Genomic DNA, 57671 nt, shown 5'->3' with positions numbered 1-57671 from the left:
AGGACGTCGACGTGCTCGATGCCGTCGCCCCGGTCGGAGCGCGTGGTCGGGCTGGTCTCGGTGATGGTCACGATGGCCTCCTCTAGGCGGCGACGGTGCGGCTCAGCGCCGGGCGCATGACGGCGACGGCGTCGTCGACCATCCGGGCCGCGGACGGCGTCGCGCCGAGCGTCCAGAAGAAGCCGTGGATCATGCCGTCGTAGCGCTGCGCGGTGACGCTGTTCCCGGCGTCGGCGAGCTTGCGGGCGTAGGACTCGCCCTCGTCGCGCAGCGGGTCGTACTCGGCGGTGGCGACGAACGCCGGGGGCAGCCCCGCGAGGTCGGTCGCGCGCCCGGGGAACGTGTACGGGTCGTCGGCCGGGTCGGTCGCGCCGAGGTAGTGCGCCCAGAACCACTGCATGGTCGCGCGCCCGAGCAGGTAGCCCTCGCCGTTGTCGGTGATCGAGGGGCTGGTCCAGTCGAAGTCGACGACCGGGTAGATCAGCAGCTGGAACGCGATCGCCGGGCCGCCCCGGTCGCGCGCCGCGAGGCTGACCGCGGCGGCGAGGTGACCGCCCGCGGAGTCGCCGCCGACGGCGAGGCGCGACGCGTCGACGCCGAGCTCGTCGGCGTGCTCGGCGACCCACGCGGTGGCCGCGTAGCAGTCGTCGAACGCGGCGGGCTGCACGTGCTCGGGGGCGAGGCGGTAGTCGACCGACACCACGGTGATGTCGGCGGCGTTGGCGAGCTGCCGGCAGGGCCGGTCGACGGTCTCGATGTCGCCGATCACCCAGCCGCCGCCGTGGAAGTAGACGAGCACCCCGCCGGAGCCGCCGCCGTGCGGCACGTAGATGCGGGCAGGGATGTCGCCGGCCGGGCCGGGGATCGCGCGGTCGGAGACGGTACCGACCTCCTCCGCCGGGGGCTGCAGGTCGACGAAGGCCCCGGCGGCCATGCGGGCCTGCGGGACGGTCATGCACTCGATCGGCGGCATGCCTTGTTCGACCAGCGCGTCGAGGAGTGCCTGCGCCTCGGGGTGGACGGCCATGGAGGGCTCCCGGGAGGTCGGGGAAGGGGTCCCGCCGAGCGTGATGCAGCGCACAGGAACGTCGCTTGTGCACCGGGGACGAACGCTCCCCTCCGCCTTGTCCCTGCGAGGTCACCGTCGACGTGCCACGGCCGGGCGTCGCCGCGAGTGCTGGTCGTCACACCCGGCGGCGGCTACGGTCGCTGGACGGGGGTCGGCGCTGGTGCACTCGGGTGGTGATCGAGGGGTGGTGATGATCGAGCCCTCCCCCACCCCGGAGGACGCGGTCGGCACGGTCGCCGACGTCGCCGCGGCGCTCGCCCCGCACCGCGCCGAGGTCAGCGCGTCGATCACCGACGTGCTCGCCACCCGCATCGACGATCTGCGCGGCGACCCCGCGCTGCTCGACCTCCTCGCCGCGAGCGTCGAGGGCAACGTCGAGACGATCCTGCACGTGCTGCGGCACGACCTCGACCCGCGCGACGTCGAGCCCCCCGCCGCGGCGATGGCCTACGCGCGGCGCCTGGCCCAGCGCGAGGTGCCCGTCAACGCCCTCGTGCGGGCCTACCGCGTCGGCCAGTCGCACCTCATGGAGTGGGCGTTCGCCGAGGCCGCGCGCCGGCCCGGCGAGGCGGCCGCGGCGGCGTCGCAGCGGATCGTGCTGGTGGTCATGGACTACGTCGACCACGTCACCCAGCACGTCATCGGCGCCTACGAGGCCGAGCGCGAGCACTGGCGCCAGGGACGGCACGCCCTCCGCCTCGCGCGCGTGCGCGACGTCCTCGCCGGGCGGACCCCCGCCGATCCCGACGAGCAGCTGGCCGTCGAGACCACGCTCGCCTACCGGCTGGCGCCGGTGCACCTGGGGCTCGTGGTCTGGCTCGACGAGCCGCCCGCGGACATCGACCTCGCGGGGCTGGAACGGGTCGCGCTGGACCTCGGGGTCGCGCTCGACGCGGTCGGGCGGCCGCTGGTGGTGCCGTGGGACGCCGGGAGTGCCTGGGTCTGGGTGACGCGCCGCGACGACGACGCCCCGTCCCGCGACGCCCTCGCCCGCGCGGTGGCCCGGCACGGCCCGGGCGTGCACATCGCCTGCGGGGCGCCGCTGGCCGGTGTGCCCGGGTTCCGCACCACCCACGACCAGGCGCGGCGGGCGCGGGAGGTCGCGCTCGCGTCGGGCACCGGCGCGCCCGCGGTGACGCTGTTCGACGAGGTGGGAGCCGTCGCGCTGCTGTGCGCCGACCGCGAGGGCGCGCGGGCGTGGGTGCGCCGCGTCCTCGGGCCGCTCGCCGATCCCGAGCCCGGCGTCGGGCGCCTGCGCGAGACGCTGCGGGTGTTCCTCGCGACCGGCGGTAGCCTCGCCGTCGCGGCCCGGCGCCTGCAGGTGCACCGCAACACCGTCAAGTACCGCGTCGCCCGCGCCCACGAGGTGCGCGGACGGCCGCTGGGCGACGACCGCCTCGACGTCGAGCTCGCGCTGCTGGCGTGCGCGTGGCTGGGCCCGCCGGCGACGGCGGACTGAGACCTCGTCGTCGACCTCGTCGTCGACCTACTCGTCGCGCCCGCGGCGCCGGGTGCCCAGGTTCAGGCCGAGCACGCCGAGGATGGCGCCCGCCCCGAGCAGCCCCGCCGCGGCCCGCGGACCGGGCGTGCGCCCGACCGTCACCGCGGGCCGGACGATCACCGGGGCCGGCTCGGGGAGCTCCTCGCGCTCGTTCTCCTTGAGCGTGGCGGCCCAGGCGGTGACGAACAGGATGAACCGCGAGACGAAGTTGGCGAAAACCAGCAGACCGATGATCGGGCCGAAGGCGGCGCCGGCGGGCGAGCTGGTCACGCTGCTGATGTAGACGGTCATGATCTGCTGCAGGATCACGAACCCGACGGCGGCGAGCAGGGCCGCCCGGGCCGCCGAGCGCAGCGTCACCGGCTCGCGGGGCAGGCGGGCGATGACCCAGAGGAACACCAGCCAGTTCGCGGCGATGGTGATGACGATCCCGGCGATCACGAACAGGACGTGCGCCCAGCCGGCGTCGCCGAGACCGAGGAAGTCGAGGATGGTGTTCGACAGTCCGGTGGCGACCGCGGTGACGGCGAACGAGAGCCCGAAGGCGAGGCCGAGGCCGACCATGGCGAGCAGGTCGCTGCCGTAGCGCCGGACGATCGACGGCGGCTCGCCGCGCTGGTCCCACTGCTCGGAGAGGGCCTCGCGCAGGTTGCTCATCCAGCCGAGCCCGGAGAACAGGGCGCCGAGCAGACCGATGATGCCGACCGCGTTGCGCTGCGCGATCGCCTGGTCGATGACCGAGTTGAGCAGGTCGCCGAGGCCGGGCGGGACGGCGGCGGTGATGCTGTTCTGGATCTCGAGGAGCAGCGCCTCGTTGTTCGCGAGCACGAACGCGGCCGCCGCGAAGGCCACCATGAGCAGCGGGACGAGCGCGAGGATCGAGAAGAAGGTGATCGCCGCGGCGTAGTGGTCCCCGTGCTTCTCGGTGTACCGCGTCGCGGCCTTGACGAGGTGGTCGAGCCACGGGTACTTCGCGCGCAGCTTCTCCAGCTGCGTCGGCTCGGTCGACCCGTTGTCCGTGTCGGTCGTGCTGGCGCTCGTCATGCTGGCGCGTTCCTCTCGCGGTCCCCGACTTCTCCGCGGACCTGCCTCCGGCCCGCGTGGGACGTAGCTACCCCGAGTGGCGGCCGGTCACTCGCCGGTCACGCGCCGCCCACGCGCGGTGGCTGTCCGTAGGGCCGCGGGTCGAATGTCCCGTTGCGCGCGCGGAACGACCGGGCGGTGCCGGGCCACAGCAGGGTGAGGCGCCCGCTGCTCTCGTCGACGTACCAGCTGCGGCAGCCGCCCTGCAGCCAGACGGTGTCCGCGCTCATCGCGTCGATCTCGCGGGTGTAGGCCTCCTCGGCCTCGGCGGTGACCTCGAGGGGCCTGCCCGCTGTCGCGGCGAGGTGGTCCAGCGCGCCGAGGACGTGGTCGATCTGCGCCTCGATCATGTAGACGGCGGAGTTGTGCCCGAGGCTCGCGTTGGGCCCGTTGAGCACGAACATGTTGGGGAAGCCGTGCACCGCGGTGGAGGCGTGCGCGGTCATCCCGTCGGCCCAGCGGTCGGCGAGCAGACCGTGCCGACCCTCGATGCGCTGGGCGAACGGCAGCCGCGTGGTCCAGAAGCCGGTGGCGAGCACGAGCGCGTCGAGCGGGTGGTGCGCCCCCGACGCGGCGACCGCCGTCGTCTTCTCGACGCGCTCCAGCGCGCTCGGCTCGAGGGTGACGTCGTCGCGCCCGAGCGCCGGGTAGAGGTCGTCGGAGATGACGATGCGCTTGCAGCCGATCTCGTAGTCCGGGCGCAGGCGGGCGCGCAGGCGCGGGTCGGGCACCTGGTCGGTGAGGTGGGCGAGCGCGCGGTCGCGCAGCCGGTCGATGTCGGGGCGGACGCGCCGGCGCGCCCCGATGGCGCCCTCGGCCTCCTCGAACAGCTCCTCGCGCAGGGCCCGCTCGGCGGCGGGGTCGAGCGCGAACGCCCGGCGCTCCTCGTCGGTGTAGGCACGGTCGCCGCGCGGCACCACCCAGGGCGGGGTGCGCTGGAAGACGACGAGGTGGGCGGCGGTGCCGGCGAGCGCGGGCACGATCTGCGCGGCCGAGGCGCCGGTGCCGACGACGCCGACACGGCGCCCGGCCAGCGCGGCGGCGCCGTCCCAGCGCGCGGAGTGGAAGACGGGGCCGTCGAAGTCGGACAGGCCGGGGATCTCGGGGATGCGCGGCTCGGACAGGCGCCCCGCGGCCACCACGAGCACGCGGGCGCGGTAGGTCCCCGACGACGTCGCGATCCGCCACCGCGCGCCGTCCCAGCGGGCCCGCTGCATCTCGGTGCCGAGGCGCAGGTGCGGGTCGAGGCCCTCGTCGCGGGCGGACTCGCGCAGGTAGTCGTGGATCTCGCCGCCCGGCGCGAACACCCGCGACCAGTCGGGCTTGGGGCGGAACGAGAACGAGTAGAGGTGGCTCGGCACGTCGCAGGCGACGCCCGGGTAGCGGTTGTCGCGCCACGTCCCGCCCACGCCGTGCGCACGCTCGAGCAGCACGAACGACTCGCGCCGGCGGCGGGCGAGCCGCACGCCCAGGCCGATCCCGGCGAACCCGGCACCGACCACGGCGACGTCGACGTCGACCGGTGCGGTCACCGCGACCCGCCGTGATCAGCCACGACCCGAACCTACGCCCGGTGCGTCCGGCTGTCAGGCGAGCTGGAGCACCGCGACCGCGCCGGCGACGGCCGGGATCACGAGGAGGGTGAGCGCCATCCAGAGGCGCGCGCGCCCGGTATCGCCCTCGACCATGGCGTCACGGTACGGCCGCGCGGGGTCAGGTGCGCAGGACCGCCCACCGTTCGGGGGGCGGGTCGCCGTACACGGTGGTGCGCTGGCGGGGCGTGCGCCCCAGGTCGGCGGCGAGCGCCTCGACCTGCGCGAGCGTGAGCTGCCGGCCCGCCTCCGCCCCGGCGGCCGGGTCGAGCGCGCCGTCGAGCAGCAGCCCGCCCGCGTCGTCGGCACCCCCGCGCAGCACGGCGACCGTGAGCTCGGGCCCGAGCTTCGGCCAGGCGGCCTGGATGTGCGCGATGCGCCCGTGCAGCAGCAACCGCGCGACGGCGTGCAGCGCGCGCGTCTCCCGGGGTGTGTCAGCGTGGCGGCCACGCTGGCGTTCAACATCAGGAAACCCACCAGGTGGGAACGCCTCGGGCTGGATCGGCATGGCGATGAACTCGGTGAACCCGCCCGTCCGGTCCTGGATCGCGGCGAGCGCGCGCAGGTGCGCGACCTGCTGCGTCGGCGTCTCGACGTGCCCGTAAACCATCGTCGCGGTCGAACGCAGGCCGACCTCGTGCGCGGTGGTGACGAGCTCGATCCAGCGGGCCGTGGGGATGTCGGTGCCGCCGGTGAGCAGCGCGCGGACGTCGTCGTCGAGGATGCGCGCGGCGGTGCCCGGCACCGATCCGAGGCCGGCCTCGCGGGCGGCGACGAGGAACTCGCGCGGGCTCAGCCCGAGGCGGGCGGCGGCGTCGGCGACCTCCGCGGGCCGGAAGCCGTGCAGGTGCAGCGGGACCCGCCCGGTGATCAGGGCGGCGAGGTCGAGCGGCGCGCGGTCCGGGACGTCGGCGGGCAGCGGGCCCTGCACGCAGATCTCGGTGGCGCCGAGGGCCCAGGCCTCGTCGACCAGGGCGTTCGCGTGGTCGGGGTCGCGGACGACGGCGGTGTCGAGGTTGCGGTTGGCGACGAAGGTCAGCTGGTCGCCGACGGCGGCGCGGCGCAGGTCGTCGGCGAGCGCGGCCAGGGCGTCGAGCTCGTCGCCGTCGGCGCCGAGCAGGGCGACGTAGGCCTCGTCGGACAGGCCGGCGGGGTCGGCCTCGGCGCCGGCGAGGTGGGCGCCGAGGCTCACCGCGCCGCTGCCGGCTGCCGCTCGCGGGCGAGTCCGCGCTGGTCGGCCAGCGCGATGACCGGGTCGACGAGGTCGGGGTGCAGCCACCGGTTCGGGTCGCGGACGTAACGCGGGTAGATCGTCAGCCGGGGGGTGAGCGTGAAGCCGGCGGCGCCGGTCACGGCGCGCAGTGCGTCGAGACCGGGCCAGGGGCGCTCGGGGTTGACGTGGTCGGGGGTGACGGGCGAGACGCCGCCCCAGTCGTCGATGCCCGCGCGCAGGAGCAGGGCCTGGTCGTCGGCGGCGCTCTGCGAGTCGTCGAGCTCGCCGGCCAGATTCGGCGGGGCCTGGACGCTGACGCCGAGCGGCATGACCAGGCGGGCGACGGCCACGGCGGCGACGAAGGCGTCGAACTCGGCGTCGGGCTCCCCGCGCATCGCCGTGTCGGGCTTGGCGCGGAAGTTCTGGACGATGACCTCCTGCAGGTGCTCGCCCCGGCGCGCCGACTCCGCCAGCACGAGCAGCGACTGCGCGCGCTCGGCGCGGTGCTCGCCGATGCCGACGAGGATCCCGCTGGTGAACGGCACCCGCGCGCGGCCGGCGTCGTCGATCACCCGGCGGCGCAGCGCGGGCTCCTTGTCCGGGGAGCCGAAGTGGGCGCCGCCCGGCCGCGACCAGAGCCGCGTCGCGGTGGTCTCGAGCATCATCCCCATCGACGGCGAGACCCCGCGCAGGCGCTGGAGCTCGAGCAGGTCCATGACGCCGGGGTTGAGGTGGGGCAGCAGGCCGGTCTCGCCGAGGACGGCCCGCGCCGACTGCTCGACGTGCTCGAGGGTCGTGGTGAGGTCGCGCGCGACCAGCCAGTCGCGGGCCGCGGCCCAGCGCTCCTCGGGGCGGTCGCCGAGCGTGAACAGCACCTCGGTGCAGCCCTGCTCGGCGCCGGCGCGGGCGATCTCGAGGACCTCGTCGCGCTCGAGGTAGGCCGCGGGCAGCCGCCCCGGGACCGTCGCGAACGTGCAGTAATGGCAGCGGTCGCGGCACAGGCGGGTCAGGGGGACGAAGACCTTGGGGCTGTAGGTGACGACGCCCGGGCGCCCCTCGCCGGTGAGGTGCTCGTCGCGGCGGGCGGCGGCGAGCCCGAGCAGGTCGTCGAGCTCCTCGCCCCGCGCGGCGAGCAGCGTCGTCGCGTCGGAGAGCGTGGCGGGGTGCTGGGGGTCGTCGGCGAGCGCCCCGTCGGCGGCGCGCCCCAGGGCGACCCGCACGTCGGTGCGCGAGGGTTCCGCCGGCTCCGGGAGCTCGACCAGCGGCCGCGGGAGCGACACGGGAGCGGGGAGATCGGCGGGGACGGCCACGCGACCGAACGTACGCCCCGTGCGAGCGATGCGGCATCGCTGGCATGTGACGCCAGGCTCGCCACATCCTCGATGCGCGACACGCCGGGGCGGCGTGGTCCGGGGTGATTCAGCGTGGCGGCCACGCTCGCACTGGACGTCAGGAAAGCCCCCACGATCACGGAGCGGGTCGCCCGCCCGTGGTCCAGGGTGAGCGGGGTGGAGGCCCGGAGCCGCGCCCTCGCCGCGCTGTGCGTGACCGAGATCGTGAGCTGGGGTGTCCTCTACTACGCGTTCCCGGTGCTCGTGACGTCGATCAGCGCCGACACCGGGTGGTCGGTGGGCGCGGCGACCGGCGCGTTCTCGCTCGGCGCCCTCGTCTCGGCGGGCGTCGGGATCGTCGTCGGCCGGCTCATCGACCGCCGCGGACCCCGGCTCGTGATGACGATCGGCTCGGTCGTCGGCGTCCTGGGTGTCGTCGCGATCGCCACGGCTCCGACCCTGCCGCTGTTCTACGCGGCGTGGGCGGTCGCCGGGGTGGGGCAGTCGGCGACGTTGTATCCGCCGGCGTTCGCGGCGCTGACCGGCTGGTACGGCGAGCAGCGCGTGCGGGCGCTGACGACGCTGACGCTCGTCGGCGGGTTCGCGAGCACGGTGTTCGCGCCGCTCACCGCCGCGCTGCTCGGGCCGTTGGGCTGGCGCGGCACGTTCGGCGTGCTGGCGGTGGTGCTCGCCGTCGTGACGGTGCCGCTGCACGCGTTCGTGCTGACCCCGCCGTGGCGTCCGCGCGACGCCGTGGACCGCGAGAGCGTCGATCGCGAGCACGCCTCGGAGGTGCTGCGCAGCCCGCGCTTCGTGCTCGTGACGGCGGTGATGGCGCTGAGCGCCTTCGGGCTATACGCGTCGACGATCAACCTCGTCCCGTTGCTCGAGGGCCGGGGCCTCGATCTCGGGCTCGCCGCGCTCGCGCTCGGCCTCACGGGCGTCGGTCAGGTGGCGGGGCGGCTGATGTTCGTGCCGCTGGTGCGACGGTCGACGCCGCGGACGCGCCTCGCGGCGGTGCTGCTGCTGGGCAGTGCCGGCGTCGTCGCCCTCGCGCTCGTGCCCGGGCCGGCGGTGCTGCTGATCGCGCTCGCCGTCGTCGCCGGCGCCGGGCGCGGGCTGCACACGCTGCTGCAGGCGTCGACCGTCTCCGACCGCTGGGGAACGCGCGCCTTCGGCCGGATCAACGGCGTCTTCTCCGCGCCCCTGACGCTCGCGGTCGCGATCGCGCCGGCCGGGGGCGTGGCCGTGGCAGGGCTCGTCGGCGGGTTCCCGACGGCGTTCCTCGTCCTGGGCGGGGCGACGGTCCTCGCGGCGCTGCTGGGGCTCGCCGCGTGATCGTGGGGGCTTTCCTCAAGTTGAGCGTCAGCGTGGCCGCCACGCTGCAACACCCCGGACCACGCCCACCCCCGGCGTGTCCCGATACCGAGGATGTGGCGATCCTGGCGTCACACGCCAGCGATGCCGCATCGCTCGCACGAGCTCAGAGGCGAGCGAGGTGGGCGGCGACGGCGGCGTCGAGGCGGGCGGTGTCGCCGGTCGCGAGGAGGTCCAGCAGCGCGCCGCGCAGGACCGCGAGCAGCAACGCCCGCTCGGCCGGGTCGTCGGTGGCCTGGTGGTCGGCGAGCAGGGTGTCCCAGTCGGCGACGGTGCGCGCCGCGAACCCCGCCCACGGGCCGTCGCCGGCGTCGTTGACCGAGTGCGTGTAGGCCTCGAGCCAGAGCCGCAGCAGCGCCCGGTGCTCGGGCGCCGCGAGCCACGCCCACACGCGTCCCCCGACGGCCGCGAGGTCGCCGCCCCCGCCGACGGCATCGACGACCGCCAGCTGGTCGGCCCGCGAGCGCGCCAGCAGCGCGCGCACCAGGCCGTCCTTGCTGCCGAAGAGGAACAGCAGCACCCGGGGGCTCGACCCGATCGCCTCGGCCAGCGGGCGCAACGACATCCCCGCCCAGCCGTGCTCGAGCACCCACGCGTACGCGGCCTCCAGCAGCTCCTGCTGCCGCGCGGAACCCTCCTCGGACACGCGCCCAGTGTGCTTCACTGAAACAGTCGTTTCAGTGAGGAGGTCGTGATGGGCGAGGTGACGATCCGGGAGCTCGGACACCCCGGCGATCTGGGCTGGGTGCTCATGACCCACGGGGAGCTCTACGCCGCCGAGTACGACTGGGCGGTCGAGGCCGTGACGGCGCGGATCGTCGCCGAGCACGCCGCGCACGCCCGCCCGGGACGCGACGCCGGCTGGATCGCCGAGCTCGACGGCGTGCGCGTCGGCAGCGTCCTCTGCGTCCACGAGGACGAGGACACCGCCCGCCTGCGCCTCCTGCTCGTCGACCCGGCCGCGCGCGGGCACGGCGTCGGACGCTCGCTCGTCGCCCGCTGCCTCACGTTCGCCCGCGACGCCGGCTACGCGCGCCTCGTGCTGTGGACCAACGAGCCGCTGGCCGCCGCGCGCCACCTCTACCTCGAGGCCGGCTTCGTCCTCACCGGCGAGGAGACCCACACCGAGTTCGGCAGCGAGCAGCGCGGACAGTCGTACGCGCTCGCGCTGACCTGACCCCTTGACCGCACTCCTTGGTCCTGTTTTCATATCCAACTAACAGGTTGTCCAACCGAGGAGATGAACGATGAGCGCCACGACCGCCACCGAGGCCCCGACCACCGCGCGTCCCCGGGCGGCGCGCTGGGCCCTCGCCGTCCTCCAGGTCCTGCTGGCCGCGCTCTACCTGATGTCGGGGTTCGGCAAGGTCTCGCTCGACCCCACGAACGTCGCGGGCTTCGCGATGATGGGGATCGGCACGACCGGTGTGGTCGCGCTCGGCGTCGTCGAGCTGGCGGCCGCGATCGGGCTCCTGATCCCGCGCCTCGCCGGGCTGACGGCCACCTGCTGCGTCGCACTGATGGTCGGCGCGGTCACGATCACCGCGGTGACCGTCGGCGGCGCGATGATCCTCCTGCCGGCCGTGGTGCTCGTCGCCGTCGCGATCGTGGCCTGGGTGCGCCGTCGCGAGACCGCGGCGCTGGTCCGGAACCCGCGAACCGTCCTGCTCGCCCGGTGAGCCGGGGGCTTTCCTGACGTTCAACGTGGGCGTGGCCGCCACGCTGGAACACCCACAGTCGCTCAGAGGTGACGCGCACCACAGCGCGTTGAGTGTGCCGCAACGTCACGGCTTCTCCTGGTCCCAGACCCGCAGACCACTGGGAGATCGGAATGACGATGACCGAGCGGACCCACCCGGACGACACCCCGACCGGCCCGGTTCCCGGCACCCAGGGCCCAGCCGCGAAGGCACCGTCCGTCCTCGACCAGATGGGCGGGCCCATGGGGTTCCTCTACTCGACGATCCCGGTGATCGTCTTCGTCACCGCCAACGCCTTCCTGCCGGTGACCGTCACGATCGTCGTCTCGCTCCTGACCGGCCTGGCCCTGACCGTGTTCCGGCTGCTGCGCCGCGAGCGCGTCGCGTCCGCGTTCGGCAGCCTGATCGGTGTCGCCGTCGCCGCCGGCCTGGTGGCCTGGACCGGCTCGGCGCGGGACTTCTTCGCGATCGGCATCTGGATCTCGCTCGCCGGCTTCGTCGTCACGCTCGGCACGGTGGTCGCCCGTCGGCCGATAACCGGGCTGGTCTGGAGCGCCATCCACGGCAACCGGCACGACTGGCGGGCCGACAAGGTCGTCCTGCGCGCCCACGACCTCGCCACCCTCGCCGCGGCCGTGGTGTTCGGGGCCCGCTTCGTGGTGCAGCAGTGGCTCTACGTCGCCGACGCCACCGGCGGGCTGGGCGTCGCCCGGATCGCGATGGGCACCCCGCTGACCATCGTCGCCCTGCTCGTCGCCTTCTGGGCGTTCCGGCGCAGCAGCAAGCGCCTGCTCCCCCGGAGCTGACGCGCGCTGCTCAGCCGCCCCGGCCGTCCGACGAGTCCCCGCGGGAGGGCACGTCGACGGTCGGGGCCGCGGTCGTGTCCGGAGCCGAGTCGGCATCCGGGTGCGAGTCCGGCTCGAGGTCCGGGTCGTCCTCCGTCATCTCCGCGACGGCGTCCTCGCTGGGCTCGTCCTGGTGCCCGCTGCGGAGATCGATCTGCTCGCCGAAGTAGCGCAGGACCTCCGCGATCACCGCCGCGACCGGCACCGCGAGGAACGCGCCGGCGATGCCCGCGAGGCTCGACCCGGCGGTCACCGCGAGGATCACGATCGCCGAGTTCAGGCCCAGCCCGCGTCCCTGGACCAGCGGCTGGAGCAGGTTCCCCTCGATCTGCTGCACCGCGAGGATGAGGATCAGCACCCCGATCGCGGTCCCGATGCCCTGCACGACCAGCGCGATGAGCACCGAGAGCGCCCCGGCCACCAGCGCACCGATGATCGGGATGAACGCGCCGAAGAACGTCAGCACGGCGAGCGGCAGGGCCAGCGGCACGCCGAAGATCACCAGGCCGACGCCGATGAACAGCGCGTCGACGAACCCGATGAGCGCCTGGCTGCGGATGAAGCCGCCGAGCCGCAGCCACGCGCGGGCGCCCACCTCCGCCAGGTGACCGCCGGACGTCGGACCGGCGAAGCGGCGCAGCCACGGCAGGAACTTCGGGCCGTCCTTGACGAACAGGAACGCGAGCACCAGCGCGAGCACGGCGTTGATGACGCTGTTGGCGACCGTGGTGAGCCCGGTGAGGACGCCGGTGGCGATCTGGCCGGCGCTCTGCTGGAGGCGCTCGACCGCCGCCTGCACGTACTGGCCGATCTGGCTCGCGCCCAGGTTGAACGGCGGGCCCTGCAGCCAGCTCTGGATCTGCTGGATGCCGCCGACCGCACCCTGGCCGATCGCCGGGGCCTGACCGGCCACCGCCGGCGCGATCATCGCGATGACCCCGCCGATCACCGCCAGCCCCAGCAGCAGCACCACCGCGGTCGCGAGCGTCCCGTTCCACCGGTGGTTGCGCAGCCACGTCACCGGCGGCTCGAGCACCGTCGCGATGACCAGCCCGAGGAACACCGGGAACATGACGTCCCACAGCGCGACGACGAGGTAGGCCACCACCGTGATGGCGGCGACGACCAGCAGGAACCGCAGGCTCCACCGGGCGGTCCAGGAGAGCCCCTCGCCGATCAGGTGCCCGCGGGTCGGGGTGCGCCCGTGCGCGATGTCCTGCGACGCAGGCGCCTCGTCCATGGACGCGAGTCTGTCAGCGATCAGGGGGCTCCGGAGGGGTGCGCAGGGTGGCGTGGTCGCGCCGGGGTGCCCGACCGCGCGGCGTCGTACCCCTGCGGGACCCCGGACGCACGAGGGCCCCTCCCCGCGGTGCGGGAAGGGGCCCGGGAGCGTGCGCGCGGACTAGCTCGCGACGGCCTTCTGGAGGCCCTCGTCGATGGCGTCGAGGAAGTCCTGGGTGTTGAGGTACGGCGCGTCCTTGCCGATCAGCAGCGCCAGGTCCTTGGTCATCTTGCCGTCCTCGACGGTCTTGATGCAGACGTCCTCGATCTTCTGCGCGAAGTCGACGAGGGCGTCGTTCTTGTCGAGGCGACCGCGCTGGGCGAGGCCCCGGCTCCAGGCGAAGATCGACGCGATCGGGTTGGTCGACGTCTCCTTGCCCTGCTGGTGCTGGCGGAAGTGCCGGGTCACCGTGCCGTGGGCGGCCTCGGCCTCGACGGTGCCGTCGGGCGTCATGAGCACCGAGGTCATGAGGCCGAGCGAGCCGAAGCCCTGGGCGACGATGTCGGACTGGACGTCGCCGTCGTAGTTCTTGCAGGCCCAGACGTAGCCGCCCTCCCACTTGAGCGCGGCGGCGACCATGTCGTCGATGAGGCGGTGCTCGTAGGTCAGGCCGGCCTTCTCGAAGTCGGCCTTGAACTCCGAGTCGAAGATCTCCTCGAAGGTGTCGCGGAACATGCCGTCGTACGCCTTGAGGATGGTGTTCTTCGTCGACATGTAGACCGGGTAGTTGCGGTCGAGCCCGTAGCGCAGCGAGGCGCGGGCGAAGTCGACGATCGAGTCCTTGTAGTTGTACATACCGAGCGCGACGCCCCCCTCCTCGGGGAACTTCGCGACCTGGAACTCCATCGGCTCGCCCTCGCCGTCGGGCGTGTAGCTGATGGTCACGGTGCCCGGGCCGGGCACCTTGAAGTCCTGCGCCAGGTACTGGTCGCCGTGGGCGTGACGGCCGACGACGATCGGCTTGGTCCAGTGCGGGACGTAGCGCGGGATGTTCTGACAGACGATCGGCTCGCGGAAGATGACGCCGCCGAGGATGTTGCGGATCGTCCCGTTGGGCGAGCGGTACATGCGCTTGAGGCCGAACTCCTCGACGCGCGCCTCGTCCGGCGTGATCGTCGCGCACTTGACGCCGACGCCGTGCTTCTTGATCGCGTTCGCGGCGTCGACCGTGACCTGGTCGTCGGTCTCGTCGCGGTGCTCGATGCCCAGGTCGTAGTACTCGAGGTCGATGTCGAGGTACGGGTGGATCAGCTTGTCCTTGATGAACTGCCAGATGATCCGCGTCATCTCGTCACCGTCGAGCTCGACGACGGTGCCCTCTACCTTGATCTTCGCCACGACTCGAGAGACCTCCTCATGGGGCGCCGACCACCGGCGCCGACTGGCTTGTCCGCACGCTATCAACGCGGGCACGGACGACGACGTCCGAGGAATACCCAGGTGGGCGGTGTCACCGGCTCGCGAGCGGTCCCCCGGTGATGGTGAGTGACACGAGGATCATCACCAGCCCGAACAGGACGTAGGTGACGATGTCGACCCGGCGGCTGCGGACGGCGAGCAGACCGGCCGCGGTGCGGGTCAGGCTCGCGCGCAGCACCCCCGCGAGCAGCAGCGCGAGGCCCAGCTCGGTGGTGCCCTCGCGCCAGTGCTGCAGGCCGATCCGGGCGAACGCGACGGCCACGACGACCATCACCGCGAGGAACGCCAGGTGCCCCCGCAGCTTGCGCAGCGTCTCCGCGCGCGTGCGGCCCGGGCGGGCGTGCCGGCCCGCCGGGAGCATCTCGGTAGGGCTCTCGTCGGGCGGCGGCGGCACGCCCGGTCGCCGGTCCGCCGGCGGCGCCGGCTGGGGGCCGGACCGCGGCGAGGGGCGCGGGGCGGGGGGCTGGGGCGGCGGGGCCGGTGACTGGGCCGGTGACTGGGCCGGTGACTGGGCCGGCGGCTGGGCCGGCGGTGGAGCCGTCTGCTGAGCGCGCGGCGGGGCGGGCGGCGCCCCGGCCGGTGGGGGCGCGGACGGTCGTCCCGGTCGTGGGGTCACGGCGGTCATCCGCGGCGTCCGGTGCTCATCGGCTGCTCATCCGTTGCTCTGGCGCTCCGCGCGCTCGACGACGTTGGTGAGCAGCATCCCGCGCGTCATCGGACCGACGCCGCCGGGGACCGGGGCGAGGTGGGACGCGACCTCGGCGACCTCGGGGGCGACGTCGCCGACGAGGCCGTTCTCGCCGCGGGTGATGCCGACGTCGAGCACGGCGGCACCGGGCTTGATCATGTCGGCGGTGACGAGACCGGGCACGCCGGCCGCGGCGACGACGACGTCGGCGGCGCGCAGCTCGGCGGCGACGTCCTTGGTGCCGGTGTGGCACAGGGTCACGGTCGCGTTCACCGAGCGCAGGGTGAGCAGCAGGCCCAGCGGGCGGCCCACGGTGACGCCGCGGCCCAGCACCGTGACCTTCGCGCCGTTCAGCGGGACGTCGTAGCGGCGCAGCAGCTCGACCACCCCGCGCGGGGTGCACGGCAGCGGGCCCGGCTCCTGCAGCACGAGACGGCCGAGGTTGGTGGGGTGCAGCCCGTCGGCGTCCTTGTCCGGGTCGATGCGCTCCAGCACCGCGCCCGAGTCCAGCCCCTTGGGCAGCGGGAGCTGGACGATGTACCCGGTGCACGACGGGTCGGCGTTCAGCTCGTCGATCGCGCGCTCGACGTCGGCCTGGGTGGCGTCGGCCGGCAGGTCGCGGCGGATCGAGTCGATCCCGACCTTCGCGCAGTCGTTGTGCTTGGCCTTCACGTAGGAGTGCGACCCCGGATCGTCGCCGACGAGCACCGTGCCGAGGCCCGGCGTCCGGCCCGCGGCGGTCAGCGCCTCGACCCGCATCTTCAGGTCCTCGAGGATCGCGGCGAGGGTGGCCTTCCCGTCCAGCTTGGTCGCGGTCACACCCTCATGATGGCAGGTCGGACCCCGCGTCCCGTGCAGCTGACCGCCGCAGCGGCCACGGCGCCGACGCGACCCCCGCGGCGACGAGGGTGAGCAGCGCCCCGAGCACCGTGGTGAGACCCGGGGTGCCGGCGGCCGAGGGCAGCACGAGGTCGAGCACCAGCGCGCCGACGACCTGCCCGGCGACCGCGCCGAGCGAGAGCAGCAGCACGCCGACCTGCCCGACGACCCACGCCCCGAGCCCGATGAAGAGCGCGCCGAACGGGCCGCCGAGGTAGAGGTACCAGGCCGTCGGCAGGGGGTTCGGCGGGCCGAGCAGGAGCACCGCGACGACCGCGGCGACCACCAGGGCCGTGAACCCGACGACGAAGTTGACCGTCGCGGCGGGGAGCACCGAGGCCACCACGGAGTCGCCCTCGTCCCGCGACGACCCGCCCGCGGCGGCCGCGACGCGCCCGTTGAGGGCCTGCTGCACGGCGACGGCGAGCCCCGCCGCGAGCGGGAGCAGCGCGAGGGCGACCGGGGCGTCGGTGCGCAGCGACGGGGCCACCGAGAGCACCACCGCGCCCAGCATGAGCACCGCGCCGGCGATGCGCGGCGGCGTCGTCGCCTGCGGTCCGGCGGGGCCGAGCCCGGCGCGGTCGACGGCGAGTCCGCCGCTGGACTGGCCGGCGACGACGGCGATGGTGAACAGCGCGGTGCCCAGCACGTGCGCGGTCAGGCCCTGGCCGGCGACGAGCAGCGCGCCGCCGAGTCCGCCGAGCAGCTGCCAGGTGCGCAGCCGCCCGCGGCGCCGGGCCGCGCCGACCCGCCCCAGCCCGCGCCGCCCGGCGGGCAGCAGGGCCAGGAGCACGAGCAGCAGGACCAGGCCGAGCCCGAAGGAGAGGGCCGCGGCCACCAGCCCGTTGCCGAGCTCGGTGCCCAGCTCGGCGTTGACCCGGGCCTGCGCGACGATGAACGCCCCGGTGACGAACGCCCCGGCCAGGCCGAGCGCCGTGCGCGAGGAGGGTGCAGCCACGGTCACGGGAACCTAGCGCGCGTCGGCACCGTCCGCGCCGGGACCGATACGCGCTGTGACGCAGCGAACGCCACGTTCGCAGCGTCAGCGGGCGGGGCAGGCGTCAGCGGGCGGGGCGGCCGAGCCGGGCGGTCGCGGTGTCGGTCGCGGCGACGCCGCCGGCGTAGATCGCGTGCTGGACGAAGCTCGTCACGAGCAGGCGACGCTCCCAGCGCCACGGCGGCGGCGTCTCCCCGAGCACCGGGAACAGGGCGAGCGCCATCACCTGGGAGCCGGCGAAGAACGTCAGCGCGGCAGCGGGTTCGCGCCGCAGGGCGTGCTGCAGGGCGACGTGGGCGGCGCCGACCGCCGACCCGTAGCCCCAGTGCACCAGCCAGAACAGGGCCCGCCGCCCCTCCGGCGACCGGGGCGCCCACCCGATCACGTGGCGCAGGAGCGTCGACGCGGCGACGACGACGTGGTCGCTGTCGTCGTAGTCGAGGATCTCGCCGGCGTCCTCGGGGGTGACCCCGTGCCGGCGGACGTAGCGCCGACGGCGAAGATGGGCCGCGAGGCCCATGGCCCCGGTGCCCACGGCGCCGCCGAGTACTCCTCGCGCGGCCTCGCGCAGCACCCGTGCGTCAACCCGCCGTGCGCCCATAGAGGCAGCATGCCCTGGATCGGTTCACGATGCGGATGGAGAGGTCCCCCCTCCGTTCGTCCCCCTCCATTCGTCCGGTGACGCATGAGGCGTGTCCCACACCACACTTGGTTTCACACCGGATTCACGCCGTTGCGCCGTGTAGCGCAAGGGGGCGAGACCCGACGCGTGGATGCCGGTCGGACACGTGAAGGAGTGGGGATGACCACGATCGACGAGCAGTCCGCCGACGCCGGGGGCGCGCACGCCGCGACCGACACCGCCGCCGCGGAGGCGGCCGCGGCGGCAGGCGCCAACCCGGCACTGGTCGGGGTGCCGACCTTCGTCATCGGGTCGGTGGCACTCGGGCTGTACCTGATCGGGTTCACGGGCGCCGCGAGCACGGCCCTCGTGGGCATGCTGCCGATCCTGTTCATGTGCACGGGCATCGGCCAGCTCGTGGCCACCGTCTGGGCGGCACGCACGGGCAACGGCGCGGCGGCATCGATCTTCGGCATCTTCACGGGGTTCTGGCTGAGCTTCGCCGTGCTGGCGACCTCGCTGGGCGCCGACTGGTTCGGGCCGACCTCCACCGACACCGCCGTGGCCACGGGTGCGCAGGAGACGTTCCTGCTCACGTGGCTGATCGGCGTCGTGGTGCTGACGATCGCGTCGCTGCGCCTGCCGTCGGTGTTCACCGTGCTGTTCGTGCTCATCGACGCCGCCCTGCTGATCGTGCTGCTGGGGACCTCGAGCGGCTCGACCGGGCTGCTGTTCCTCGGCGGCATCGTGGTGTTCGCCTTCGCCCTCGTCGGCGTCTACATGTTCCTGGACGCCCTGGGCCAGGCGACGGGCGGCAAGCCGATGCCGATGGGCAAGCCGATCATCGGCGGCTGACCCGCCCCGAGGGGATCGAGGGACGCCTTCGCTGCGCCGGACGCAGCGGGGGCGTCCCTCGCTGTCTCTCTCGGTCACCGGAAGTCCCGCGAGCTGGACGGCACCCGCAGCTCGAGGCGTTCGACGCGGTCGGCGACGAGGTTGATCACGGTGGGCGCGTCGTGGGCCCGCTCGACGCGGCCGCGGATCACGAGCGCGGCGCTGGTGCGGGCCACCACGCGGTGGCGCGCCCAGAGGCCTTCGGAGCAGACCACGTTGAGCATGCCGGTCTCGTCCTCGAGGTTGAGGAAGGTCGTGCCGCCCGCGGTCGCGGGTCGCTGGCGGTGGGTGACGACCCCGCCGACCTCGATGCGCTCCCCCTCGGGCACGCCCGCCACCCCGGCCACCGAGAACGCGCCGCGCTCGTCGAGGGCCGCGCGCAGGTGGGTCACCGGGTGGCTGTCGGGGGTCAGGCCGGTGGCCCAGACGTCGGCGACGGTGAGCTCGACCGCGCTCATGCCGGGCAGCGCCGGGGCCTCGAGACCCACCGCGGTGTCGGGCAGGCGGTCGTGGCGCACGCCGTCGCGCACCACCCCGACCCCGGCGGCGGCCGCGCCGGCGGCCCACAGCGCCTCGCGGCGGTCGAGCCCGAAGCATCCCAGCGCCCCGGCCGTCGCGAGGGCCTCGACGTGGGCGGTGGTCAGCTCGGCGCGGCGGGCGAGGTCGGCGACGCCGCGGTAGGCCCCGCGGGCGTCGCGCTCGGCCACGATGCGCGCGGCCACCTCGTCGCCCAGCCCGCGCACGTCGGCGAGCCCCAGCCGCACGGCGACCCCGCCGGCGCTGCCCTCGTGGGGTTCGAGGCCCGGGGTGTCCGCGGCGACCTGCACGTCGGGACCCAGCACCACCGCCCCGTGGCGGCGGGCGTCGGCGGTGAGCGACTGGGGCGAGTAGAAGCCCATCGGCTGGGCCCGCAGCAGCGCCGCGCAGAAGGCGGCCGGGTAGTAGAGCTTGTACCAGGCGCTGACGTAGACCAGCGACGCGAAGCTGATCGAGTGGCTCTCGGGGAAGCCGAAGTTGGCGAACGCCTTCGTCTTGGTGAAGATCGTGTCCGCGAGGTCCCCGGTGATCCCGTTGGCCTCCATGCCCTCGTAGAACCGCGTGCGCATCCGCTCGATCCGCTCGGTGGAGCGCTTGGCCGACAGGGCGCGGCGCAGCTCGTCGGCCTCGGCGGCGGAGAAGCCGGCGACGTCCACCGCGAGCTGCATGAGCTGCTCCTGGAACAGCGGCACCCCGAGGGTCTTCGCCAGCGCGGGCTCGCAGAGCGGGTGGTCGTAGACGACGCGCTCGAGCCCGTTGCGCCGCCGGATGTAGGGGTGCACCGACCCGCCCTGGATGGGCCCGGGGCGGATGAGGGCGACCTCGACCACCAGGTCGTAGAACTCGCGGGGCCGCAGCCGCGGCAGCGTCGCCATCTGGGCGCGGGACTCGACCTGGAACACGCCCACCGAGTCGCCCTCGGCGAGCATGGCGAACACGTTCTCGTCCACCGGCTGCAGGTCGTGGAGCTTCACGCGCACCCCGTGGTGCTCGGCGACCAGGTCGGCGGCGTAGTGCAGCACCGAGAGCATCCCGAGCCCCAGCAGGTCGAACTTGACCAGCCCGACCGCCGCCGCGTCGTCCTTGTCCCACTGGATGACGCTGCGCCCCGGCATCCGCCCCCACTCCACGGGCACCACCTGGTCGACCGGGCGGTCGCAGATGACCATGCCGCCGGAGTGGATCCCCAGGTGGCGCGGGAAGCCCGCGATCTGCTCGGCGAGCGACGCCACCGCCGGCGGCATCTCGGGCACCTGCCCCGCGAGCTCGGCGCCCGGGCCCCAGCGGTCGATCTGCTTGCTCCACGCGTCCTGCTGGCCCTGCGAGAACCCCAGCGCGCGGGCGGCGTCGCGCACCGCCGAGCGCGGCCGGTAGGTGATGACGTTGGCGACCTGCGCGGCGCGGTCGCGCCCGTAGCGCGCGTAGACGTACTGGATGGCCTCCTCGCGGCGGTCGGACTCGATGTCGAGGTCGATGTCGGGGTAGCCGTCGCGCTCCGGGGAGAGGAAGCGCTCGAAGAGCAGGCCCATCTGTACGGCGTCGACGTGGGTGATGCCCAGCGCGAAGCAGACCGCCGAGTTGGCCGCCGACCCCCGGCCCTGGCAGTAGATGTCGTGGTCGTCGCAGAACTTCACGATGTCGGCGACGATGAGGAAGTAGCCGGGGAAGCCCTGCCGCTCGATGACGTCCAGCTCGTGGTCGATCACCTCGTACGCCCGCGGCGAGCGCAGCCGGTCGCCGTAGCGCACCCCCGCCCCCAGCCACGTCAGGCGGCGCAGCCAGCTCGCCTCGGTCTCGCCCTCGGGCACCGCGAACGGCGGCAGCTCGGGTGCGAGCAGCTCCAGGCCGAACGCGCACTCGCGGCCCAGCGCCGCGGCGTGCGCGACGGCCTGCGGGTGGCGCGCGAACCGCTGCGCCATCTCCGCCCCCGAGCGCAGGTGCGACGGGCCCGGCGGCAGCCAGCCCTCCGCGTCGTCGAGGCTGCGCCGTGCCCGCACCGCCCCGAGCGCCGCCGCGAGCCGCGCGCGGTCGGGCGTCGCGTAGTGGGCGCCGGTGGTGGCCACGGTGCGCAGACCCCGGCCGCGGTCGGCCCGGTCGGCGATCTCGGCCAGCGCCGCGTTGCGCTCGGTGTCGTCCGGGAGGCCCTGGTCGGTGAGCTCGACGGCGACGTTCTCGGCCCCGAACAGCGCGACGAGCCGCTCGATCTCGCGGGCCGCCGCCTCCGCCCCGCCCGTCGCGAGCGCCCGGCGGACCGACCCCTTGCGGCACCCCGTCAGCACCTGCACGTGCCCCCCGAGCGTCGACGCGACGCGCTCGGGGTCGTACACCGGGCGGCCCTTCTCGCCGTGGGTGTGCATCTGCCCCTCGGTGATCGCCCGCGAGATCGCCCGGTAGCCGTCCGGGTCGCGGGCGAGGACCAGCAGGTGGTCGCCCTCCGGGTCGGGCACGCCGTTCTGCGGGGCGGACAGGCCCAGCGAGAGCTCGGCGCCGTAGACCGTCGGGACCCCCAGCTCCTGCGCCGCCTCGGCGAAGCGCACCACCCCGTACATGCCGTCGTGGTCGGTCAGCGCGATCGCCTCGAGCCCCAGGCGCGCCGCCTCCTCGACCAGCTCCTCCGGGTGCGACGCGCCGTCGAGGAAGCTGAAGTTGGAGTGCACGTGCAGCTCGGCGTACGGGACGGTGACGCCGGTGGACCGCGTCCCGGTCGGCGGGCGGTAGGGCATCCGGTGCCGGCTCCACGCCGGGCTGTCGCCCCCGTCGCCGGGGAAGTGCTCGTCGCGCGGCGCGCGGATGGTGCCGGGGCCGTCGACACGGTCGCCGTCGTCGAAGGCCAGGGGATCGCGGACGAAGTCGTCCGGGGGCCAGTGCCCCTCGTGCGGCTCCTCCCCCCGACGGGTCGAGCTCCGCTCCGCCGCGTCTCCCTCCGGCCGGACCTTCGCGTCCCCCTGGACGGCCTTCCGCGTCCCGTTGCCCCGCCCCTGCAGACTGGGCCCGTCGGCCGGGCGCCCCGCCAGCAGGCGCTCCATCTCCGACCAGCTCACCGGCGGGTTGCCCCACCCCATCCGCACCTCCGGAGCCATCTATCGAACACGTGTTCGACACGATAGACGACGGGCCCGACAGCGGACAGGCCGTCCGCGACCGGCACGGTGCGCATGATCGAGAGGCCTCGGGACCTGCGGAGCGTGCCGGTGGGGCGGCGCGCGGCCGCCGGCACGCCTCCTCGCTCCGCGAGCGGCACGGTGCGCATGATCGAACAGCGCGCCGGCATGCCGAGGGTGCCGCTCGCCCCCAACGGCTACGCGGCGCCGTCCATGATCCGCCCAGGTGCTCCGTCCACCCCGTGACATCGGGTCGGCGGAGCACCGGGAGCGATCTTGCCCGGGCCACGTGATCAAGGGCGACGTCATGCACGTGACGGGCGCGATCGCGTGCACTCCGACGCCCGTGATCTCCGCTCAGGCCTCGTCGAACCGCGCGCGAGCCTGCTCGATCGCGGGCATGTGGGCCGCCGCCCACTCCAGGAGGACGTCGACCGGGTGGCGCAGCGTCTTGCCCAGCGGGGTGATCCGGTACTCGACGGCGACCGGCCGCGAGCTGACCACGACGCGCTCGACGATCCCGTTGCGCTCGAGGCGCCGGAGGGTGGCCGTGAGCGACTTCTGCGTGACCGCCGGGATCGCGCGCCGCAGGTCGTTGAAGCGGCAGGGCCGCTCGCAGAGCTCGTTGAGGATCGCGAGCGACCACTTGTTCAGCACCTGGTCGAGCAGCTCGCGGTGGGGCGCGGCGACGACGAGCTCGGTTTCCGGCACGACACCTAGTCTCGTTGAAGTGTCTTGAGGTGACCAGGTATCACCGGTATCCCTGACGTCCGACAGCCGAAGAGGAACCCGTGACCGTCCAGCGCTTCACCCCCGAGGGCCTCATGCAGCCCGCCCCGTACCACCACGTCGCCGTCGGCACGGGGACGCACCAGGTGCACGTCAGCGGCCAGATCGCCCGCACCGCCGACGCGACGCCGGTCGCGCCGGGCGACCTCGCCGGACAGGTCGCCCAGGTGCTGCGCAACACCGCGACCGGCCTCGCCGGGGCGGGCGCGACGTTCGACGACGTGGTGCGGCTGACCTTCTACGTCACCGCCTGGTCGCCCGAGAAGATCGGCGACTTCATGGCGGGCGTCGAGGAGGTCGCCGCGGAGATCGGGCTGCCGACGCCCCTGCCGCCGGCCTCGCTGATCGGTGTCGAGTACCTGTTCGAGCCGGACGTCCTCGTCGAGCTGGAGGCCACGGCGGTGCTCGACTAGCTAGTCGTAGATGCCCTCCACCGCCCAGCGGCCGTCGCGGTGGACCAGGAGCAGGGCCCGCCCGACCGCGTCGGCGCCGGAGGCGACCGGGTCGGGGGCGAGGTCGGCCGCCGGATCGGGTTCGGGGTCGCGGCCGGCGGCGATCTCGTCGGCGTCGGTGCTGCACACGACCTGGACCCGCAGGGCGCCGCCGGCCACCGCCCGCGGGTCCCACCAGCGGCCGGGATCGGGCCACGGCCCGCCCCACGCCCGGACCGGCGCGGTGGGGGCCGACGGGTCGGTGCCGAGCGCCACGTGGGCGGGCGGGGCCGTCAGCCGGCCGCGGGAGGCGCGGCGCACCGGCGCGCCCCCGGCGTCGAGCACCCGCGCGGGCAGCGGCTCGGGCGGCACCCGCGCCGGCGAGGGCGCCGGGAGGGCCCCCGGCCAGGGTGCTCCCGCGTCGCCGGCCGCCCGCTCGTCGCCCCAGGGCACCAGCCGGATCCGCTCGCCGGGACCGCGGCCGCCGTCGGACACCCCGGTGAGCACCTCCTCGGGACCGAGCAGGCCCTGCACGCGCACCAGCGCGCGCCCGGCCCGCTCGTCGGCCACGCCGACCTCACCCCAGAGCCCGAGCTGCAGCCGCCCGGCGTCGACGACCTCCTCGGGGACCAGGCGCAGCACCGTGAGCCCGCCGTCGCGACTGCTCCCGCCTCGCCGCGACAGCCAGCCCTCGAGCTGCCAGCGCACGCGATCGGCGGTGCCGTGCGGGGTCAGCGGCTCGGCGCAGCGCCAGACCCGGGCGAGCTCGTCGCCCTCGGTGGTGCGCGCCTGCACGCCGAGACGCGTGCACGCCAGCCCCGCCCGGCCCAGCGCCTCGTGCAGCCGCTCGGACAGCGAGCGGGCGGCGAAGGCGGCGGCGTCGACCCGGTCGACCGGGGGATCGAGCGGGAGCTCGACGGTGAGCTCGTCGGGGATCCGGCGCCGCGAGGGCGGGCGCTCGCCCAGCCCGCGGGCCAGCCGGTGGGCCCGGACCGCGGCCGCGTCGAACCGCGACGCCACGTCGGTGGCCGACAGGTCGGCGAAGGCGCCCAGCGTGGTGAGCCCGAGCCGGCGCAGCAGGCCGATCAGCTCCGCGCGGATGGCGCTCGCGTCGTCGTCGGCACCGGCGGTGTCGGGCTCGACGCCCGGTTCGAGCTCGAGCTCGGTGACCGGCAGCGGCGCCAGGAACGCCGGGCTCCCGCCGGGCGGCACCAGCAGCGAGCGGCGGGCGGCGAGGCCCGCCGCGAACAGCCCGTCGGCCACGCCCACCTGGCACTCGACACGGGTGCGCCCGGCCACGTGGTCGACCAGGCGCTCGGCCACGACCTCCTCGCCGCCGAAGTACCGCGCCGGCCCCCGCGCCGAGAGCGCGACAAGCCCGGGGCGCACCACCTCGACCCCCGGCGCGAGCTCCTCGACCGCCGCCGCGACCGGCTCGAAGCAGCGGGCGTCGCGCTCGGGATCGCGGGCGAGCACGGCGAGGTCCGGGCAGCGGGCCTGGGCCTCGCGCCGTCGCAGCCCGCGCCGGATCCCCTGCGCCCGCGCCGTCGCCGAACAGGCCACCACCCGGTGGGACGCGAGGACCGCCGCGGGCCGTGCGGGCGGCAGCCCCGCCTCGGCGGCGGCGGCCACCACCGGCCAGTCCGGACACCAGAGCGCGAGCACCCGCGCCGGCGCGCTCACCCCGCCACCCCGATCCGCACCGGCGCCGGCTCCGACTCCGGCACGGGCCGCGGCGGGCCCGTCAGCGGCGCCCCGACCGGCAGCTCCCCGTCCGGCAGGCACGTCCCGGCCGGCCCGGGCAGCAGCAGCGGCTCCTCCTGCTCGCCCGGCCGGCCCCGGGCGGCGGAGCGCACCCGCACCCGCCGCGAGCGCAGGCGTCCCGCGCCGTCGCCGCCGAGCCCGGCCCAGGCGCTGCCCTGCGCCCGCAGCTCGACCTCGGCCCCCGGCCAGCTGCCCGGCGCGCCGACCGGCACCAGCACCGCCCCCTTCTGGCGGACCCGGGCGCCGAGCCGCTGCCGCTCGCCCGCGGGCCAGCGCACGCCGGGCAGCGTGGTGTCGAGCACGACCACGTCGACCCCGTCGACCAGCGCCGCCACCACCGCCGCCGGACGCGGCCCGGGCCGCGGCACCAGCGCCGTGCGCGCCAGGTCGAGCCCCGCCTCCGCCGCGGCCTGCACCCCGAGGTCGGGCAGCCCCACCACCGCGCACCAGGACCCGGCCCGCGAGGCCTCGGCCAGCACCGCGAGCAGCAACGACGTCGACCCGGCCACCGCGACCGTCGACCCGCGCCGCAACCCGCCGTCGGGCAGCAGGCCCGCCAGCGGCGCCGCCACCGGCAGCACCGCACTGCCCTCGCGGTCCACGCGGGGCGGCTCGGCGACCGGCTCCTCCACCTCCACCGGCTCCTCCGGGCCCGCCGGCACCGGGGCGCGCCGACCGGACCCCCGGCCCCGCAGCTCCGAGGCCCGCACCAGCCCGAGGTCGGCCCACCGCCGCGACGGGGAACCCTGCTCGTCGAGCAACGACGACGCACCACCCATGAGCGCCCTCCTCGAACACGTGTTCGAACACCGAGAACGCTAACCCACACCCCCGACAGCCGCCGAGCCCTGCGGGTGAGGTCACGAGAACGAGTCCCGAGAACGAAGGAGTCCCATGACACCGGTCGAGCTCCGCTCCGCTCCGTCTCCCATGACGACCGTCCTCGTCACCGGCGCCGCCGGCCGGATCGGCGGCTACCTCCGGGCCCGCCTCCCCCGCCCCGGGCGCACGCTGCGGCTGCTCGACATCACCACCCCGGACGACGTCGGCCAGCACGAGGAGGCGATCACGGGATCCGTCACCGACCTCGACGCCATGGTCGAGGCGTGCACGGGAGCCGACGCCGTCGTCCACCTCGGCGGCCAGAGCGGCGAGGCCGCGTGGGACCACATCCTCGCCACGAACATCCACGGCACCTACGTCGCGTTCGAGGCCGCGCGGCGGGCCGGCGTGCCCCGCGTGGTCTTCGCCAGCAGCAACCACGTCGCCGGGTTCCGGCCCGCGCTCGACCCCGTGCCCGACGACCTCCCGATGCGCCCGGACACCTTCTACGGCGTGAGCAAGGTGACCGGCGAGGCGCTCGGCAGCCTCTACCACGACCGCTACGGGCTCGACGTCGTCTGCCTGCGCATCGGCACCTGCAGCGACACCCCGCCGAACGCCCGCGCGCTCGCGACCTGGCTCTCGCCCGACGACTGCGGCCGGCTCGTCGAGGCCGCCCTGACCTGCCGCTCCCCCGGCTTCCGCATCGTCTGGGGCGTCTCGGCGAACACCCGCCGGGTCTGGTCGCTGACCGGCGCGCACGAGATCGGCTACCGCGCGCAGGACGACGCCGAGGTCTTCGCCGCCGAGGTCGGCGACCGCACCGCCGACACCGACGGCTACGTCGGCGGCGAGTTCGCCGGCCCGGCCTACGACACCCCCGACTGAGCCCGGTGGCGCGTGCTGAACGTGCGCCACCCGGCCGCGATCCGTCGAGGACGAGGTGGCGCAGCGCCCCCGAACACCGGTACTCACGGGCACTTGACCGACGCAGAGTGATGACGGTCACGACGAGACCGCCTACTGTGCCCCGTATGGCCCCGCCAGTGACTACGGTGCGTGCGACGCTGCCGTTCCTCCCCGTGGCGGCGGGCCTGTTCTGCATCCAGCTCGACTTCTTCTCGCTGGGCCTCGCCCTGCCGACGATCGCCGTCGAGATGGGCTCGACGGTGACGAATCTGCAGTGGCTGATCAGCGGCTACATGATCGCCCTCGGCGCGCTGCTCATCCCGGCCGGGCGGCTCGGGGACATGCTCGGGCGTCGCGAGGTGCTGCTCGCCGGCATCGCGGTGTTCGGCCTGAGCTCGCTGGTGTGCGGGCTGGCGACGTCGATCCCGGTGCTCATCGGCGCCCGCGTCGTGCAGGGCGTCGGCGCCGCGCTGATCATGCCGTCGAGCTTCGCCCTCGTCACCAACGCGACCAGCGAGCAGGTCCGCCCGAAGGTCACCGGGGCCCTGCTGGGCATCGCCGGGGTGGGCACGGCCCTGGGTCCGATCGTCGGCGGCGTGCTGTCGTCCACGATCGGCTGGCGCTGGGTCTTCCTCGTCAACGTGCCGGTCGCCCTGCTCGCGCTCTGGGGTGGACGTCGCCTGCAGTCCTCCCGCGACGAGGAGGCGGGCCGTGACCTGCGCGGACTGGACTGGTGGGGCGTCGTCACCGTCGTCGGCGGGCTGGTCGCGATCAGCGTCGCCATCGACGACGTCGCCGCCCAGGGCTGGACCACCCCCGCGACCTGGGGCCCGCTGCTCGGCGGCGTCGCGCTGCTCGTCGCCTTCACGATCCGCGAGCGCCACGCCGCGGCGCCGCTCGTGCGGCCCTCGCTCGTGCGCAACCGCCTGTTCGTCGTGCTCTGCGTGGCCGGGACGCTGGCCAACGTCGGGGCGGTGACCTACATCGTCGCGGCCACCATCGACCTGCAGACCCTGCGCGGCCTGCCCGCCGCCGCGGCCGGCCTGGCGTTCTGCGTGTCCTCGGTCGGGCTCGCCGCGTGCGGGCCGCTGTCCGGGTGGCTGACGACGAAGATCCCCGCCGGTCTGATCATGGCCGTCTCGGTGCTGGCCTGCACGCCCGCGCTGGTCCTGCTGGCACTCGCCGGGCCGCTGCCGCTCTACGTCGTCGCGCTCGGGCTCTGCGGGCTGACCACCGGCATGGGCTTCGGGCTGGGCCAGCTCGCGGTGCAGAACGTCCTGCCGGCGCAGCGCTCCGCGGAGGGCAGCAGCGTCATGCTCACCGCGCTGATCTGCGTCGGCGGGATCGGGGTCGTCGCCGCCACCGCGGTCATCGAGGCCGTCGGCCCGCGCCCGCCGACGAGCGCCGGCATCGCGCTCACCCTCGTGGCGCTCGCCGCCCTCCTGCTCGTCGCCGGCGTGGCGACGCTGATCAGCCAGTGGCCGCGCCGACGCGCCGCCGACCCCGTACCCGCCTGAGGAGGACGACCGTGGTCAGTGCCGAGGCCGAGCGCTTCGCCGACATGCTGCGCCAGGCCCCGCGCATGGCCGAGATGCCGTTGACGGCGCAGCGGGAGGCCGGCGAGCACGCCGAGGACCTCACCGCGACCCCCGAGCACGTCGCCTACGAGCCCGCCGACGGCGTCGCGGGCACGTGGGTCCAGGCCACGGACCGCGCCCCCACCAGCACGGTGCTCTACCTGTTCGGCGGCGGGCACGTCATCACCTCGCCGGCGTCGCGCCACAAGTTCTCCGGCCACCTCGCCCGCGCGCTCGACGCCCGCGTCCTGCTCCTGGACTACCCGCTGGCCCCCGAGCACCCCTACCCGCAGGACGTCGACGCCGCGGTCGGCGCCGCCCGCCGGCTGCTCGAGCAGCAGGGTGTGGCGGCGGACCGGCTCGTGCTGGTCGGCGAGTCCTCCGGGGGCGGGCTGGTGCTCGAGACGCTGCTCGCCGCCGCCCGCGCGGGGCTCCCGCGCCCGGCGGCGGTCTACCTCATGTCGCCGTGGGCGGACCTGCGGTGCGCCTCCCCGTCGTTCGCCGACCGGCGCGACGTCGACCTCGAGTGCAGCCGCGAGAGCCTGACGCGGATGGCGCGCCAGTACCTCGACGGTCACGACCCCACCGACCCGGCGGTCTCCCCGGTGCTCGCGTCGCCCGCCGACGTCGCGCGGGCCTGGCCGCCGCTGCTGGTGCAGGTCGGCAGCCACGAGGTCCTGCTCGACGACGCCCTCGGCGTCACACGCGCGGCGGCGCTGGCCGACGTGCCCGCGACCCTGGACGTCTGGCCGCAGATGCAGCACTTCTTCCAGCTCGGCGTCGGCGTCTACCCGGAGGCCGCGGCCGCCCTGGCCCGGGCCGGCGACTGGCTCCGCGAGCAGTGGGCGGACACGTGAGCGTGTGGCGTTGCGGACGCTGGGTGTCAGCGGTGGCCCACCGCTGACGTCTCTCCTAGTGCGCGAAGTGGCGGGTGCCCGTGAAGTACATCGTCACGCCGGCCTGCTGCGCCGCCTCGATCGTCAGCTCGTCGCGCACCGACCCGCCGGGCTGGACGACGGCGGCGACGCCCGCCTCGGCGAGCACCTCGAAGCCGTCCGGGAACGGGAAGAACGCGTCCGAGGCGGCCACGGCGCCGCGCACACGCTCGCCGGCGCGGGTCACCGCGAGGCGGGCGGCGTCGACGCGGTTGACCTGGCCCATGCCGACGCCGACGGTGGCGCCGTCGTGGGCCAGCAGGATCGCGTTGGACTTCACCGCGCGGCACGCCCGCCAGGCGAAGGCGAGGTCCGCGAGCTGGGCCTCCGACGCCGGCGCACCGCAGGCCAGGGTCCAGCTCGCCGGGTCGTCACCCGGGGCGTCGACGGCGTCGCGCTGCTGGAGGAGCAGGCCGCCGGAGATCGGGCGCTGCTCCACCGGGGCCGGGGCCCAGGTCGCGGTGAGCACGCGGATGTTCTTCTTGCGCGCCAGCACCTCGACCGCGCCGTCGGCGTAGGACGGCGCGACGATCACCTCGGTGAAGATCTCCGAGACGGTCTCGGCCATGGCCACACTGACCTCGGTGTTCGCGGCGATCACGCCGCCGAACGCGCTGGTCGGGTCGCAGGCGTGGGCCTTGCGGTGCACGGCGGCCACGTCGTCGTCACCCGTCGCGACGGCGATCCCGCACGGGTTGGCGTGCTTGATGATCGCCACGGTGACGCCGTCGTGGTCGTGCGCGGCGCGCCAGGCGGCGTCGGTGTCGACGTAGTTGTTGTACGACATCTCCTTGCCGTGCAGCTGCGTGGCGCCGGCGATGCCCGAGGTGACCTCCGGGTCGCCGTAGAGCGCGGCGGCCTGGTGGGGGTTCTCGCCGTAGCGCAGCACCGCGCGGCGCCGCGCCGTGGTGCCGACCCAGCCGGGGAACGGCGAGCCCGGCTCGGCGTCGGGGGCGAGCACGTTGCCCATCCACGAGGCGACGGCGACGTCGTAGGACGCCGTGTGGCGGAAGGCCTCGGCGGCCAGGCCGCGCCGGTCGGCCAGCGTGACCCCGCCCTCCGCGACCTGCTCGAGGACCCACGCGTAGCGCCCGGGGTCGGTGACGACCGAGACCGACTCGTGGTTCTTCGCGGCGGCGCGGATCATCGCGGGGCCGCCGATGTCGATCTGCTCGACGCAGTCGTCGGGCGAGGCACCCGAGGCGACGGTCTGGGTGAACGGGTAGAGGTTCACCACGAGCAGGTCGAACGGCGCGATGTCGAGCGACTCGAGCGCCTCGGCGTGGGTGGGCAGGCGCATGTCGGCGAGCAGGCCCGCGTGCACCCGCGGGTGCAGCGTCTTGACGCGCCCGTCGAGGCACTCGGGGAAGCCGGTGACCTCCTCGACCCGCGTCACCGGGACGCCCGCGTCCTGGATCCGGCTCGCCGTGGAGCCGGTGGACACGACCTCGACGCCGGCCGCGTGCAGCCCGGTGGCGAGGTCGAGCAGGCCCGCCTTGTCGAACACGCTGACCAGGGCGCGGCGGATGGGGCGCCGGCCCTCGACGCCGGTGGCGGCCTGGGCCTCGGTGGCGGTCCCAGAGGTCATGGCATCCTCACTCCTCGTCCGGTGACGGTGGCGCCGTGGCGGGCGAGCGCGGCCACGGTCTCGACGAGCATCCGCCGTTCCACCACCTTGATGCGCTCGTGCAGCGCGTCCTCGGTGTCGTCGGGCAGCACGGTGACGGCCTCCTGGGCCAGCACCGGGCCGGTGTCCACGCCGGCGTCGACCAGGTGCACGGTCGCCCCGGTGACCTTCACCCCGTAGGCGACGGTGTCGCGCACCGGGTGCGCCCCCGGGAACGCCGGCAGCAGGGTCGGGTGCGTGTTGATCGTGCGGCCGCCGAACCGGGCCAGGAAGGCCGATCCGAGCAGCCGCGCGAACCCCGCGGACACGACGAGGTCGGGCTCGGCGGCCGCGACGGTCTCGGCCAGCGCGGCGTCCCAGGCGGAGCGGTCGGCGTGGTCGGCGGGCGGCACCACGGCGGTGTCGACGCCCGCGGCGGTCGCGCGGTCCAGCGCGCCGACCGCGGTGCGGTCGGAGACGACGGTGACGACGCGCGCCGGGTAGTCGTCGCCGGCGCACGCGTTGAGCAGGGCCTGCAGCAGGCTCCCCGATCCGGAGGCCAGGACGACGACGCGGGCGGGCACGGGCAGAGTCAGCCGGTGCTGCTCGGTGGTGGTCAGCGCTGCTCCCGGGCCGCCGTGGGTGTCGGCGTCCAGGTTAACCGCGCGGCTCCCCACCAGGTCGGACGCCCTCGGTCGCCTCCCCGGACGAGGGCTCCGGTCCGTCGCCCGGGTCGTCGTCCTCCTCGGGGGTGTCCTCGGGGGTCTCGGTCGTCGCGGTCGTGTCGGCCTTCTCCGCCGTCTCGGTCTTCGCGGTCTTGTCGAACTTCTCGGTCTTCTCGACCTTCGTGGCCGGTCGGCGGCGGGTGCGTCCGGGCGCGGTGCCCAGCGGGACGGCGAGCAGCGCGACGACCAGCCCGGGCACGAGCACCCAGCCCAGCACCGCCAGGGCGACGGGGAGGGCCGGCACCTCGACCGGGTCGAACGGGCCCGCCCCGAGACGCCCGCCGGACAGCGACGCGGCGAAGCCGAGGAGCACGGCCGCGGCGAGCGCAGCGGTGACGGTGGAGCGGGCGCGCGTCGGGGCGTCGCCGGCGGTCGGGGCGAGGCGCCAGCCCACGATGCTCCCGACGGCGAGCGGCACGGCGAACGCGAGCCCGGCCCAGGTCGGCGGCGGGCTCTGCGGCAGCAGCGCCGCCAGCGGCACGGGCGGCAGCAGGCCCGAGGTGATCGCGGTCGGGGTCGCCGACGCCGCCCCGATCGACACCCCGGGCCCCACGAGCCACGCCGCCGCGGCCACGACCGCGTTCGGCAGGTACGCGAGCGTCAGCAGGGTGAGCCCCGCGCCGCTGCCGGCCTCGGGGGCGATGTCGGCGAGCACGCCGCGCACCGCGCCCACGTCCGCGAGCAGGGCGGCGAGCAGCAGCCCCGCGCCCGCCGTGAGCAGCGCCGTCGTCGCCAGCAGGCCGCCCTGCAGCCCCTGGCGCGCCCAGGCGGGCAGGCGGCGGGGCAGCGCGAGCAGGCCGCACGGGCGCGCGACACCGGCCGTCGCGGCGAGACCGGCGAGCAGCCCGCACACGACGCCGGCGAGCCCGGGCGACGCGTCGACGACGGTCTCCGGGGTGAGCAGGGCGGCCGCGAGCACGCCGATCACCGCGTGCGCCGCCGCGGCCGTGGCGACCACCGGCACCCCGACCCCGTGCAGCAGGCCGGCGGTCCGCCCGTCGGCGCGTCGCTCCAGGCGGGTGACCGCGCCGCGCGCCACGGCCGCGACCAGCACCGCGAGCAGCAGGGCGGGCGCGAGGGGCAGCATGCCCAGCGGCACGCCGGTGACCTGCAGCGGGACCAGGTGCGCGACGAGCCAGAGCGGTATCCCCACGGCGAGCGCCTGCCCGAGCCCGGGCTCACCGCCGGGCGTCGTGCCCGACGCGAGCGCGGCGATCACCCCGGCGAGCACGACCGCCACGCCGTAGAGGGTCAGCGGCGGCAGGAGCGCCACGCGCGCGAGCACCGGCAGCCAGCCGGGCGGGCCCGGAGGAGCGACGTCCGCGCGGGTCCCGCGACCGCCGCGTCGCGGGGACTGGCTGGTCGGGGCGCTCACGGCTCCCGACCCTGTCAAACCCCGGCCGCAGGTCCGCGCCGCCACGCCGCGCCCCGGGCGACAGGGGCGGCGGGCGCGGCGGGCGGGGCGGGCGCGGCGGGCGGGGCGGGCGCGGCGGGCGTGGCGGGGTGTTGCAGCGTGGGGGCCACGCTGACACTGGGCGTCAGGAAAGGCGCCACGATCACGGGGAGTGCGAGCGATGCGGCATCTTGCTGGCAATCCAATTGAGCACGCCGATAGGGCCAGGATCGCCACAGGCTCGGTGCGCGACACGCCGGGCCGCATCGACTCGGTGCGCGACACGCCGGGCGCGGCGACGCCGGCGTGATCAGGAGAGCGCCATGCACCTCGCATGGCACTGCGAGGTGGATACCGCTCTCCTGATCACCTCGCGAGGAGGGTCAGCGCGGCGAGCCCCACTCGCCACGCCGGTCGTCAGCGGACGCGTTCTCCGAGGGCGGGCGACCCGGGTCCTCGCCGGACTCGTGCGCACCGCGGCGCTCGCCGCCGGGCGGCGGGGCGACCGGGCCGTTCGACGGCGCCGAGCCGCCGGCCGAGCCGGAGTTCGACGGAGCGCCCCAGCCGGTGGAGGGGATGCCGTAGCCCGGGGTGGACGACGGCCCCTGCGGGTTGCCCTGCGGCGGGGTGCTCGGGCCGTCGCCGGAGCCGCCGGCCGCGTCGCCCGAGCCGTAGGTGCTGAACCCGGACGCCGGACCGGCGCCCGCACCGCTCGTGCCCGCCGCGTCCGGGGAGCCGGGCGTGCCCAGCGGCCCCGACGAGCCGGTGGCAGCACCGGTCGCACTCGGCGTCGTCTCGTCCCGGGAGGCGTCGCCGCCCTGGCCGGCGGCCGTCGCGGAGGGCACGACCTGGGTGGTCGACGCCGAGCCGTACCCGGCCCCGAACGGACCGGACGGCGGCCCCGACTGCTGCCCGCCCTGCTGCCCGGCCTGCTGACCGGCCTGCTGACCGGCCTGCTGACCGGCCTGGCCACGCGGCGCCGCGAACTGCCCGGACCCCGGACCGGTGTGCGAACCCGGCGCACCGTAGTTCGGCTGCTGCGGGGCCCCGGGCGCCGCGCCCGGCGCCGGCATCCCGCCCGACGGCGGTCCCGCCGGCCCGCCCCACGGGCCGGCCGGCGTCTGCTGCGGAGCCGGTGCACCAGCCGGCGCACCCGGCGCGCCGAAGCCCGACGACGCGGGCCGGGCGGCCGGGGCGCTGATCACGCCGGTGCCGAAGAGCGCGGCGACGACGGCGGCGACCGCGGCCAGCACCGCGAGCACCACCTGCACGACGAGCAGCGCGTCGGCGTACGCGAGCAGCGGCAGCATCGCCAGCGCGCCCGTGACACCGACGACCGCGCCGGGCACGAGCGTGTTCGGGCTGCGGGGCAGCAGCGACGCCGCGGTGAGCAGGCCGCCGGCGAGCACCAGCGGCATGTAGAACAGCGAGCCGAAGGCCGCGCTGAGGTCGGACGCCACGCCCGACGCCTCGGCGGAACCGAAGAACGTCAGGATGTACGCCAGCAGGGCGAGGACCCCGGCGCCCAGCGCGACACCGCGCTCGGCACCCGAGCCCGAGCCCGACGCGACCGGGCGGGCCCCGCCGCCCGACCCGCCGGAGTCCGGCGTGGCCGTGATCGTCGTCGTGGCCGCGGGGAAGCCGCCGGTGCTCGGCGGGGCCGGGGGCGAGGCGGACGCGCCCTGCCCCCAGCCCTGGCTCGACCCCTGGCCCCAGCCGGCCGCCTGACCCGGCTGGCCCGAGGGCTGCTGGCCCAAGGGCTGCTGGCCCGGCGCCTGCTGGCCGCCGTACCCCTGACCCCCGTAGGGCTGCTGCTGGCCGGCGCCGGCCCAGGAGGACCCCCCGTACGGAGCACCACCCGGAGAACCGGGCGCCCCGTACGAGCCGCCGCCGGCGCCCCAGCCCCCCGGGCCGGACGCCGCCTGGCCCGGCCGCTGGCCGGACGGGCCGCCCGGGGGCGGGCCCTGGGTCGGTGAGCTCATGAGGTGTCCTCCCGGGGACGGCGGCGTCGGCTGGGACGGCAGGGTGTCAGCCGCTGACCAGCGAGCGCGCGAGGTCGGCGGTCTCGGTGGGAGTCTTGCCCACCTTCACCCCGGCGGCCTCGAGCGCCTCCTTCTTGGCCTGTGCGGTCCCCGCGGAGCCCGAGACGATGGCGCCGGCGTGGCCCATCGTCTTGCCCTCGGGGGCCGTGAACCCCGCAACGTAGCCGACGACGGGCTTGGTCACATTGGCCTTGATGTAGTCCGCGGCGCGCTCCTCGGCGTCACCACCGATCTCGCCGATCATCACGATCGCCTCGGTCTCGGGGTCCGCCTCGAACGCCTCGAGGGCGTCGATGTGCGTGGTGCCGATGATCGGGTCGCCGCCGATGCCGATGCCGGTCGAGAAACCGATGTCCCGCAGCTCGTACATCATCTGGTAGGTCAGCGTGCCGGACTTCGACACGAGGCCCATCTTGCCGGGGCCCGAGATGTTCGCCGGGATGATGCCCGCGAGCGACTTCCCGGGCGAGATGATCCCGGGGCAGTTCGGCCCGATGATGCGGGTGCGGTTGCCGTTCGCGGTGGCGTGGGCCCAGAACCACGCCGAGTCGTGCACCGGGATGCCCTCGGTGATCACGACGGCCAGGCCGATGCCGGCGTCGATGGCCTCGATGGCCGCGTCCTTGGCGAACTTCGGCGGCACGAAGAGCACCGAGACGTCCGCCCCGGTCTCCTTCATGGCCTCCTCGACGCCGCCGAACACCGGCACGTTCGTGCCGTCGATCTCGACGCTCGTGCCGGCCTTGCGGGCGTTGACGCCGCCGACGAGCTGCGTGCCCGCGGCCAGCATCTTGCGGCCGTGCTTCATGCCCTCCGAGCCGGTGAGGCCCTGGACGATGACCTTGCTGTTCTCGTTGAGGAAGATCGACATCTCTCAGGCACCAGCCTTCGCGGCGAGCTCGGCGGCCTTCGCGGCCGCGTCGTCCATCGTGTCCACCACGGTGACCAGCGGGTGGTTCGCCTCGGCGAGGATCCGGCGGCCCTCGTCGACGTTGTTGCCGTCCAGCCGGACGACGAGCGGCTTGGTCGCGTTGTCACCGAGGATCTTCAGCGCCTCGACGATGCCGTTCGCCACCGCGTCGCACGCGGTGATGCCGCCGAAGACGTTGACGAAGACGCTGCGCACGTCGTCGTCACCGAGGATGACGTCGAGCCCGGCCGCCATGACCTCGGCCGACGCGCCGCCGCCGATGTCCAGGAAGTTGGCGGGCTTCATGCCGCCGTGCTGCTCGCCGGCGTACGCCACGACGTCGAGGGTCGACATGACCAGCCCGGCGCCGTTGCCGATGATGCCGACCTGGCCACCCTCGAGCTTGACGTAGTTGAGGTTCGACTCCTTGGCCTTGGCCTCGAGCGGGTTCTGGCTCTTCTCGTCGACGAGCTGGGCGTGGGCCTCGTGCCGGAACTCGGCGTTCTCGTCGATCGTGACCTTGCCGTCGAGCGCGACGATCTTGCTCTCGGGATCGCGCACCAGCGGGTTGACCTCGACCAGCGTCGCGTCCTCGCCGACGAAGGTGTCCCAGAGCTTGACGATGACCTGCGCGGCCTCGTCGGCGACCTCGGCGGGCAGCTTGCCCTGCTTGACGATCTCGTCGGCCTTGGCGCGGTCGACGCCGGCGATCGGGTCGATCGGCACCCGGGCCAGCGCCTCGGGCCGCTCGACCGCGAGCTCCTCGATCTCCATGCCGCCCTCGGCCGAACACATGGCCAGGAAGGTGCGGTTCGACCGGTCGAGCAGGAAGGAGAAGTAGTACTCCTCCGCGATGTCGCTCGCCGCGGTGACCAGGACGCGGTGGACGATGTGGCCCTTGATGTCGAGCCCGAGGATGCCCTCGGCCTTCTCCTTGGCCTCGGCCGGGCTCTGCGCCAGCTTGACGCCGCCGGCCTTGCCGCGGCCACCGGTCTTCACCTGCGCCTTGACGACGACCGGGCCGCCGATCTCCTCCGCGGCCCGCTCCGCCTCCGCGGCGGTGTCGACGGTGCGACCGGGCAGCACCGGCACCCCGTGGGCGGCGAAGAGGTCCTTCGCCTGGTACTCGTACAGGTCCACTCGTGAACTCTCCTCACCAACTCGCCGGACGCCGCCGACGGCGGTCGCCGGGCGAGGTCGCGTGGCGCCCTGCTGTCGCAGGGGGCGCCCACGTCCCGACGGATGCGCGGGCGACCCTATCCACGCGGGGACGCGCCGGGCGCCGCGACGGGGGCGACTCCGGACACACGAGCAGGTCGCAGGGGGTCTGAATCGTTTCCGGCGTGGCCCGAACGGGCCTACTCGGGGTCGATCTTGATCGGTTCGGCGTACACCCCGAGGCGAATCACCAGTGAACAACGCCTAACGTCCACCTCATGGACGTGACGGGCGTCATGTCGCCGGCAGCGGAGCCGGCGGACGCGCTGGGACCCGCGGAGCGACCCGCCGCCGCGGTCGTCGGCGCCGTCTGGCGGAGCCTCGGCTACGTCGCACGCACCTTCGGGGTGCCGCGGGGGGTGCGCGGGCTCGCGGTCGAGGTCGCCTACACCGCCGTCCACATGTCGCTCTACCCGTGGGGTCTCGTCGACGAGGTGCTGCGCCCCCTGGGCACGTTCGCCCACCACCGCACGGAGACCCTCTCCCCCGCGCAGCGCAGCCTGGTCGTCTCGGACATGGAGAGCTCGACGACGCCGGTGCTGCTCGTGCACGGCATCGTCGACAACCGGTCGATCTTCGCGCTGCTCGCCCGCGCCCTGCGCCGCCGCGGGTTCGGCGTCGTGCACGCGATCAACTTCAGCGTCCTCACGGCGTTCACCGGCGACATCCGGGACGCCGCGCGCGACCTCGGCCACCACGTCGAGCGCCTCTGCGCCAGCACCGGCGCCGACCGCGTGCACATCGTCGGGCACTCGCTGGGCGGACTCATCGCGCGCTACTACGTCCAGCGCCTCGGCGGCGACGCCCGCGTGGACACGCTCGTCACGCTCGGGACCCCGCACGAGGGCAGCCTCATCGCGCACGTCCTGCCGCCCACCCGCGTGCCGATGCAGCTGCAGCCGGGCTCCGACCTGCTGCGCGAGCTCGAGGAGCCGGCCCCGGACTGCCGCACGCGCTTCCTGGCGGTGTGGAGCCGGCAGGACCAGCTGATCATCCCGCAGCGCGCGGCCCGGCTGACCCATCCGGACCTGCAGGTCACCGAGATCGAGCTGGAGCACGTCGGACACCTGTCGATGACGATCGACTCCGAGGTCGTGCACCTGGTGACCCGGCTGCTGTCCCGACGGCCGGTCCGGGGCAACCGCGAGCGGACGGGTGCGCTCGCCGGCTGATGCCGGAGTGACCCGGACGACAGGGGCGCGCCGAGCGGTCACCGCGGCGTGCCCGTGGGCCGCCGATCCGCACCGAGCGGGTCCGGGGACCCCGGGATCCACCCCGGCGACGCCCTGGCTGCCGCCGACCGAGGGACAGGTTGTCACCCGACCCGGTGACGACCGCTCGGCGCGCACGCCCGCACGCACGGCGTAGCGACCGGCTCGGGGCACTCGAGTTGTTTGCTCAGCCCGTGACCTGATCGCTACCTTCCGGTCGTCCTCATCACGGCCAGGTCACGAACGACATACGGAACGACCCCGACGTTCCTCAGGGCACTCCCCGAACCACCGCCCTCATGTCGCCGCGACCGGCCCCGATCCGCGGGAAGGATGGTCTTGGCGAACAGCTCCCCACGCCCGCCGTCCGCGCCCCTCTTCGGTTCCTTCGGCCTCCAGCCGGCTCTCGCCGGTGCCGGTGGCCCGTCGGGACCGCGCTTCCCCGACTTCTCCGGCCTGGGCTCCGGCCTCGCCGGAGGACTGCCCGGGCTCGGTGCCCGCGGCGGCCGTCGCGGTGGTGACGCCGCCGGTTTCGTCGGCGCCCCCGCCCGCGAGCCCGGCCCGCTGCCCGCCCGTCCGGTCGGGGTCCGCCCCGGGCCGCCGCCGGGACCCCAGGGCCCCGCGCGCGGCCGTCCGGAGGGTCCGACCACCGGCGGCCACCGTCGTCCCGACGTTCCCCGTGACGAGACGCTGCGCGACATCCCGCGCGAGCACCGTCCCGCGCCGGGCCCGCCGCAGCGCTCGCCGCAGCCCCGTCGTCGTGACGACGACCCGCGCCGCGGCCACCGCCCGGCCCCGCCCGCCGAGCGCGGCCCGTCGGCCCTGCGCGGCCGGCTCGCCGTCGCCGCGGTCGCGGCCGGCGCCCTCGCCACCGCGGGCCACAGCCTCACCGGGCTCGAGGCCCTCGGCGACGCCCCGACCACCGCCGAGCTCGCCCTCGCCGCCGACCGCGGCACGAGGAGCGACGAGGCCGCGTCGTCGGGCTCCTCGTCGTCGTCCGGCAGCGCGACCGGGCTCGACGCGGCCACCTCGGGCGTCCTGCCGGTGACCTCGGCCGCCGGCGGCACGGCGCAGACGGCGTCCTCGTCCTCGTCCTCCTCCGACGCGGAGGACGGGCACCAGGTCGGCTCGCTGAGCAAGGCCGCCGACCGTGCGGCCGCTGCGGCCCGCGCGGCCGCCGAGGCCGCCCGCCCCGACTTCGTCAAGCCCGCCGACGGCCGCTTCACCTCGGGCTTCGGTGCCCGCTGGGGCTCGTCGCACCGCGGCATCGACATCGCCGGCCCGATCGGCACGCCGATCGTCTCCGTGGGCGACGGCACCGTCATCGAGTCCGGCCCGGCCAGCGGCTTCGGCCAGTGGGTCCGGGTGCAGCTCGAGGACGGCACGGTCAACGTCTACGGGCACGTCAACCGCTCCTACGTCCGCGAGGGCCAGCGGGTCCGCGCGGGCGAGGAGATCGCGGAGATCGGCAACCGCGGCCAGTCGACCGGCCCGCACCTGCACTTCGAGGTGTGGGAGGACGGCGGACGCAAGATCAACCCGCTGCCGTGGCTCGCCGAGCGCGGCATCTCGCTGGGTTCCCCACAGGACTAGTCCGCTCCCCCGTAAGACGGCCAGGGCCCCGGAAGCGCACCGCGCTCCGGGGCCCTCGTCGTGGAGGCGGCGGTGTCAGCGACGTGGCGTCGCTGACACTCGACGTCCGCAACGCCACGTCGATCACCGGGGATCGCGGCGAGCGGCACCCTGCGCGTGCTCGACAGCTCGCCGACCTGCGGGACGTGCTGCTCGCGCCGCCGTGGCGCGCCGGCACGTTCCGGCGAGGGGTGCCCCTCGCCCATCTATCCGACCGACGGTGCCCTTCGGTCGAGAACCCGGCGAGCCGCGCACGCGCCCCACGGAGATCACGGGCGTCCTCGTGCACCGCGAGGCGCGCCCGGGGTGGTTGGCGTCGCCCCTGATCACCGAGGCGGCGCGACGCGGGCTACAGCTTCGTGAGCGGCACGCCGCCGATGAGCATGAGGCGCACGGTGCCCGAGGAGCCGAAGTCGATGGTGGCGGTGGCCCGGGAGCCGACGCCGTCGACGGTGACCACGGTGCCGAGGCCGTACTTGTCGTGACTGACGCGGTCGCCGACCTCGAGCGAGATGGTCGGCGCCTCCTTCCAGTCCGGGCGCATCGGCGACGGGCGCGAGGAGCGGCCCGACAGGTCGGTGCCGGGGCTCGCCCAGCGCCCGGAGCCGAACCGGGTGCGCCCGACCGGCGAGGAGCGCTCGGAGCTGGGCTCCACGCGGCGCCACTCCCACACGTCGGCGGGGACCTCGTCGAGGAACCGCGACGGCGGGTTGGCCTGCGGCTGCCCGAACGCCGAGCGCATCACCGCGCGCGAGAGGTACAGCCGCTTCTGCGCGCGGGTGATGCCGACGTAGGCCAGGCGGCGCTCCTCGGAGAGCTCCGCCGGGTCGGCCAGCGCGCGCGAGTGCGGGAAGACGCCGTCCTCCCACCCGGTGGCGAACACGACGGGGAACTCGAGGCCCTTCGCCGTGTGCAGCGTCATCAGGGTGACGACGCCGTCGCCGCCGTCGGGGATCGAGTCGGCGTCGGCCACCAGCGACACCCGCTCCAGGAACGCCTCGAGCGAGCCGGGCTCGGGCACGCCGTCCGTGCCCGCCGCCGGCGTCTCGTCGTCCCCCTCCAGCCCCTCCGCGTTCCGCGCGTCCTGCACGAACTCGCGGGCCACGCTGACGAGCTCCTGGAGGTTCTCCAGGCGCGACTGCTCCTGCGGGTCCTCCGAGCCCTCGAGCTCGGCGCGGTAGCCCGAGCGGTCGAGGATCGCCTCGAGCACCTCGTCGACCGGGGCGCCCTCGACGAGCAGGGCGGCGAGCCCGTCCATCATCTCGACGAAGTCGGCGATGTTGCGCTGCGAGCGGGTGGCGAGCCCGTGGACCTCGCCCGCGGCGGCGCGGCGCAGGGCGGCGGCGAAGGTGATGCGCTCGCGGTCGGCCGCGTCGGCGACCACCGATTCGGCGCGGTCGCCGATCCCGCGCTTCGGCACGTTGAGGATGCGGCGCAGCGAGACCGTGTCCTCGGGGTTGGACAGCACCTTGAGGTAGGCCATCGCGTCGCGGACCTCGCGGCGCTCGTAGAAGCGCACGCCCCCGACGATCTTGTAGGGCAGCCCGAGGCGGATGAACACGTCCTCGAACACCCGCGACTGACCGTTGGTGCGGTAGAACACCGCGACCTCGCCGAAGCGCACCTCGCCCGCGTCGACCAGCCGGTCGATCTCCGAGGCGACGAACGCGGCCTCGTCGTGCTCGTTGTCCGCGACGTAGCCGACGACCAGCTCGCCGTCGCCCGCGTCGGTCCACAGCCGCTTGTCGCGACGGTCGGCGTTGCGGCTGATGACGGCGTTGGCGGCGGTGAGGATGCGCTGGGTGGAGCGGTAGTTCTGCTCGAGCAGGATGGTGCGCGCCTCGGGGTAGTCGCGCTCGAACTCGACGATGTTGCGGATGGTCGCGCCGCGGAAGGCGTAGATCGACTGGTCGGCGTCGCCCACCACGCACAGCTCCGCCGGCTTCACCGAGCCGTCCTCGCTGCCCGCCGCCAGCGCCCGGACCAGCATGTACTGGGCGTGGTTGGTGTCCTGGTACTCGTCGACCAGGATGTGGCGGAAGCGGCGCCGGTAGTACTCCGCGACGTCCGGGAAGCGGGTCAGCAGGTCGACCGTGCGGCCGATGAGGTCGTCGAAGTCGAGCGAGTTCGACTGCTGCAGGCGCTGTTGGTAGACGGTGTAGACCTCGGCCGTGCGCTTCTCCGCCTCGGTGGTGGCGGCGTCGGCGGCCTCGACGGGCGAGACCAGCTCGTTCTTCCACGCCGAGATGCGCGCGAGCAGGCCCCGCGGCGAGTACTTCTTCGCGTCGAGGTCGAGCCCGCGGGCCACGGACGCGACGAGCCGCCGGGAGTCGTCGGCGTCGTAGATCGAGAACGTGGAGCTCAGCTCGAGGTGGCGGTACTCGCGGCGCAGGATGCGCACGCACATCGAGTGGAACGTCGACACCCACATCGCGTTCGCCCGGCGGCCCACCAGCGCGGCGACGCGCTCGCGCATCTCGGCGGCGGCCTTGTTGGTGAACGTGATGGCCATGACCTGGCCCGGCCCGACGTTCTGGTGGCGCATCTGCCAGGCGATCCGGTGGGTGAGCACCCGCGTCTTGCCCGACCCGGCGCCGGCGACGATGAGCAGCGGCGAGCCCGTGTGCATCACGGCCTCGCGCTGCGGCGGGTTCATGCCCTCGAGCAGCGGGTCGTCCGCCGGGTCGGGCCTGTCGGGGCCGCGGCGCAGTGCCCCGCCGGCCCCCGCGTCACCCCCGCCGGCGGCGGCCGCGGCGAGCCGACGGGACAGGGCCGACGCCGCCGAACGCGCAGGGGGACCCGACCCGGCGTCGGACGCGGCGGGACGGGTGGCGGGACCGGTGCTCATCGTCGGTCCACGCTACCGGGGCACTCCGACAGCGGGCGGTTGGCGCCGCGGGAGCGCGGTGGCATGATGTTCGTCGTGCACGCGCAGACCGTTCGATTTTTCTACGGGTACCGGCTCCCGGTGCCCGTGGACATCTGACGCGCCTGCCGCGCCCGACCCACGCCGCCCCGGAGTCCACGGACCCCGGGGCGTTCTCGTGTCCGAGGTCGACGAGGACCACCCGGACACACCCTGGAGGACGATCGACGTGAGTGCTGCGACCAGCGACTCCACCCCCGCCACCGCCACGTCCACCGACGCGGAGGACGACCCCGCGCCGGCCCCGGCGCTCACGCCCGCGAGCGCCGACGAGATCCCCGCGCTGCGCGAGGAGATCGACAGCATCGACGCGGAGATCCTGCGGCTGATCCAGCGCCGGACCGAGATCTCCCAGCGGATCGGCCTGGCGCGCATGGCCGCCGGCGGCCCGCGGATCGTCTACAACCGCGAGATGCAGGTGCTCGCCCGCTTCCGCGACCTCGGCGCCGAGGGCCGCGAGCTCGGCATGCTGCTCCTGCGCCTCGGCCGGGGCCGGCTCGGCGGGCGCGCCGGCCGCAGCAGCTGAGCGGACCACCCTGAGGGGCGACCCCGAGCAACACCGGGGTCGCCGTGAGCACCGACCACACGCCGGTGGTGGCACGCTGGTGTCATGGGAACGGTCATCGACCTGATCGCCACGATCGTCACGGTGCTCAGCCTGCTCGCCGCCGTCGGCTACGGCGGCTATCTCCTCATGATCTCGTCGGTGGCCTCGAAGCGCCCGGGGGCCTCGCATCTCGCGACCGACGCGCGCAAGCGGCTGCCGGCCGCGGGCGGGCTCGCCCTGGGCGCCCTCGTCGCACTGCTCCTCACGGGTGGTGGCATCCCGCTGGACGTCATCGGGCTGCTGGTCGGCGGCGGGGTGGGCCTCGTCGCGACGAACCAGCTCCAGAGCGCCCGCAAGCGCCTCGCCGCACCCCCGCACTGACCGTTCCTGAGCCGGACGGTCAGCGCGTCGCGCCCGGCGGTGCATGACGCGTCGCCTGTCCCGTGAACGAAGCGCGGCGTTCTGTCGATCTCGACGATTCGCCCGCTGAGCGACCACACCCGAACGATGGTCACTCGTCCCCCGGACGACCTCTCCCCCGTCCGGTGTCGCCGGAGTAGCTATTCCCTTACGCGGAGTGGAGACGACGTCACCGGTCGGGGACACCGGACGCAGCGGACGGACGAGGAGCACGGACGAGATGAGCGAGCGTGAGGGGCGGCACGCGTGGTTCGACGACCCGGGAGAGGTCACCGGCACCTTGCTCGTCCCGCCGACCGTTCCACCGCCCGCGCTCCCGGCCGACGTCGACCCGGAGGGCGTCGAGTCGGCGGTGACCCCCGGCGCCGAGGTCACCGGTGAGAACTGGATCGAGCTCGTCCCCGCGCCCCGGCGTCCGGCCGACGACCAGCAGCTCGCCGACGCCCCGGCGCAGGAGGAGTCCCGGCACACCGCCGGCATCCCGGTCGTCGAGATCCTCGCCCGGCTGACCGGCCCGCAACCGGCCGTGACGGCCGTGACGGTGGTGACGACGGACGACGCCGAGGCGCCGGTCGAGGAAGCCGCCGGGGAGACCGCCGACGACCCGGCCGACGACACCGACCTCGCCGAGGCCCTCGCGTTCGCCGCCGCGCTCGAGGCCGTCGAGGCGCGCGAGCCGCGGCGCACCGCCGCCACCCGGGCCCCGCGCCCGCCCCGCGCCGCGCCGGTACGCCCGACGCCCACCCCCGGCCGGTCGGCGCGCCGGCGCACCAACCCGTTCCGTCTCGGGCGGGGCCGCGCGCTCGGCGCGAGCACGGGCGCGTTCCTGGTCGCGGGCACCATCGCGAGCCTGGCGGGCATGCCGCTGCCGGGCCTGCCCATCGAAGACGTGCCCTACCCGGGCGACCCGCGGGCCCTCCCGCCCGGCGTCGCGGCGGTCCCCGGCCTCCCCGGGGCACCGGGCTCGGTGCTCGGCACCACCGGCGTCGGCGTCCCCGGCGGCGTCGCGCTCAGCGCCTCGGTCAGCGACCTCGGCCTCGGAGGCCTCGGCGGCAACGGCGGCCTCGGCAACGGCGACGCGGCGGGCCGGGGCGGCCCCCTCGCCGGCTCCGCAGGCGGCGCGCTCCCCGGCGCGGCGGCACCGGGCGCGGGTGCGCCCGGTGCCGCCGGCGGGGGCGGTGGAGGCGGCGTCGTGCCGCCCGCCGCCCCGAGCGGCGGCGGGTTCCCCGGTGGCGGCGGCGGCGGCAACCCGGGCGGTGGAGGCGGCCCCGGCGGCGGTGGCGGCGGTGGCGGCGCCGGCGTGATCCCCGGCGTCATCGGCGGGGTCGGCGGCACCGTCGGCAACGTCGGCTCCGGCCTCGGCACCACCGTGGGCGGCGTGGGCACCACCGTCGGCGGGCTCACCGGCGGTCTCGGCACCACCGTCACGAACGCCGGGAACGGCCTGGGCACCACGGTCACCGGCGTCGGCACCACCGTCGACGGGCTCGCGGGCGGGCTCGGGACCACCGTGGACGGGCTGGTCGGCGGCCTCGGGACCATCGGGAACAACCCCTCGGCCCGGTCGAACCCCAGTCTCGTCGGCGGCGTCGGCCACCTCGTCGGCGACACGACCACCGGGGTCGCCGCGGTCCTGCCCGGACCGCTCGGCGTCCCCGTCGAGGCCCTCGGCACCACGGTCGACACCACGGTCGGGACCGTCCAGCACCAGGTGGTCGCGCCGCTCGCGAACACCACCTCGGGCCTGCTGCAGAACACGGGGCAGACGCTCGGGACCACCCTGCGCAGCACCACCCACGAGGTCGTCCAGCCGGCCACCGGCACGGTCACCGGCGCCGTCCGTGACACCGGCGAGACCACCGGCACCACCCTGCGGAACACCGCCCACGAGGTCGTCGAGCCCGCCACCGGCACCGTCACTGGCGCCGTCCGCGACACCGGCCGCACCGCCGGGGACGCCCTCGACGACGTCCCCGCGGTCGGCCGCACGACCTCCCGGGCCGTGGAGGACACCACGGACCGGGTGAGCGACGGCGTCGACGACACCGTCGACTCCGTCTCGGACACGGTCGACGACACCAGCGACGCCGTGGAGGACACGACGGACTCGGTGAGCGACACCGTGGACGACACCGTCGACTCTGTCTCGGACACGGTCGACGACACGAGCGACGCGGTGGAGGACACCACCGACGCCCTGGGTGACACCGTGGGTGGCCTTCTCGGCGGGGACGACTGACCGGCGTGCCCGGGCCACGGGCGCGTGGTCGTCACCCGGTCGGGACCTCTACTGTGACCCTCGTGGACACACCGACGGGGAGCGGCCTGTGAGCTCTCCCCGCGTGGTCGCCGGGCGGTATCGCCTCGAGGAGCGCATCGGCTCCGGGGCGATGGGCGTGGTGTGGCGCGGGACCGACGAGCGTCTCGGCCGCGTCGTCGCGGTCAAGCAGGTGTTCCTGCACGCGGGCCTGGACGACCGGGAGGCCGAGGAGGTCCGGCAGCGCACCCTGCGCGAGGGCCGGATCGCCGCGCGCCTGCAGCACCCGCACGCGATCTCGGTGTTCGACGCGTCCATCGAAGGCGACGAACCGTGGCTCGTCATGGAGTACCTGCCCTCGCGCAGCCTCGCCGCCGTGCTCGGCGAGCAGGGCACGCTCGAGCCGCGCACGGTGGCGCGCATCGGACGCCAGGTCGCCGACGCGCTCGACGCCGCCCACCAGGCCGGGATCGTGCACCGCGACGTCAAGCCGGGGAACGTGCTGCTGGGCGCCGACGGCACCGTCAAGATCACCGACTTCGGCATCTCGCGCGCGACCGGCGACCTCACGCTGACCCGCACCGGGATGCTCGCCGGCACGCCCGCCTACCTCGCCCCCGAGGTCGCGCGCGGCGACGACTCGACCTCCGCGTCGGACGTCTTCTCCCTGGGCGCCACCCTCTACGCGGCCGTCGAGGGCGTGCCCCCGTTCGGCGCCGACGACAACGCGCTGGCCCTGCTGCACTCGGTGGCCGCCGGCAAGGTCGTGCCGCCGTCGCAGGCCGGCCCGCTCACGGCGCTGCTCATGCGGCTGCTGCGCGACGACCCCGCCGAGCGCCCGACCGCCGCCCAGGCCCGCATGGAGCTGGGGCGCATCGCGCACGCCGGCGGCCGCGCCGAGCCGCCGCTGTCCGACCTGGTCCCGCTCGGCGCCGCCGCCCCGGGCTCCTCGCCGTCGGTCCCCGAGGCCCGCCACTCCTCCGATCCGTGGATGCCGGGCCCCGGCGGCCCCGGGTCCGGCTCCGGATCCGGCGGACCCGGCCCGGCCGGCCCCCCGACCCGCCAGGGCATGCCCGCCCCGGACGTCGCCCCGCGGTCGCGGTCGCGCCGCCGGCCGACCACCGCGATCGTCGTGCTGGTCCTGCTCGTCGCGCTCGCCGCCGGCGGCGTCGTCGGTGTCGCGCTGCTGTCGTCGTCGAGCACGGACTCGAACGGGGCGAGCGTCGCGGCGCCCGGCGGCGCCACCCAGGATCCGCAGGCCGCCATGGTGGCCGCGGTCCGCGACTACTACGGCGTCGTCACCGGCAACGAGGCCGCCGGGTGGGCGCGCCTCGGCCCCAACCTGCAGTCGCAGGCCGGCGGCTTCGAGCGCTACGAGGCGTTCTGGACGACGATCGCGTCGGTGCAGGTCGTCGACGCGAGCGCCCTGGACGCCGACACCGTCCGGGCCACCCTCGACTTCGTGCCCGAGGGCCGCGAGCGCATCCGCGAGGTGCACGAGCTCGGCATGGTCCGCGGCGCCGACGGCCGCTGGCTGATCGACACCGACGAGAGCGTCGACGGGGCCAGCCCGCGCGCCGCCTCGACGGGCCTGCGCCTCGACCCCCCGCTCGCGGAGGCGGCCCCGACGACGTCGGCGGCACCGTCACCCGCGGCCGACGACCACCACTCCGGGTCGGGCGGCGAGGACGACCACGGCGACGACGACCACGGCGGCGACGACAGCTCCGGACACGGCTCCGGGCACGGCGGCGACGACCACTCCGACGACGGCTGAGCCCCCTCAGACGAGCCGGCGGTCGCTCGCCCAGCGCGAGAGCTCGTGGCGGTTGGACGACTGGGTCTTGCGCAGCACGCTCGACACGTGGGTCTCCACGGTCTTCACCGAGATGACGAGCTCGGCGGCGATCTCCTTGTACGACCAGCCCCGCGCCAGCAGGCGCAGGACGTCGCGCTCGCGGCGGGTCAGCTGGTCGAGCTCGGGGTCGACGACGCCCGTCGCGCCGGGACGGTCGGCGAACGCGTCGAGCACGAACCCGGCCAGCCGCGGCGAGAAGACGGCGTCGCCGGCCCGCACGCGCACGACGGCGTCGGCGAGCTCGCGACCGGAGATCGTCTTGGTGACGTAGCCCCGCGCGCCCGCCCGGATCACCGAGATGACGTCCTCGGCGGCGTCGGACACCGACAGCGCGAGGAACACGACCTCCGGGTGGTCGGGGCGCGTGCGGGTGAGCACCGCGGCCCCGCCGCCGTCGGGCATGTGCACGTCGAGCAGCACGACGTCGGGCTTGCGGTGGCCGATGACGGCGACGGCCTCGTCCACCGACCCGGCCTCCCCGACGACGCTGACCGTGCGCCGGGCCAGCGACTCGAGCTCGGCGCGCACCCCGCGCCGGAAGAGCGCGTGGTCGTCGACGAGGACGACGGTGACGGGCTCCTCGGTCTCGGTGGACGGCTCGGTCATCGCGTCTCCTCGGTGACGGGCGTGGCGGGCGTGACGGGGGTGGCGGCGCGGCGGCTGCGGGGCAGCACGAGGCCGACCTCGGTGCCCTCGCCGGGCGTGGTGCGCAGCTGCACGCGGCCGCCGTGGCGGGTCATGCGGTCGCGGACCGAGCCCGCGAGGCCGCGGCGGTCCTCCGGGACGGCGTCGGGGTCGAAACCGCGGCCGCGGTCGCGCACGTAGACCTCGACCACGTCGGGCTCGACCTCCACGTAGACGTCGATCTCGTCGACGCCGGCGTGCTTGGCGGCGTTCACCATCGCCTCGCGGGCGGCCGCGACGAGCGCCGTGGTGTTCGGGTCGAGATCGGCGTCGCCGACGACGACCGGCGCCACCCGGACCCCGTAGTCGTCCTCGACCTCGCCGGCGGCGCTCGCGAGCGCGGCGGCCAGCGTCGCGTCGGTCGACCCCGCGGGGCGCCCGGCGTCGCCGCCCGGGGGGCCGTAGAGCCACGCCCGCAGTTCGCGCTCCTGGCTGCGGGCGAGCCGGCGGACCTCGCGGCCCGCGGTGTCCTCGCCGGCCTGCTTCTGGATCAGCGCCAGGGTCTGGAGCACCGAGTCGTGCAGGTGCGCCGCGATGTCCGCGCGCTCCTGGCCCCGGATGCGCTCGCGGCGCTCGGTGCCGAGCTCGCGGACCAGGCGCATCCACCACGGCACCGTGATGACGACGACGCCGGCCAGCGTCGCGAGCGCGGCGAGAACGCCGAACTGGACCTGCCCGACGTCGACGTTGCCGAGCAGGAACACCGCGATGCCCATGGTCACGAGCAGCGCGCCGGCGAGCAGGCGCAGCAGCCCGAGCCGGCGCCCGACCAGCCAGCGCGACCGCCAGCCGGTTTCGCCGACGACGGGCGAGCCGCCGGTGTCGGCCTCGCGCCACACCAGCGCCACGCCGAGCACGACCACCGCCAGCGGCCCGATCACCCAGCCGGAGAGCTGGCCGCCGAGGCCGGAGAGCAGGAACGCGAGCAGCACGCCGAGCGTCGCGAGCCCGAAGCCCTGGCGGCGCTCGCGGGGCGACACCTCGCGCTCGACACCGCGGGGCTCGATCGGGCAGAACAGCCACAGCGCGGCGTAGGCGGCGAAGCCCGCGCCGGCGGCCGCGACGAGCAGCACGAACACCAGGCGCACGCGCAGGACGTCGACGCCGAGGTGGTCGGCCACCCCGCCGCTGACGCCCGCGATCACCGCGCCCCGGCGCCGGCGGCGGATGCGCGCGATCGCCGGCGCCCGCGGGCGGGTCGGCGGCTCCGCCGGGACAGGGGTCTCCCCGGACACCGGCGGGGTGCCGGTGCGCAGGGTCGTCGCCTCGTCCACGTCGACCATCGTCACACGTCGCCGACCCCCGGTGGGCCGGTCGCGACCCCCGAGGTCCTCGGGGTCGTCTCGGGGGCAGGACCGGGGTGGCTCCCGGATTCCGGGGGGCGGTCGCTGCCGCAGTGTCGGTACCCGGATCGACCGGAGCGAGGAGGATGAGCTGCGATGAGCAGTCCGGGGAGCAGTCCGGGGCCGGCGTCACGGGCGCCGGCGGGGGCCGACGTCGGCGCGACCCTGCGCGAGATGTGGGAGACGCGACCCGCGCGTCTCAAGGAGGACCGCAAGATCGGCGGCGTGGCCGCCGCGATCGCGCGGCGCTACGCGATCGACCCGACGCTGGTGCGGGTCGCGTTCGTCGTCTCGGCGTTCTACGGCTTCGGCCTGCTCGTCTACCTGGCCGGCATGCTGGTGCTGCCGCGGGTGGACGCGCAGGGGCGCCGCGAGACGCCGGTGTGGGCGATCGTCATCGGCACGCTGCTCGGTGTCGTCGCCGTCGTCGGGGCCTTCTCCGGCGACCTCGGCACGGTCATCGGGGTCGTCACGGTGCTGGCGCTGGTGTACGCGCTGCACCGCAGCCGCGGGCACCTGCGCGACCCGCAGCGCCCCGTCGTCACGGGCGACGCCACCCCCGCCGACGGCACGGAGACGACGGCCACCGCGCAGCCGCCGTCGTGGGATCCGCTCGGTGCCGCGCCGTTCGCGTGGGACCTGCCCGAGCCGGCCGCCCCGCCCGAGCCGAAGCCGCCGCGCTCGAAGCTCGCGCCGGTCACCCTCGCCGCCGCGCTCGTCGCCGCCGCGCTGGTCGCGGGGCTCGGCCTGCTCGGCGTCGTGCCGCTGGGCGCGACGGCCGTCGTCGGCACCGCGCTGGCCGTGGTGGGCGCCGGGCTCGTCGTCGGCGCCTTCCGGCGCCAGGGCCGCAGCCTCATCGTGGCCGCGGTGCCGCTCGCGCTGGTGGTGGTGGCCGCCGCCAACGGGGGCGGCGACGGTCGCGGCGGCGCACCCTGGGGTGACGGGGCACCGTGGGGCGACGGCGCCCCGTGGGACCAGCGCCCGGGGACGGTCCAGACCCTCGGCGACGCGCAGTGGCGGCCCGCCGTCGCGACCGCGGTGGCGCCCGCCTACGAGACGGCCTACGGCGACGCGGAGCTCGACCTGCGCGGCCTCGTCGCCGGCGCGGCCCCGGTGCGCACGCAGGTCCAGAGCGGGGCCGGCGACGTCACGGTGATCGTGCCGCAGAACGCCGACGTGACCGCGAGCTGCGAGTCCGGGGGCGGCGACGCCGACTGCCTCGGCGCCGGTGCCGGCCCCGTCACCGACCTCGGCCCGGACGGACCGGGCGGGCCCGTGATCGACCTGCAGGCCGTCAGCGGTGGCGGAGACGTGGAGGTGCGCCGTGGATGACAAGACCCCCGACCAGCCGTACACGATCCACCAGGACGTGGACGTGATCGAGGACGAGCGGACCGGGACCGCCCCGGCGCCACGCTCCGGGCCCGACCCGCTGGCCCTCGTGTCCGGGCTGACCGCGATCGTCATCGCGGTCCTCGCCCTCACCGGCGCCCTCGCGAGCGTCGACCCGCGCTGGGTGCTCGTCATCGGCGCGGTCGGCGTCGGCACCGCGGTGCTCTGGATGACCCTGCGGGGCCGGCGCACCTGACCCCGGCGGCAACGATTACTGGCTGGTATCGCTCGCCCACCGAGCGATACCAGCCAGTAACACGTCCTAGCTGTGGCAGTGCCCGTTCGACGACGGGGGCACGTCCAGCGTGGGGTTGCGGTCGAAGAACCCGACGGGCATCAGCCGGAAGCCGGCGTAGTCGACGGGCATGATCGGCCAGTCCTCGGGGCGCGGCACGTGCGTGAGCCCGAAGGTGTGCCAGAGGACGACGTCGGCGCCCTGCCCGCCCTCGTCGAGGGACCGGTCGGCCGCGATCCAGGACGGGAGGCCCGCCCCGCCCTCGTGCTGGTTGACGAAGTCGCCGGCGGGATAGCGCTCGTCGGCGTCGTAGGCGGTGACCCACAGGTGACGGGTCGCGAAGGCCGCGCGGCCCGCGATCACCGACGAGGAGTCCGCGATGAGCGTCGGGCGCCCCTCGGCCTGCAGCGCGTACGCCACCGGCTTCCCGAACCGGTTGGTCGAGCCCGGGTTCACGATCTGCCAGTTCCGGGAGGTGCCGGGGCTCGCCGTGCGGCCCGCCTCGGACTCGCGGGCCAGCCGCGTGCGCGACTCGGTGAACGCGTTGCCCCAGGGGTTGGCGTCGGAGATCGGCGCGGCGACGGCCTCGACCTCCTCGACGGCGTTGGCGGTGCCGTCGACCATCATGTCCAGCCGCGCCGAGAACAGGTGCTGGTGGTACGGCAGCCCCAGCCCGGGGGCGGCCTCGGTGGCGTACGGGTGCTCGCCGTCGGGCATGCCCGAGGTGAACGGGATGCCCGTCAGCTTCGACTCGCACTCGATCGTGCCGTCGAGGTAGAGGTACCAGTAGAACCCGTAGTCGTAGTTGCCGATGGTGGTGAAGAACGAGATCACCATGCGGCGCTGGCGGCGGGTCTCCTGCGCGTTGGTGAACAGGTCGAAGTGCTTCCAGAGGACGCCGTAGTCCTCCTCGTGCAGGCAGATCGCGTTGGTGATGGTGCGCGGCGAGCCGTCGTCGTCGGCCACCGTGACGTCCATGTAGTGGATCTCGCCGAGGCAGTCGCAGCCGAGCTCGAGGGAGTTGGCGTAGCGGGCGAACATGTACTCGCCGCAGTCGAAGTAGTTCTGCCAGAAGCGCACCGGCGACGGGTCGGCGTAGGGCACGACCATCTCGGCGATCGACGCCCGGTAGATCACGGGGCGGCCGTGGATGCCGATCTGGTGCAGGGTCAGGCCCTCGCGCTCGTTGAACCCGACGCGCAGGTCCCACCCCTCCCAGCGGACGCGGTTGCCCTCGACGACGAAGCTGACGCCCTCGGGCTGCGTGATCTCGATGGGCTTGAGCGTGGTGCGCTGCGGCCCGACCTGCTCGGGGTCGTCGAAGTTGCCCGGCTCGTCGGGCACCGGGATCACCGCGTGGTCGATCACCCGCGTGACCTCGCGGCGGGTGAGGTCGACGTAGGCGACGACGCCGTCCACGGGGTGGGCCCAGGGCGAGTCCTTCTCGTGGTCCTGGCGGAAGCCGAGCACCCGCGCCATGCGGTGGCCGGTCTCCTCCGGGTAGTACGCGCCCGCCGAGAGCGGCACGGCCCGCACCGTCGCGGGGTCGATCCCGCGCCGGCGCAGCGCGTCGCACCACTCGGTGGAGCCGTTGACGATCTCCTCCATGATCTCGAACTCGGAGTCGATGATCGGCAGCTGGCCGCTGGTGGCCGGGTCGAGCTCGACCGCCGAGTCGATCTCGCGGCGCGAGGCCGAGACGACGACGTCCTTCGACGGGGCCCCGCTCATGTCGAGCAGCAGGACGCGGAAGCGCCGGTCGACGCGGTCGCCGTCGGTGTGCGCGAGGACCTCGGCCTTGGCGGGCTCCTCGAGGCCGGCGAAGCAGTAGCGCACGGAGTCGCCGAGCATCCCGGCGTCCGCGAGCACCTCGCGCACGGCGGTGAACTCGCCGGGCGTGGGCAGGTCGAGCGGGTGGGACGCGGCGGCGCCGGGGTCGACGTCGGTGGACGTGGTGGGTGCCGTGGCGGTCACGGTCGATCCTCTCTGTGTGCGGGGCCCGAGGGGCCGGTCAGGCGTTCTCGCGCGGCGTGTCCTCGCGGACCTCGCCGGGCGTCGTCGCGGTCAGGGGCTCGGTCGGGCGCCGGACGAGGGCGACGACCACCCCGGCGACGAACACGACGACGAGCACGGCCCCGATGGCGAGGGCGAGCCCGGTCGAGCCGCCGATGAGCGTCGGGAAGTTGCGGATGGTCAGCGCGAGGCAGACGAGCAGGCCCACAAGGCCCAAAGCCGGCGCGATGCGGGTGTGCCACACGCGCCGGTCGACGCGGCTGCGGGCGAAGAAGGCGAGCACGGCGACGCAGGTCAGCACCATCAGCAGGAGGATGCCGAGCGTCGCGGTGCCGGCCATCCAGGCGAAGACCTGGGCGACCGGGTCGAGCCCGGCGACGGCGAACACGATGACGAGCGCCGCCGCGAGGATCGTCTGCGTCAGCGACGCGACGTGCGGCGAGCCGTGACGGGCGTGGGTGCGGGCCACCGCACCGGGGAACGCGCCGTGGCCGCCGAGGGCGTACCAGTAGCGCGCGGCGACGTTGTGGAACGCGAGGATCGCGGCGAACAGGCTGGTGACCAGCAGGATCGTCACGATGAGCCCGCCGGCCGGGCCGAGCCAGTTCTCGAAGGTCGTGAGCAGGAACGTGGCGGGGTTCGCGCCGGACTCGGCGACGGCGGCCACGTCGCCCCAGGCGGAGACGATCGCCCAGGTCGACACCGCGTAGAAGACGCCGACGACGACGAGCGCGAGGTAGGTGGCGCGCGGGATGGTGCGCTGCGGGTCGCGCGCCTCGTCGCGGAACACCGCCGTGGCCTCGAAGCCGATGAAGCTCGCGATCGCGAACATGATCGCGATGCCGACCTCGCCGCTGACGATCTGCACGGGGTCGAACAGCGCGGTCGACAGCCCCTCCGGGCCGCCGCCGCCGGCGACGACCACGACGTCGAGGACCAGCACGATCGCGATCTCGGCGAGCAGCAGCACCCCGAGCACGCGGCTGGAGAGCTCGATGTGGCGGTAGCCGAGGACGCCGACGATCGCGACGACCGCGAGCGTCCACACCCACCACGGCACGCTGGGGCCGCCCAGGCTCGCGACGAGCTCGTCGATCGCCGCGCCGATGTAGCCGTAGACCGCGGCCTGGACCGCGGTGTACGTGGCGAGGGCGAGGAACGCGGCACCGAGCCCGAGGGGGCGGCCCAGGCCGTGGCGGATGTAGGTGAAGAAGGCGCCCGCGTCGGGGACGTGCGGGCTCATCGCGCAGAAGCCGACCGCGAACAGCAGGAGCACGGCGGCGCACAGCACGAACGTGGCGGGGAACGCGGCGCCGTTCCCGGCGCCGACGCCCAGCGGGATGGTGCCGGCGATGACGGTCAGCGGCGCGGCGGCCGCGATGACCATGAAGACGATGGAGCCCACCCCGAGGGTGCCGGACAGACGTGACGCCGGCGGGGCGGATTCGGCCGGTGCGGCCATGGCGACTCCCGGGAAATGGTGGACGGGGACCGAGGAGAATGTCGCGGGTCACGTTTGCGGAGCCGTTCCCGCGGGGTCAACCCCTCGTTGAGCTGCACGGGGCAGAATGAGATCCGCGCTCTCAGTTGGTCGCGGCACGCCCCGGACGATTCTCCGAACGGAGAACGGGGCGACATTTCTCCGGGTCGAACGAGAATGCACCGTGTCCGATTCTCGTTCGGCGTGGCGCGGCCCTTCGCTCGCGACGTCCGGGGCTCTACGGTGTCGCTCGTGCCAGGCATGTCGCGGATTCCCGGGCTGCGGACGCGCTCGCCCGTCGCCGGCCTGCACCGCCGCGCGCTGCGCCCGCTCGGGGTGTTCGCGCAGTCGGTCGCGACCACCGCCCCGGCCGGCGCGATGGCCTCGACGCCGCTGCTCGTCATCGCCGTCGCCGGCCGCGGCGCGCCGTGGTCGTTCGCGATCGCCGGGGTCGTCGTCGGCCTGGTCGCCGCGTGCATCACCGCGTTCGCGCGGCGGATGGCGGCGGCCGGCGGGCTGTACAGCTTCACCGCCAAGGGCCTCGGCGCCGGCGGGGCGTACGCGTGCGCGGTGGCGATGATCGTCGGCTACGGGGTGCTCGTCGCCGTCGCGCTCGCCGGGGCGTCCTGGTACGGCGGGGCGCTGGTGGCGCGGCTGGTGTCGGGGAGCTCCACGGTCGCGTCCGGGGCGGGCGTCGTCCTCGTCGTCGTCCTCGCGGTCACGGCGGCGGTGTGCGCGATCCGCGGCGTGCGCCTGGCCGGGCGGGTGATGCTGGTGATCGAGGCCGCGTCGATCGGCCTGATCCTGCTGGTGCTCGTCGCCCTCGCGCTGACGACCGCGCCGACCGTGCCGGCGCTGCCGGTCGGCGGCGGTGCCGGCGGCATCGCGGTGGGCGTGCTCCCGGCGCTGGCCGCGTTCATCGGGTTCGACAGCGCCGCCTCGCTCGGCGTGGAGGCGCGGCGGCCGTTCGCGTCGGTGCCGCGCGCGATCGTCGCCACGGCGGCGGTCACCGCGGTGCTCTACCTCGTCGCGACCCTCGTCGTCCTGGCTGCGCCCGGCGCGACCGAGGGGGCGACGAGCCCGCCGACGGGGGCGCCGTCCGAGGACCTCAGCTGGGCCTCGGTGCTCATGGACCTCGGCATCGTCGCCTCGTTCGGCGCGTGCGCGCTGGCGGCGCTGAACACGCTGGTGCGCGTGCTGTTCTCGCTGGCCCGCGAGGGCGTGGCGCCGGCGGTGCTGGGGCGGACGCACCGTCGCCACCTCACGCCCGCGGTGGCCGTGACGGTCTCCGTGCCGGTGCTGGCGGCGATCGTGGTGGTCGGCACGCTCGCCGGGGTGCCGCCCGCGACGGTGTTCGGTGCGCTGGTGTCCGTCGCGACCCTGGGCTTCCTCGCGGCCTACCTGCTCGTCTGCGTCGCCGCGCCCCGCTTCCTCGCCCGGATCGGCGAGCTCACCCGCGGGATCGTGGTGGCCGCGGTGCTCGCGTCCGCGGCGCTCGTCGCCATCGTCGTCGTGGTCCTGGTGCACGCGGGCACCGGGCTGCTGATCACCGTGGCCGCGCTCGTCGCCGTCGGGGTCGGCGGGTGGTTCGTGCTCCGCCGGCGCCGCGGCGCCGCCCTGCGCGCGATGGGCGTGTACGACGAGACGACCACCGCCGACGTGCTGACCGCCGGTCCGCGGTGACCTCGCCGATCAGCGGTCGCCAGCCCCAGGCGGTGCGCAGCGCGCTGCTCATCCTCGAGGAGGTCGCGGCCGCGGGCGTCGGGATCACGGCCAAGGAGATCTCGACGGCGCTGCGCATCCCGCCGGCGACGACCTACCGGCTGCTCAACCTGCTCGTCGCCGAGGAGTACCTCGTGCGCCTGCCCGACCTCGGCGGCTTCGCCCTGGGCCGGCGCAGCGCGAACCTCGCCCCGCTCCCGCTCGCGACACCCACGGCCGCGCGGACGGTGATGCGCCGCCTGCGCGAACGCGTGCGGTGGGGCGCGCACCTCGTCGCGTTCGACCGCCACCGCCTGCAGTTCCTCGACCCGGACCCCGACCACCCCCCGACCGACGCCGACGAGCTCTCCCGCCACCTGCACGCGAGCGGTCTCGGGCGCCTCCTGCTCGCCGAGCACGACCTCCCCGACGGCCCCCTGACCCGCCTGACCCCGCACACGACCGTCGACCGGGAGCGCCTGCGCGCGGCGCTCGCCGAGGTGCGCGAGTCCGGCGTCGCGCGCCAGTGCGGGGAGTTCCACGCGGCCCTCGGCTGCCTCGCCGTCGCCATCCGCGCGCCGGGCGACGGGCGCCTGGTCGCGGGCCTGGCCCTCACCGGCCCCGCCGACCGCGTCGCGGACCCGAACGCCGAACTGATCGACCTCCTCCGCGACCACGCCTCCGAGCTCGCCCCGCTCCTGGCGTAGCCGCCCCCGGGATA

At 75.2% G+C, this 57671-nt stretch carries 48 protein-coding genes (1 of these 48 running past the window's edge); 20 read left to right on the top strand and 28 right to left on the bottom strand.

Features of this window, described 5'->3' with window-relative positions; all coding sequences use genetic code 11:
* Positions 1–71: the beginning of a flavin-containing monooxygenase gene (locus tag WCD58_RS13855; RefSeq protein WP_337703629.1), read on the bottom strand. Its footprint begins 1450 nt before the window's first position; the window shows 71 of its 1521 coding nt (coding positions 1–71); its start codon is at positions 69–71; the stop codon falls past the left edge of the window.
* A gap of 11 nt (positions 72–82) precedes the next feature.
* Entirely contained in the window at positions 83–1027 is a 945-nt protein-coding gene (gene lipP1 / locus WCD58_RS13850; RefSeq protein WP_337703628.1) for a LipP1 family hormone-sensitive lipase, read from the bottom strand.
* Positions 1028–1259: 232 nt separating this feature from the next.
* On the opposite strand from lipP1, the gene WCD58_RS13845 reads away from it, so the two are divergent.
* The gene (locus WCD58_RS13845) at positions 1260–2528 is read left to right on the top strand and encodes a PucR family transcriptional regulator (RefSeq protein WP_337703627.1); all 1269 of its coding nucleotides are present in this window, start codon (positions 1260–1262) and stop codon (positions 2526–2528) included.
* A gap of 27 nt (positions 2529–2555) precedes the next feature.
* On the opposite strand, the gene yhjD is transcribed toward WCD58_RS13845, so the two are convergent.
* From yhjD to cofG, 4 genes are all read right to left on the bottom strand, one after another.
* Complete coding sequence (gene yhjD, locus WCD58_RS13840) at positions 2556–3614, bottom strand: inner membrane protein YhjD (protein ID WP_337703626.1); 1059 nt, start codon at positions 3612–3614, stop codon at positions 2556–2558.
* 98 nt (positions 3615–3712) lie between these two features.
* Positions 3713–5185 carry a flavin-containing monooxygenase gene (locus WCD58_RS13835; RefSeq protein WP_337703625.1) on the bottom strand — a complete coding sequence of 491 codons (1473 nt, stop codon included), beginning with the start codon at positions 5183–5185 and terminating at the stop codon, positions 3713–3715.
* A gap of 181 nt (positions 5186–5366) precedes the next feature.
* The gene (locus WCD58_RS13830; protein ID WP_337703624.1) at positions 5367–6437 is read right to left on the bottom strand and encodes an FO synthase; all 1071 of its coding nucleotides are present in this window, start codon (positions 6435–6437) and stop codon (positions 5367–5369) included.
* Positions 6434–7768 (bottom strand): 7,8-didemethyl-8-hydroxy-5-deazariboflavin synthase CofG, encoded by a 1335-nt coding sequence (gene cofG, locus WCD58_RS13825; protein ID WP_337703623.1) that lies wholly within the window; start codon positions 7766–7768, stop codon positions 6434–6436. The genes WCD58_RS13830 and cofG overlap by 4 nt, the downstream gene beginning before the upstream one ends.
* A gap of 198 nt (positions 7769–7966) precedes the next feature.
* Here cofG and WCD58_RS13820 point away from each other — a divergent pair, with 198 nt between their 5' ends.
* Positions 7967–9127 carry an MFS transporter gene (locus WCD58_RS13820; RefSeq protein WP_337703622.1) on the top strand — a complete coding sequence of 387 codons (1161 nt, stop codon included), beginning with the start codon at positions 7967–7969 and terminating at the stop codon, positions 9125–9127.
* Between the two features lie 145 nt (positions 9128–9272).
* Here WCD58_RS13820 and WCD58_RS13815 read toward each other — a convergent pair whose 3' ends face one another.
* A complete protein-coding gene (locus tag WCD58_RS13815) occupies positions 9273–9812 on the bottom strand; it encodes a TetR family transcriptional regulator (RefSeq protein ID WP_337703621.1) in 540 nt (179 codons plus the stop codon).
* Positions 9813–9860: 48 nt separating this feature from the next.
* Here WCD58_RS13815 and WCD58_RS13810 point away from each other — a divergent pair, with 48 nt between their 5' ends.
* The 3 genes from WCD58_RS13810 to WCD58_RS13800 all read left to right on the top strand — a co-directional run bounded on the left by WCD58_RS13810 (position 9861) and on the right by WCD58_RS13800 (position 11672).
* A complete protein-coding gene (locus WCD58_RS13810; protein WP_337703620.1) occupies positions 9861–10343 on the top strand; it encodes a GNAT family N-acetyltransferase in 483 nt (160 codons plus the stop codon).
* A 70-nt stretch (positions 10344–10413) separates the two neighbouring features.
* Complete coding sequence (locus WCD58_RS13805) at positions 10414–10845, top strand: DoxX family protein (RefSeq protein WP_337703619.1); 432 nt, start codon at positions 10414–10416, stop codon at positions 10843–10845.
* A 158-nt stretch (positions 10846–11003) separates the two neighbouring features.
* Positions 11004–11672 (top strand): DUF3159 domain-containing protein, encoded by a 669-nt coding sequence (locus WCD58_RS13800; protein WP_337703618.1) that lies wholly within the window; start codon positions 11004–11006, stop codon positions 11670–11672.
* Positions 11673–11682: 10 nt separating this feature from the next.
* Here WCD58_RS13800 and WCD58_RS13795 read toward each other — a convergent pair whose 3' ends face one another.
* The 6 genes from WCD58_RS13795 to WCD58_RS13770 all read right to left on the bottom strand — a co-directional run bounded on the left by WCD58_RS13795 (position 11683) and on the right by WCD58_RS13770 (position 17511).
* Positions 11683–12951 carry an AI-2E family transporter gene (locus tag WCD58_RS13795; RefSeq protein WP_337703617.1) on the bottom strand — a complete coding sequence of 423 codons (1269 nt, stop codon included), beginning with the start codon at positions 12949–12951 and terminating at the stop codon, positions 11683–11685.
* A gap of 162 nt (positions 12952–13113) precedes the next feature.
* The gene (locus tag WCD58_RS13790) at positions 13114–14331 is read right to left on the bottom strand and encodes an NADP-dependent isocitrate dehydrogenase (RefSeq protein WP_337703616.1); all 1218 of its coding nucleotides are present in this window, start codon (positions 14329–14331) and stop codon (positions 13114–13116) included.
* Between the two features lie 112 nt (positions 14332–14443).
* A complete protein-coding gene (locus WCD58_RS13785; protein WP_337703615.1) occupies positions 14444–14806 on the bottom strand; it encodes a DUF3017 domain-containing protein in 363 nt (120 codons plus the stop codon).
* A gap of 258 nt (positions 14807–15064) precedes the next feature.
* Positions 15065–15919 carry a bifunctional methylenetetrahydrofolate dehydrogenase/methenyltetrahydrofolate cyclohydrolase gene (locus tag WCD58_RS13780; RefSeq protein ID WP_337703614.1) on the bottom strand — a complete coding sequence of 285 codons (855 nt, stop codon included), beginning with the start codon at positions 15917–15919 and terminating at the stop codon, positions 15065–15067.
* A 4-nt stretch (positions 15920–15923) separates the two neighbouring features.
* Positions 15924–16937 carry a DMT family transporter gene (locus tag WCD58_RS13775; protein WP_337703613.1) on the bottom strand — a complete coding sequence of 338 codons (1014 nt, stop codon included), beginning with the start codon at positions 16935–16937 and terminating at the stop codon, positions 15924–15926.
* A 103-nt stretch (positions 16938–17040) separates the two neighbouring features.
* Positions 17041–17511 (bottom strand): hypothetical protein, encoded by a 471-nt coding sequence (locus WCD58_RS13770; protein WP_337703612.1) that lies wholly within the window; start codon positions 17509–17511, stop codon positions 17041–17043.
* Positions 17512–17778: 267 nt separating this feature from the next.
* On the opposite strand from WCD58_RS13770, the gene WCD58_RS13765 reads away from it, so the two are divergent.
* On the top strand, positions 17779–18453 hold the full coding sequence (locus WCD58_RS13765; RefSeq protein WP_337703611.1) for a GPR1/FUN34/YaaH family transporter: 675 nt from the start codon (positions 17779–17781) through the stop codon (positions 18451–18453).
* Between the two features lie 74 nt (positions 18454–18527).
* Here the strand turns inward: WCD58_RS13765 and WCD58_RS13760 are convergent, their stop codons facing one another.
* A complete protein-coding gene (locus tag WCD58_RS13760; protein WP_373696229.1) occupies positions 18528–22091 on the bottom strand; it encodes an error-prone DNA polymerase in 3564 nt (1187 codons plus the stop codon).
* A gap of 396 nt (positions 22092–22487) precedes the next feature.
* Positions 22488–22841 carry a winged helix-turn-helix transcriptional regulator gene (locus WCD58_RS13755; RefSeq protein ID WP_337703609.1) on the bottom strand — a complete coding sequence of 118 codons (354 nt, stop codon included), beginning with the start codon at positions 22839–22841 and terminating at the stop codon, positions 22488–22490.
* 80 nt (positions 22842–22921) lie between these two features.
* Here WCD58_RS13755 and WCD58_RS13750 point away from each other — a divergent pair, with 80 nt between their 5' ends.
* Complete coding sequence (locus tag WCD58_RS13750) at positions 22922–23332, top strand: RidA family protein (protein WP_337703608.1); 411 nt, start codon at positions 22922–22924, stop codon at positions 23330–23332.
* Here WCD58_RS13750 and WCD58_RS13745 read toward each other — a convergent pair whose 3' ends face one another.
* Complete coding sequence (locus WCD58_RS13745; protein ID WP_337703607.1) at positions 23333–25033, bottom strand: DNA polymerase Y family protein; 1701 nt, start codon at positions 25031–25033, stop codon at positions 23333–23335.
* Positions 25030–25893: a DnaE2-dependent mutagenesis accessory factor ImuA' gene (imuA', locus tag WCD58_RS13740; protein ID WP_337703606.1), complete on the bottom strand. Its 864-nt coding sequence runs from the start codon at positions 25891–25893 to the stop codon at positions 25030–25032. The genes WCD58_RS13745 and imuA' overlap by 4 nt, the downstream gene beginning before the upstream one ends.
* A gap of 151 nt (positions 25894–26044) precedes the next feature.
* Between imuA' and WCD58_RS13735 the strand changes: the two genes are divergently transcribed.
* The 3 genes from WCD58_RS13735 to WCD58_RS13725 all read left to right on the top strand — a co-directional run bounded on the left by WCD58_RS13735 (position 26045) and on the right by WCD58_RS13725 (position 29279).
* Positions 26045–26824, top strand: a complete 780-nt coding sequence (locus tag WCD58_RS13735; RefSeq protein ID WP_337703605.1) for an NAD-dependent epimerase/dehydratase family protein — start codon at positions 26045–26047, stop codon at positions 26822–26824.
* A gap of 158 nt (positions 26825–26982) precedes the next feature.
* A complete protein-coding gene (locus WCD58_RS13730; protein WP_337703604.1) occupies positions 26983–28362 on the top strand; it encodes an MFS transporter in 1380 nt (459 codons plus the stop codon).
* 11 nt (positions 28363–28373) lie between these two features.
* Complete coding sequence (locus WCD58_RS13725) at positions 28374–29279, top strand: alpha/beta hydrolase (RefSeq protein WP_337703603.1); 906 nt, start codon at positions 28374–28376, stop codon at positions 29277–29279.
* A 55-nt stretch (positions 29280–29334) separates the two neighbouring features.
* On the opposite strand, the gene purH is transcribed toward WCD58_RS13725, so the two are convergent.
* The 6 genes from purH to sucC form a co-directional block, all read right to left on the bottom strand.
* On the bottom strand, positions 29335–30945 hold the full coding sequence (gene purH / locus WCD58_RS13720) for a bifunctional phosphoribosylaminoimidazolecarboxamide formyltransferase/IMP cyclohydrolase (RefSeq protein ID WP_337703602.1): 1611 nt from the start codon (positions 30943–30945) through the stop codon (positions 29335–29337).
* A complete protein-coding gene (gene purN, locus WCD58_RS13715) occupies positions 30942–31559 on the bottom strand; it encodes a phosphoribosylglycinamide formyltransferase (protein ID WP_337703907.1) in 618 nt (205 codons plus the stop codon). Before purN ends, purH begins: the two co-directional genes overlap by 4 nt.
* 61 nt (positions 31560–31620) lie before the next feature.
* On the bottom strand, positions 31621–33063 hold the full coding sequence (locus WCD58_RS13710; RefSeq protein WP_337703601.1) for a cell division protein PerM: 1443 nt from the start codon (positions 33061–33063) through the stop codon (positions 31621–31623).
* A 401-nt stretch (positions 33064–33464) separates the two neighbouring features.
* Positions 33465–35063 (bottom strand): DUF5336 domain-containing protein, encoded by a 1599-nt coding sequence (locus WCD58_RS13705; RefSeq protein WP_337703600.1) that lies wholly within the window; start codon positions 35061–35063, stop codon positions 33465–33467.
* Between the two features lie 46 nt (positions 35064–35109).
* The gene (gene sucD / locus WCD58_RS13700; RefSeq protein WP_337703599.1) at positions 35110–35994 is read right to left on the bottom strand and encodes a succinate--CoA ligase subunit alpha; all 885 of its coding nucleotides are present in this window, start codon (positions 35992–35994) and stop codon (positions 35110–35112) included.
* Between the two features lie 3 nt (positions 35995–35997).
* The gene (gene sucC, locus WCD58_RS13695) at positions 35998–37173 is read right to left on the bottom strand and encodes an ADP-forming succinate--CoA ligase subunit beta (protein ID WP_337703598.1); all 1176 of its coding nucleotides are present in this window, start codon (positions 37171–37173) and stop codon (positions 35998–36000) included.
* Between the two features lie 296 nt (positions 37174–37469).
* Here sucC and WCD58_RS13690 point away from each other — a divergent pair, with 296 nt between their 5' ends.
* Both WCD58_RS13690 and WCD58_RS33655 read left to right on the top strand, forming a co-directional pair.
* A complete protein-coding gene (locus WCD58_RS13690; protein WP_337703597.1) occupies positions 37470–38423 on the top strand; it encodes a lipase family alpha/beta hydrolase in 954 nt (317 codons plus the stop codon).
* 861 nt (positions 38424–39284) lie between these two features.
* Positions 39285–40055 (top strand): M23 family metallopeptidase, encoded by a 771-nt coding sequence (locus WCD58_RS33655; RefSeq protein ID WP_373696228.1) that lies wholly within the window; start codon positions 39285–39287, stop codon positions 40053–40055.
* Between the two features lie 388 nt (positions 40056–40443).
* On the opposite strand, the gene pcrA is transcribed toward WCD58_RS33655, so the two are convergent.
* Entirely contained in the window at positions 40444–42750 is a 2307-nt protein-coding gene (gene pcrA, locus WCD58_RS13680; RefSeq protein ID WP_337703906.1) for a DNA helicase PcrA, read from the bottom strand.
* A gap of 439 nt (positions 42751–43189) precedes the next feature.
* Between pcrA and WCD58_RS13675 the strand changes: the two genes are divergently transcribed.
* The 4 genes from WCD58_RS13675 (at position 43190) to WCD58_RS13660 (ending at position 48021) form a co-directional block, all read left to right on the top strand.
* Positions 43190–43546 (top strand): chorismate mutase, encoded by a 357-nt coding sequence (locus WCD58_RS13675; protein ID WP_337703595.1) that lies wholly within the window; start codon positions 43190–43192, stop codon positions 43544–43546.
* An 84-nt stretch (positions 43547–43630) separates the two neighbouring features.
* Positions 43631–43948 carry a hypothetical protein gene (locus WCD58_RS13670; protein ID WP_337703594.1) on the top strand — a complete coding sequence of 106 codons (318 nt, stop codon included), beginning with the start codon at positions 43631–43633 and terminating at the stop codon, positions 43946–43948.
* A 259-nt stretch (positions 43949–44207) separates the two neighbouring features.
* Complete coding sequence (locus WCD58_RS13665) at positions 44208–46226, top strand: methyl-accepting chemotaxis protein (RefSeq protein WP_337703593.1); 2019 nt, start codon at positions 44208–44210, stop codon at positions 46224–46226.
* 88 nt (positions 46227–46314) lie between these two features.
* Entirely contained in the window at positions 46315–48021 is a 1707-nt protein-coding gene (locus tag WCD58_RS13660; RefSeq protein WP_337703592.1) for a serine/threonine-protein kinase, read from the top strand.
* 6 nt (positions 48022–48027) lie between these two features.
* On the opposite strand, the gene WCD58_RS13655 is transcribed toward WCD58_RS13660, so the two are convergent.
* Both WCD58_RS13655 and WCD58_RS13650 read right to left on the bottom strand, forming a co-directional pair.
* Positions 48028–48708, bottom strand: coding sequence for a response regulator (locus WCD58_RS13655; protein ID WP_337703591.1), 681 nt, complete (start codon positions 48706–48708; stop codon positions 48028–48030).
* Complete coding sequence (locus WCD58_RS13650) at positions 48705–50069, bottom strand: ATP-binding protein (RefSeq protein ID WP_337703590.1); 1365 nt, start codon at positions 50067–50069, stop codon at positions 48705–48707. Before WCD58_RS13650 ends, WCD58_RS13655 begins: the two co-directional genes overlap by 4 nt.
* A gap of 156 nt (positions 50070–50225) precedes the next feature.
* Between WCD58_RS13650 and WCD58_RS13645 the strand changes: the two genes are divergently transcribed.
* Positions 50226–51461 carry a PspC domain-containing protein gene (locus tag WCD58_RS13645; RefSeq protein ID WP_337703589.1) on the top strand — a complete coding sequence of 412 codons (1236 nt, stop codon included), beginning with the start codon at positions 50226–50228 and terminating at the stop codon, positions 51459–51461.
* Complete coding sequence (locus WCD58_RS13640; RefSeq protein ID WP_337703588.1) at positions 51454–51717, top strand: hypothetical protein; 264 nt, start codon at positions 51454–51456, stop codon at positions 51715–51717. Before WCD58_RS13645 ends, WCD58_RS13640 begins: the two co-directional genes overlap by 8 nt.
* A 66-nt stretch (positions 51718–51783) precedes the next feature.
* On the opposite strand, the gene WCD58_RS13635 is transcribed toward WCD58_RS13640, so the two are convergent.
* Together WCD58_RS13635 and WCD58_RS13630 are read right to left on the bottom strand one after the other, a co-directional pair.
* Positions 51784–53730: a primary-amine oxidase gene (locus WCD58_RS13635; RefSeq protein ID WP_337703587.1), complete on the bottom strand. Its 1947-nt coding sequence runs from the start codon at positions 53728–53730 to the stop codon at positions 51784–51786.
* Positions 53731–53767: 37 nt separating this feature from the next.
* A complete protein-coding gene (locus WCD58_RS13630) occupies positions 53768–55231 on the bottom strand; it encodes an APC family permease (RefSeq protein WP_337703586.1) in 1464 nt (487 codons plus the stop codon).
* A 279-nt stretch (positions 55232–55510) separates the two neighbouring features.
* Here WCD58_RS13630 and WCD58_RS13625 point away from each other — a divergent pair, with 279 nt between their 5' ends.
* On the top strand, positions 55511–56932 hold the full coding sequence (locus tag WCD58_RS13625) for an APC family permease (RefSeq protein WP_337703905.1): 1422 nt from the start codon (positions 55511–55513) through the stop codon (positions 56930–56932).
* Entirely contained in the window at positions 56929–57657 is a 729-nt protein-coding gene (locus WCD58_RS13620; protein ID WP_337703585.1) for an IclR family transcriptional regulator, read from the top strand. The genes WCD58_RS13625 and WCD58_RS13620 overlap by 4 nt, the downstream gene beginning before the upstream one ends.
* Positions 57658–57671 lie beyond the last annotated feature (14 nt).

This window comes from Actinomycetospora flava, from assembly GCF_037400335.1.
In the GTDB taxonomy this organism is placed as follows: domain Bacteria; phylum Actinomycetota; class Actinomycetes; order Mycobacteriales; family Pseudonocardiaceae; genus Actinomycetospora; species Actinomycetospora flava.
The sequence above is the reverse complement of the archived record's forward strand: the minus strand, read 5'-3'. Positions and strand labels throughout refer to the sequence as shown.

Coding starts and splice junctions, on each gene's coding strand:
- lipP1 (WP_337703628.1), bottom strand. CDS start 1,027: ATGGCCGTCCACCCCGAGGCGCAGGCACTCCTCGACGCGCTGGTCGAA.
- WCD58_RS13845 (WP_337703627.1), top strand. CDS start 1,260: ATGATCGAGCCCTCCCCCACCCCGGAGGACGCGGTCGGCACGGTCGCC.
- yhjD (WP_337703626.1), bottom strand. CDS start 3,614: ATGACGAGCGCCAGCACGACCGACACGGACAACGGGTCGACCGAGCCG.
- WCD58_RS13810 (WP_337703620.1), top strand. CDS start 9,861: ATGGGCGAGGTGACGATCCGGGAGCTCGGACACCCCGGCGATCTGGGC.
- WCD58_RS13805 (WP_337703619.1), top strand. CDS start 10,414: ATGAGCGCCACGACCGCCACCGAGGCCCCGACCACCGCGCGTCCCCGG.
- WCD58_RS13800 (WP_337703618.1), top strand. CDS start 11,004: ATGACCGAGCGGACCCACCCGGACGACACCCCGACCGGCCCGGTTCCC.
- WCD58_RS13795 (WP_337703617.1), bottom strand. CDS start 12,951: ATGGACGAGGCGCCTGCGTCGCAGGACATCGCGCACGGGCGCACCCCG.
- WCD58_RS13765 (WP_337703611.1), top strand. CDS start 17,779: ATGACCACGATCGACGAGCAGTCCGCCGACGCCGGGGGCGCGCACGCC.
- WCD58_RS13760 (WP_373696229.1), bottom strand. CDS start 22,091: ATGGGGTGGGGCAACCCGCCGGTGAGCTGGTCGGAGATGGAGCGCCTG.
- imuA' (WP_337703606.1), bottom strand. CDS start 25,893: ATGGGTGGTGCGTCGTCGTTGCTCGACGAGCAGGGTTCCCCGTCGCGG.
- WCD58_RS13735 (WP_337703605.1), top strand. CDS start 26,045: ATGACGACCGTCCTCGTCACCGGCGCCGCCGGCCGGATCGGCGGCTAC.
- purH (WP_337703602.1), bottom strand. CDS start 30,945: ATGACCTCTGGGACCGCCACCGAGGCCCAGGCCGCCACCGGCGTCGAG.
- WCD58_RS13705 (WP_337703600.1), bottom strand. CDS start 35,063: ATGAGCTCACCGACCCAGGGCCCGCCCCCGGGCGGCCCGTCCGGCCAG.
- sucD (WP_337703599.1), bottom strand. CDS start 35,994: ATGTCGATCTTCCTCAACGAGAACAGCAAGGTCATCGTCCAGGGCCTC.
- WCD58_RS13690 (WP_337703597.1), top strand. CDS start 37,470: ATGGACGTGACGGGCGTCATGTCGCCGGCAGCGGAGCCGGCGGACGCG.
- pcrA (WP_337703906.1), bottom strand. CDS start 42,750: ATGAACCCGCCGCAGCGCGAGGCCGTGATGCACACGGGCTCGCCGCTG.
- WCD58_RS13670 (WP_337703594.1), top strand. CDS start 43,631: ATGGGAACGGTCATCGACCTGATCGCCACGATCGTCACGGTGCTCAGC.
- WCD58_RS13665 (WP_337703593.1), top strand. CDS start 44,208: ATGAGCGAGCGTGAGGGGCGGCACGCGTGGTTCGACGACCCGGGAGAG.
- WCD58_RS13655 (WP_337703591.1), bottom strand. CDS start 48,708: ATGACCGAGCCGTCCACCGAGACCGAGGAGCCCGTCACCGTCGTCCTC.
- WCD58_RS13650 (WP_337703590.1), bottom strand. CDS start 50,069: ATGGTCGACGTGGACGAGGCGACGACCCTGCGCACCGGCACCCCGCCG.
- WCD58_RS13645 (WP_337703589.1), top strand. CDS start 50,226: ATGAGCAGTCCGGGGAGCAGTCCGGGGCCGGCGTCACGGGCGCCGGCG.
- WCD58_RS13630 (WP_337703586.1), bottom strand. CDS start 55,231: ATGGCCGCACCGGCCGAATCCGCCCCGCCGGCGTCACGTCTGTCCGGC.
- WCD58_RS13625 (WP_337703905.1), top strand. CDS start 55,511: ATGTCGCGGATTCCCGGGCTGCGGACGCGCTCGCCCGTCGCCGGCCTG.